This window comes from Burkholderia sp. Bp9015, from assembly GCF_003853505.1.
Classification (GTDB): domain Bacteria; phylum Pseudomonadota; class Gammaproteobacteria; order Burkholderiales; family Burkholderiaceae; genus Burkholderia.
Genome location: NZ_QTPZ01000052.1, coordinates 1 through 45200 on the forward strand (window position 1 = coordinate 1; position 45200 = coordinate 45200).

The 45200-nt window shown below is 69.7% G+C and carries 44 protein-coding genes; 23 read left to right on the forward strand and 21 right to left on the reverse strand.

The features are described 5' to 3' along the window. From xerD to queG, 3 genes are all read right to left on the reverse strand, one after another. A partial coding sequence (gene xerD / locus DIE12_RS34740; RefSeq protein ID WP_185641256.1) for a site-specific tyrosine recombinase XerD occupies positions 1-911 on the reverse strand: 911 nt, incomplete at its 3' end. Beyond that, the gene (locus tag DIE12_RS34745) at positions 911-1378 is read right to left on the reverse strand and encodes a methylated-DNA--[protein]-cysteine S-methyltransferase (protein WP_124486964.1); all 468 of its coding nucleotides are present in this window, start codon (positions 1376-1378) and stop codon (positions 911-913) included. The genes xerD and DIE12_RS34745, both read right to left, overlap by 1 nt. Before the next feature lie 63 nt (positions 1379-1441). Beyond that, entirely contained in the window at positions 1442-2677 is a 1236-nt protein-coding gene (gene queG / locus DIE12_RS34750) for a tRNA epoxyqueuosine(34) reductase QueG (RefSeq protein ID WP_124486963.1), read from the reverse strand. A gap of 17 nt (positions 2678-2694) precedes the next feature. Between queG and tsaE the strand changes: the two genes are divergently transcribed. Further along, on the forward strand, positions 2695-3246 hold the full coding sequence (gene tsaE, locus DIE12_RS34755; protein WP_044848561.1) for a tRNA (adenosine(37)-N6)-threonylcarbamoyltransferase complex ATPase subunit type 1 TsaE: 552 nt from the start codon (positions 2695-2697) through the stop codon (positions 3244-3246). Beyond that, positions 3228-4763: an N-acetylmuramoyl-L-alanine amidase gene (locus DIE12_RS34760; RefSeq protein ID WP_124522990.1), complete on the forward strand. Its 1536-nt coding sequence runs from the start codon at positions 3228-3230 to the stop codon at positions 4761-4763. Before tsaE ends, DIE12_RS34760 begins: the two co-directional genes overlap by 19 nt. A gap of 45 nt (positions 4764-4808) precedes the next feature. Here the strand turns inward: DIE12_RS34760 and DIE12_RS34765 are convergent, their stop codons facing one another. Then, positions 4809-5687, reverse strand: coding sequence for an EamA family transporter (locus DIE12_RS34765; protein WP_185500337.1), 879 nt, complete (start codon positions 5685-5687; stop codon positions 4809-4811). 252 nt (positions 5688-5939) lie between these two features. Between DIE12_RS34765 and DIE12_RS34770 the strand changes: the two genes are divergently transcribed. Together DIE12_RS34770 and trxA are read left to right on the forward strand one after the other, a co-directional pair. After that, positions 5940-6821, forward strand: a complete 882-nt coding sequence (locus DIE12_RS34770; protein ID WP_044848558.1) for a pirin family protein — start codon at positions 5940-5942, stop codon at positions 6819-6821. Between the two features lie 52 nt (positions 6822-6873). After that, complete coding sequence (trxA, locus tag DIE12_RS34775; RefSeq protein WP_044848557.1) at positions 6874-7722, forward strand: thioredoxin; 849 nt, start codon at positions 6874-6876, stop codon at positions 7720-7722. 102 nt (positions 7723-7824) lie between these two features. On the opposite strand, the gene tcdA is transcribed toward trxA, so the two are convergent. Further along, positions 7825-8682 (reverse strand): tRNA cyclic N6-threonylcarbamoyladenosine(37) synthase TcdA, encoded by an 858-nt coding sequence (gene tcdA / locus DIE12_RS34780; RefSeq protein WP_044848556.1) that lies wholly within the window; start codon positions 8680-8682, stop codon positions 7825-7827. Positions 8683-8810: 128 nt separating this feature from the next. Between tcdA and pdxH the strand changes: the two genes are divergently transcribed. From pdxH to DIE12_RS34795, 3 genes are all read left to right on the forward strand, one after another. Beyond that, positions 8811-9455: a pyridoxamine 5'-phosphate oxidase gene (gene pdxH / locus DIE12_RS34785; RefSeq protein WP_124522989.1), complete on the forward strand. Its 645-nt coding sequence runs from the start codon at positions 8811-8813 to the stop codon at positions 9453-9455. Between the two features lie 130 nt (positions 9456-9585). Next, complete coding sequence (locus tag DIE12_RS34790; protein ID WP_124522988.1) at positions 9586-10806, forward strand: cyclopropane-fatty-acyl-phospholipid synthase family protein; 1221 nt, start codon at positions 9586-9588, stop codon at positions 10804-10806. 23 nt (positions 10807-10829) lie between these two features. Next, positions 10830-12155, forward strand: a complete 1326-nt coding sequence (locus tag DIE12_RS34795; protein WP_124522987.1) for a DUF72 domain-containing protein — start codon at positions 10830-10832, stop codon at positions 12153-12155. A 45-nt stretch (positions 12156-12200) separates the two neighbouring features. On the opposite strand, the gene msrA is transcribed toward DIE12_RS34795, so the two are convergent. Beyond that, entirely contained in the window at positions 12201-12761 is a 561-nt protein-coding gene (msrA, locus tag DIE12_RS34800) for a peptide-methionine (S)-S-oxide reductase MsrA (protein ID WP_044844456.1), read from the reverse strand. A gap of 563 nt (positions 12762-13324) precedes the next feature. Between msrA and DIE12_RS34805 the strand changes: the two genes are divergently transcribed. From DIE12_RS34805 to DIE12_RS34815, 3 genes are all read left to right on the forward strand, one after another. Then, positions 13325-14731 (forward strand): selenium-binding protein SBP56-related protein, encoded by a 1407-nt coding sequence (locus DIE12_RS34805; protein ID WP_124486957.1) that lies wholly within the window; start codon positions 13325-13327, stop codon positions 14729-14731. Further along, positions 14728-15393 carry a hypothetical protein gene (locus DIE12_RS34810; protein ID WP_124522986.1) on the forward strand — a complete coding sequence of 222 codons (666 nt, stop codon included), beginning with the start codon at positions 14728-14730 and terminating at the stop codon, positions 15391-15393. The genes DIE12_RS34805 and DIE12_RS34810 overlap by 4 nt, the downstream gene beginning before the upstream one ends. 328 nt (positions 15394-15721) lie before the next feature. Continuing rightward, positions 15722-16231: a flavin reductase family protein gene (locus tag DIE12_RS34815; RefSeq protein WP_044844459.1), complete on the forward strand. Its 510-nt coding sequence runs from the start codon at positions 15722-15724 to the stop codon at positions 16229-16231. Here the strand turns inward: DIE12_RS34815 and DIE12_RS34820 are convergent. Then, positions 16218-16718: an Lrp/AsnC family transcriptional regulator gene (locus tag DIE12_RS34820; protein WP_044844460.1), complete on the reverse strand. Its 501-nt coding sequence runs from the start codon at positions 16716-16718 to the stop codon at positions 16218-16220. The two genes, DIE12_RS34815 and DIE12_RS34820, sit on opposite strands and share 14 nt — an antisense overlap. 130 nt (positions 16719-16848) lie before the next feature. Here DIE12_RS34820 and kynB point away from each other — a divergent pair, with 130 nt between their 5' ends. The 6 genes from kynB (at position 16849) to DIE12_RS34850 (ending at position 24503) form a co-directional block, all read left to right on the forward strand. Then, a complete protein-coding gene (gene kynB, locus DIE12_RS34825) occupies positions 16849-17490 on the forward strand; it encodes an arylformamidase (protein ID WP_124522983.1) in 642 nt (213 codons plus the stop codon). A 55-nt stretch (positions 17491-17545) separates the two neighbouring features. Then, the gene (gene kynU / locus DIE12_RS34830) at positions 17546-18802 is read left to right on the forward strand and encodes a kynureninase (protein WP_409333442.1); all 1257 of its coding nucleotides are present in this window, start codon (positions 17546-17548) and stop codon (positions 18800-18802) included. A gap of 92 nt (positions 18803-18894) precedes the next feature. After that, on the forward strand, positions 18895-19821 hold the full coding sequence (kynA, locus tag DIE12_RS34835; protein WP_044844544.1) for a tryptophan 2,3-dioxygenase: 927 nt from the start codon (positions 18895-18897) through the stop codon (positions 19819-19821). A 604-nt stretch (positions 19822-20425) separates the two neighbouring features. Then, the gene (gene dalD / locus DIE12_RS34840) at positions 20426-21820 is read left to right on the forward strand and encodes a D-arabinitol 4-dehydrogenase (protein ID WP_124522981.1); all 1395 of its coding nucleotides are present in this window, start codon (positions 20426-20428) and stop codon (positions 21818-21820) included. Between the two features lie 127 nt (positions 21821-21947). Further along, positions 21948-23429 (forward strand): xylulokinase, encoded by a 1482-nt coding sequence (gene xylB / locus DIE12_RS34845; protein WP_124522979.1) that lies wholly within the window; start codon positions 21948-21950, stop codon positions 23427-23429. Between the two features lie 117 nt (positions 23430-23546). Beyond that, positions 23547-24503, forward strand: a complete 957-nt coding sequence (locus DIE12_RS34850; RefSeq protein WP_044844466.1) for a sugar-binding transcriptional regulator — start codon at positions 23547-23549, stop codon at positions 24501-24503. A 13-nt stretch (positions 24504-24516) separates the two neighbouring features. Here DIE12_RS34850 and DIE12_RS34855 read toward each other — a convergent pair whose 3' ends face one another. Together DIE12_RS34855 and DIE12_RS34860 are read right to left on the reverse strand one after the other, a co-directional pair. Then, positions 24517-25755, reverse strand: coding sequence for an MFS transporter (locus DIE12_RS34855; RefSeq protein ID WP_124522977.1), 1239 nt, complete (start codon positions 25753-25755; stop codon positions 24517-24519). Beyond that, positions 25752-26954, reverse strand: coding sequence for a serine hydrolase (locus DIE12_RS34860; RefSeq protein ID WP_124522975.1), 1203 nt, complete (start codon positions 26952-26954; stop codon positions 25752-25754). Before DIE12_RS34860 ends, DIE12_RS34855 begins: the two co-directional genes overlap by 4 nt. Before the next feature lie 113 nt (positions 26955-27067). Here DIE12_RS34860 and DIE12_RS34865 point away from each other — a divergent pair, with 113 nt between their 5' ends. Next, on the forward strand, positions 27068-27952 hold the full coding sequence (locus DIE12_RS34865; RefSeq protein WP_124523141.1) for a LysR family transcriptional regulator: 885 nt from the start codon (positions 27068-27070) through the stop codon (positions 27950-27952). A 13-nt stretch (positions 27953-27965) separates the two neighbouring features. Here DIE12_RS34865 and DIE12_RS34870 read toward each other — a convergent pair whose 3' ends face one another. From DIE12_RS34870 to DIE12_RS34905, 8 genes are all read right to left on the reverse strand, one after another. Beyond that, positions 27966-29075 carry an ABC transporter ATP-binding protein gene (locus DIE12_RS34870; RefSeq protein ID WP_124522971.1) on the reverse strand — a complete coding sequence of 370 codons (1110 nt, stop codon included), beginning with the start codon at positions 29073-29075 and terminating at the stop codon, positions 27966-27968. A gap of 62 nt (positions 29076-29137) precedes the next feature. Next, positions 29138-29866 carry an HAD family phosphatase gene (locus DIE12_RS34875; protein WP_124522969.1) on the reverse strand — a complete coding sequence of 243 codons (729 nt, stop codon included), beginning with the start codon at positions 29864-29866 and terminating at the stop codon, positions 29138-29140. After that, complete coding sequence (locus tag DIE12_RS34880; RefSeq protein WP_124486945.1) at positions 29863-30714, reverse strand: carbohydrate ABC transporter permease; 852 nt, start codon at positions 30712-30714, stop codon at positions 29863-29865. Before DIE12_RS34880 ends, DIE12_RS34875 begins: the two co-directional genes overlap by 4 nt. After that, complete coding sequence (locus DIE12_RS34885; RefSeq protein ID WP_044844473.1) at positions 30711-31658, reverse strand: carbohydrate ABC transporter permease; 948 nt, start codon at positions 31656-31658, stop codon at positions 30711-30713. Before DIE12_RS34885 ends, DIE12_RS34880 begins: the two co-directional genes overlap by 4 nt. Positions 31659-31760: 102 nt before the next feature. Then, positions 31761-33086, reverse strand: a complete 1326-nt coding sequence (locus DIE12_RS34890; RefSeq protein ID WP_044844474.1) for a sugar ABC transporter substrate-binding protein — start codon at positions 33084-33086, stop codon at positions 31761-31763. 89 nt (positions 33087-33175) lie between these two features. Further along, on the reverse strand, positions 33176-34528 hold the full coding sequence (locus DIE12_RS34895; protein WP_124522967.1) for a D-tagatose-bisphosphate aldolase, class II, non-catalytic subunit: 1353 nt from the start codon (positions 34526-34528) through the stop codon (positions 33176-33178). Further along, positions 34516-35472, reverse strand: coding sequence for a sugar kinase (locus DIE12_RS34900; protein ID WP_185500338.1), 957 nt, complete (start codon positions 35470-35472; stop codon positions 34516-34518). Before DIE12_RS34900 ends, DIE12_RS34895 begins: the two co-directional genes overlap by 13 nt. Positions 35473-35544: 72 nt before the next feature. Then, a complete protein-coding gene (locus DIE12_RS34905; protein ID WP_124486942.1) occupies positions 35545-36321 on the reverse strand; it encodes an L-iditol 2-dehydrogenase in 777 nt (258 codons plus the stop codon). Positions 36322-36649: 328 nt separating this feature from the next. Between DIE12_RS34905 and DIE12_RS34910 the strand changes: the two genes are divergently transcribed. The 5 genes from DIE12_RS34910 to DIE12_RS34930 all read left to right on the forward strand — a co-directional run bounded on the left by DIE12_RS34910 (position 36650) and on the right by DIE12_RS34930 (position 40233). Further along, complete coding sequence (locus DIE12_RS34910) at positions 36650-37111, forward strand: Fur family transcriptional regulator (RefSeq protein ID WP_014896195.1); 462 nt, start codon at positions 36650-36652, stop codon at positions 37109-37111. A gap of 48 nt (positions 37112-37159) precedes the next feature. Further along, positions 37160-38074 (forward strand): metal ABC transporter solute-binding protein, Zn/Mn family, encoded by a 915-nt coding sequence (locus DIE12_RS34915; protein WP_044844477.1) that lies wholly within the window; start codon positions 37160-37162, stop codon positions 38072-38074. A gap of 13 nt (positions 38075-38087) precedes the next feature. After that, on the forward strand, positions 38088-38981 hold the full coding sequence (locus DIE12_RS34920; RefSeq protein WP_124522963.1) for an ABC transporter ATP-binding protein: 894 nt from the start codon (positions 38088-38090) through the stop codon (positions 38979-38981). After that, positions 38974-39759 carry a metal ABC transporter permease gene (locus DIE12_RS34925; protein WP_044844479.1) on the forward strand — a complete coding sequence of 262 codons (786 nt, stop codon included), beginning with the start codon at positions 38974-38976 and terminating at the stop codon, positions 39757-39759. The genes DIE12_RS34920 and DIE12_RS34925 overlap by 8 nt, the downstream gene beginning before the upstream one ends. 195 nt (positions 39760-39954) lie before the next feature. Then, positions 39955-40233 (forward strand): hypothetical protein, encoded by a 279-nt coding sequence (locus DIE12_RS34930; protein ID WP_124523138.1) that lies wholly within the window; start codon positions 39955-39957, stop codon positions 40231-40233. A 28-nt stretch (positions 40234-40261) separates the two neighbouring features. Here DIE12_RS34930 and fghA read toward each other — a convergent pair whose 3' ends face one another. The 3 genes from fghA to DIE12_RS34945 are packed head-to-tail and all read right to left on the reverse strand — an operon-like array spanning position 40262 to position 42819. Further along, on the reverse strand, positions 40262-41110 hold the full coding sequence (gene fghA / locus DIE12_RS34935; RefSeq protein WP_124522959.1) for an S-formylglutathione hydrolase: 849 nt from the start codon (positions 41108-41110) through the stop codon (positions 40262-40264). A 15-nt stretch (positions 41111-41125) separates the two neighbouring features. Continuing rightward, a complete protein-coding gene (locus DIE12_RS39120; protein ID WP_185500333.1) occupies positions 41126-41347 on the reverse strand; it encodes a hypothetical protein in 222 nt (73 codons plus the stop codon). A 20-nt stretch (positions 41348-41367) separates the two neighbouring features. Beyond that, positions 41368-42819, reverse strand: coding sequence for a xylulokinase (locus DIE12_RS34945; RefSeq protein ID WP_124522957.1), 1452 nt, complete (start codon positions 42817-42819; stop codon positions 41368-41370). Between the two features lie 449 nt (positions 42820-43268). Between DIE12_RS34945 and DIE12_RS34950 the strand changes: the two genes are divergently transcribed. Beyond that, positions 43269-44645, forward strand: coding sequence for a nucleobase:cation symporter-2 family protein (locus DIE12_RS34950; RefSeq protein WP_185500334.1), 1377 nt, complete (start codon positions 43269-43271; stop codon positions 44643-44645). 258 nt (positions 44646-44903) lie between these two features. On the opposite strand, the gene DIE12_RS34955 is transcribed toward DIE12_RS34950, so the two are convergent. Further along, a partial coding sequence (locus DIE12_RS34955) for a TolC family protein (protein ID WP_148092730.1) occupies positions 44904-45200 on the reverse strand: 297 nt, incomplete at its 5' end.

Here is a 45200-nt window from a genome sequence, read left to right on the forward strand (position 1 = left end):
ATGTAGATCTGCGTGGTCGAGATGTCGCTGTGGCCGAGCAGCAGCTGCACGACCCGCAGGTCGGCGCCGTGGTTCAGCAGGTGCGTCGCGAACGCGTGGCGCAGCGTATGCGGCGACAGGTGCGCGCGCACGTCGGCCTGCTGCGCGTGGCGCTTGATGATGTTCCAGAACTGCTGGCGCGTCATCCCGTCGCCGCGCGCGGTCACGAACAGCGCGTCGGCCGCGCGCGCGCCGAGCAACGCGGGCCGCGCGTCGCGCAGATAGCGTTCGATCCAGCCGTGCGCGACTTCGCCGAACGGCACGAGCCGCTCCTTCGAACCCTTGCCCATCACACGCACGACACCCTCGTTGAGCCCGACCTCGACGGTCTTCAGCGTCACGAGCTCGCTCACGCGCAGCCCGCTCGCATACATCAGCTCGAGCATCGTGCGATCGCGCAGGCCGAGCGGCGTGCCGATGTCGGGCGCGCCGAGCAGCGCTTCGACCTGCGCCTCGGACAGCGTCGACGGAAACCGCGCGGCCTGCTTCGCCGACGTGATCCGCAGCGTCGGGTCCGCGCTCGCGTGACGCTCGCGCACGGCCCAGCCGTAATAGCGCCGGAACACCGACAGCCGCCGGTTCGACGACGTCGCCTTGCCGTCGCTGCGCGCGGCGATGTAGCCCGTCAACATCGCTTCGTCGGCCGAGTCGAGCGACGTGTCGTGCGTCGCGGCCAGCCATTGCGAAAACAGCGCCAGGTCGCGCCGGTACGCATCGAGCGTGTTTCGCGCGAGCCCATGCTCGAGCCACAGCGCATCGCAGAACACGTCGATCGACGCGCGGCTCGCGAGCAGCGCGGGCGATGCGGCGGCCGCGGCATCGCTGGCGTCGGATGCGGAATCGGAATCGGGGGAAAGCAACGGTTCGCTCATCAGTACGGCACGCCTTCATGCGCCAGCAGCCAGCGCTTCACTTTCTGGTAATAGCCATTGTCGTCGTGATTCGCGAAACCGCCGAGGCCGCCGGCCGCGACGACACGATGACACGGGATCACGAGCGGGAAATAGTTCGCGCCACACGCCTGGCCGACCGCGCGCGGCGCGCTGCCGATCCGCTTCGCGACCTGCCCGTAGGTCAGCACCGTGCCCGGCGGAATGTCGCTGATCACGTTCCACACGCGGTGCTGGAATGCACTGCCGACGTCGGCGAGCGGCAGGTCGAAGCGCGCCGACGCACGCTCGAAATAACGTTCGATCTGCTCGACCGCGCGCTTCGCGAGCGGCGAATCCGGATCGACCGACTTGACCGACTCGGGTAGATAGACGATCTCGCGCACCACCGCGGCATCGGTGCGGATGCCGACCTTGCCGAACGGCGCGTCGATGACTGCGTTGAACATGAACTTCTCCTGACCGGTGAAACACGCGGCGCCGCCGCGCGCCGACGACACTTTACGCCGCCTTCATGCGGCACGCAGCGCCCATTCGACATGCTCGCGCACGACCGGCGACGGATCGTCGGCCCGCGCGCGCAACGCGGCGACGATCGCGGTGCGCGCTTCGGGTGCGAGCCGATCGGCCGGCGCGCGCAACGCATTGCCGAGCCCGACCGCGAGATTGCGCAGCCAGCTTTCGTAACCGATGCGCCGGATCGCGCTGCCCTGCATCCGCGTGTCGAACGCGTCGGCGTCCCACGCGAACAGCTCGACGAGCGTCGCGCGGTCGAGCCCGTGCCGCACGTCGAAATCGGCGACGGGCGCGGCCTGCGCGAACTTGTTCCACGGACACACGAGCTGGCAGTCGTCGCAACCGTACACGCGGTTGCCGATCATCGGCCGCAGCGGCTCCGGAATGCTGCCTTTCAGTTCGATCGTCAGGTACGAGATGCAGCGGCGCGCGTCGACGCGATACGGTTCGACGATCGCGCCCGTCGGGCACGCGCCGATGCAGCGCGTGCAGCTGCCGCAGTGCGCGCCGGGCGTCTCGGGCGCGCGCTCGGGCGCCGTTTGCGCGTCGGTCGGCAGCGGCACGTCGACGTAGATTTCGCCGAGGAAGAACAGCGAACCCGCGTCGCGCTGCAGCAACAGCGTGTGCTTGCCGCGCCAGCCGACCCCGGCCTTCTGCGCGAGCTCGACCTCGAGCACCGGCGCCGAATCGGTGAACACGCGGTAGCCGAATGCGCCGATCTCGCGCTCGATGCGCTCCGCGAGCGTCTGCAGCCGGTTGCGCAGCACCTTGTGATAGTCGCGGCCGCGTGCGTAGATCGACACGACGGCCGCCTGCGGATCGTCGAGACGCGCGCGCTCGCGTGCGCGCCAGTCGTGCGGCGCGAGCGCGCCGGATGACGCATCGGGTGGGTCGGCGGCGAGCGTTTCGGCCGGCAGATAGGCGAGCCGCGCGGAAATCACGCGTCGCGTACCGGCCACAAGTTCGGCCGGCCGCGCGCGTTTCATCCCGTGTTTCGCCATATAATCCATTTCGCCGTGGTACCCGGCTTCCAGCCAGGCGGCGAGGCCTGCTTCGGCATCCGAGAGATCGGTATCGCTGATGCCTATCGCCCCGAAACCCAATTCGCGCCCCCACGCCCTGATGCGCGCGGCGAGCGCAGCCAACGTCGCATCATCGAGCGCGCACGGCGCCGCGCCTTCGGCACGAGTCGAAGGCCTGTCGGATGCGGCGAGTTCCGGTAATCGGTTCATCGCACTATTTTACGAGAATGCCAGCCACGTCCCATACGCCTCATGCCGACACGCTGCCCGCCCCGCTCGCGGAGCGCGTGATCGCACTCGCCGACGAAGCGGCGACCGAGGCCTTCGGCACCCGCTTCGCGCACGCGCTCGACGCGGCGCGCAGCGAACTCGCCCATGCACACGCGTTCAACGGGCTGCAGATCCAGCTGATCGGCGACCTCGGCGCGGGCAAGACGACCCTCGTGCGCGCGATCCTGCGCGGCCTCGGCCACCCGGGGCGCGTGCGCAGCCCGACCTACACGCTCGTCGAACCGTACGCGTTCGCGCGCGACGACGGGGAACTTGAGGTCTATCACTTCGATCTGTATCGATTCAACGATCCGGCCGAATGGTCCGATGCAGGCTTTCGCGAGTATTTCAATTCCAGCGCGATCTGCCTCGTCGAATGGCCGCAGCAGGCGGGCCCCCTGCTCGGCGTGCCCGATCTGGTTTTCTCGCTCGACGTGGATGGCGACGGCCGCGCCCTCACCGTCCGTGCGTACAGCGCTTCAGGAAAGGCATGTCTCGAAAGATGTTGATCAAACCGTTCCGCTCGATCGAATCGGCGGCCACCGCCACGCACAACTGGCGGCGGCGCCAGATCCTGTGCGCGGGCGCGTCGACGCTGGTGCTCGGCCTCGTCGCGCCGCGGCTCGCGCACGCGTCGTCGGTGCTCGGCGTGCGTGTATGGCCCGCGCGCGATTACACGCGCGTCACGATCGAATCCGACCAGCCGCTGCAGAATAGCCAACAGCTGCTGCAGGGTCCCGACCGGCTCGTCGTCGACCTGAACGGGCTCGACCTCGACCAGGCGCTGCGCGACCTCGTGTCGAAGATCGCGCCGAACGATCCGCAGATCCAGTCGGTGCGCGTCGGCCAGTATCAGCCGCACGTGGTGCGGATGGTGTTCGACCTGAAAGGCTCGGTGAAGCCGCAGGTGTTCACGCTGCCGCCGGTCGGCACCTACAAGTACCGGCTCGTGTTCGACCTGTATCCGGCCGTCGCGCCCGATCCGCTGACCGACCTGATCGCGCAGACGGAACGCAAGGAACAGGCGCTCAACGACACCGCGCGCGCGCAGCAGGTGCAGCCGCCGGGCGCGCTGAACGGGCCGGCGACGCCGCCCGTCGCGGGCAACGACAACAGCGACGCGTTCTTCCAGCGCTTCGCGCAGAACACGCCGGCCGCGCCGCGCACGCCGCCGGCCGCCGCGACGCCGTCTTCGCCTGCCACGCCCGCGAAGCCGGCCGTCAAGCCGCCGCCCGTCATCGCGCGCCGCGACGACAGCGAGGACGACGGCGACACCTACAAGTTCACCGCGCCGAAATCCGGCAAGGGCGGCACCGTGCGCCTGCTGACGGTCGCGATCGACCCGGGCCACGGCGGCGAGGATCCGGGCGCGATCGGCGGCGGCGGCACGTACGAGAAACACGTCGCGCTCGACATCGCGAAGAAGCTGCGCGCGAAGATCGACGGCGCGCCGAACATGCGCGCGATGATGACGCGCGACGCCGACTTCTTCGTGCCGCTGAACGTGCGCGTGCAGAAGGCGCGCCGCGTCGGCGCGGACCTGTTCGTGTCGATCCACGCCGATGCGTTCACGACGCCGTCCGCGCGCGGCTCGTCGGTGTTCGCGCTGTCCGACCACGGCGCGTCGAGCGCCGCGGCGCGCTGGCTCGCGAACAAGGAGAACTCGTCCGACCTGATCGGCGGCATCAACATCAAGACCCAGGACGCGGCAGTCAGCCGCGCGCTGTTCGACATGTCGACGACCGCGCAGATCCGCGATTCGCTGCGCTACGGCAACTACGTGCTGAAGGAAGTCGGCGGCATCAACAAGCTGCACAAGGGCTCGGTCGAGCAGGCCGGGTTCGCGGTGCTGAAGGCGCCCGACATTCCGTCGATCCTCGTCGAGACGGCGTTCATCAGCAATCCGGAAGAGGAAAGCCGGCTGAACGACGACAGCTACCGCGACCAGATGGCCGACGCGATCTTCCGCGGCATCAAGCGTTACTTCGCCGCGAATCCGCCGCTCGCGAAGAGCCGGATGGCCTGACCGGCCACCCTGCCCCGCCGCCGGCACGCGCTGCGTGCCGGCGCGTCACAACGCCGCGAAGCGGCGCGCGAGCTTCCCGCCGAACACGTTCACCGCGAGCCCGCCCATCACGAGCGCGGCGCCGATCAGCTGCGCGTCCGTCAGATGCTCGTCGAGCAGCAGCGCCGACGACGCGAGCCCGACGATCGGCACCAGCAGCGAGAACTGCGCGACCTGGGCGGCCGGATAACGCGACATCAGGCGGCTCCACAAGCCGTAGCCGAGCAGCGTCGCGACGAACGCGAGATAGACGACCGCGAAGATCGACGCGCCGTTCAGCCCGAGCAGCGCGGCCTCGATCCGCTGCGGCCCCTCGAACCACAGCGACAGCAGGAAGAACGGCACCGGCGGCACGAGGCTCGCCCACACGACGAGCGACACCAGGTTGGCCTTGCCCAGCTTCTTCGTGACGATATTGCCGAACGCCCACATCGCGGCCGAGCAGAGGGTCAGCAGGAAGCCCGCGAGCGTCATCGCGCGGCCGCCCTGCGCAGCGATCACGACGAGTCCGGCCGCGGCGACCGCGAGCCCGACCAGGCTCTGCACGCGCAGCCGCTCGCCGAGGAACAGCATCGCGAACACCAGCGTGAAGAATGCCTGCGACTGCAACACGAGCGACGCGAGGCCGGCCGGCATGCCGACGTACATGCCGGTAAACAGGAGCACGAACTGGCCGAGCTGGATCGTCGCGCCATACAGGATCAGCATGCGCCACGGAATCTGCGGCCGGCGCACGAAGAACACCGCGGGCACCGCGGCGAGCGTGAAGCGCAGCGCGCCGAGCAGCATCGGCGGCATGCCGTGCAGGCCGACCTTGATCACGACGAAGTTCACGCCCCACGCCAGGATCACGACCAGCGCGAGCAGCAAGTCCTTCGGGGCCATCATCGGCGTCTCCTCGATTTTGTCGGATGGTTTCCTGAACGCCGCTCAGTCTACCGAATTTCGCCGCGCGACCCGATACCCGCGCGGTGCACATGGAATCGGCGCCAGGCACGGCGCCGTGGCCGCGCCGCACGACGCGTGCCTGCCCCGCGGCCGCATCGCGCGGCGGACATCCGGCTGCCCGTTGCACGCGTGGCCGCCGTGCCGCCAGTACAATGACCGGCATTCCTGCCGTTCCCCACGAGGCCCGCCATGACCGATCCGATCAAAGCCCTGCTGAAGCCGCACATCCGCGACATCGGCAACCTGCAGGTGCGCCGCACGCTGCCCGCGCTCGCCGCACGCCTCGTCGGCCCGTTCATCTTCTTCGATCACATGGGGCCCGCGACGCTGCCGGCCGGCACCGGGCTCGACGTGCGCCCGCATCCGCATATCGGGCTCGCCACCGTCACCTACCTGTTCGACGGCGCGATCCTGCACCGCGACAGCCTCGGCTCGCTGCAGGAGATCGTGCCGGGCGACGTGAACTGGATGACGGCCGGCCGCGGCATCGTCCACTCGGAGCGCACGCCCGACGCGCAGCGCGCGAGCGGCCACACGGTGCACGGGATCCAGACCTGGGTCGCGCTGCCGGTTGCCCACGAGACCACCGAGCCGTCGTTCGAGCACCATGCGGCCGACACGCTGCCCAAGCGCGACGAGAACGGCGTGTCGCTGACGGTGATCGCCGGCGACGCGTTCGGCCTGCGCTCGCCCGTCACGACGTTCTCGCGCACGCTGTACGTCGCCGCCGAATTCGCGGCCGGCGGCCGCCTCGAACTCGACGCGTCGCACGAGGAACGCGCGGTCTACGTGGTCGACGGTGACCTGTCGATCGACGGCACGCCGGTGCCGGCCGAGCAGATGGCCGTGCTCGCACCGGGCGCCACCGTCACGCTCGCGAGCGGCAACGGCGCGCGCGCGATGCTGCTGGGCGGCGACAAGATCGACGGCGAGCGCTTCATCGAATGGAACTTCGTCGCCAGCAGCCGCGACGCGATCGAGCGCGCGAAACGGGCGTGGACGAACCAGGAAATGGGCAAGGTGCCCGGCGAAACCGAGTGGATTCCGCTGCCCGAGTCGAAGCCGCGTTGAAAAAGGGGCGCGCCGCCCCCATCCTGACGACATTCGAACCGAAGAGAACGACATGGACACCACGCTTGCCACTTTCGAGAAAGACGTCATCGAGGCGTCGCTGGACACGCCCGTGCTGGTCGACTTCTGGGCGCCGTGGTGCGGCCCCTGCAAGACGCTCGGTCCGCTGCTCGAAAAGCTCGAAGCCGACTACGAAGGCCGCTGGAAGCTCGTGAAGGTGAACGTGGACGAGAACCAGGAGCTCGCCGCGCACTTCCAGACGCGCAGCATCCCGCACGTGATCGCGTTCGCCGACGGGCGCCCGGTCGACCAGTTCATCGGCGTGCTGCCGGAAGGCCAGTTGCGTGCGTTCCTCGACCGGCTGCTGCCCGCGCCCGACGAAGCCGAGCGCCGCGCCGCACAATACGCGATCGCCGAATCGCGCTACGACGATGCGATCACCCACCTCGAAGCGGCGCTCGCGCTGAACCCCGGCTTCGACGACGCGCGGCTCGACCTGATCGAACTGCTGCTCGCGAACAACCAGGTGGACGCCGCACGCGCCGAGGCCGAACGCCTGTCGCCGCAGACCGTGCAGGGCACCGATCCGCGCTACCAGGCGATCAAGACCCGTTTCGATGCGCTCGACGCGACGGCCGACCTGCCGCCGACCGACGCGCTCGAGGCGCGCATCGCGGCGAACCCCGCCGATCTCGACGCACGCTTCGACCTCGCGCAGAGCCTGATCGCGCGCCGCGCGTACGAAGGCGCGCTCGAGCAGTTGCTCGAAATCGTGCTGCGCGACCGCGCGTATGGCGACGACCTCGGCCGCCGTACGATGATCTCGGTGTTCGAGCTAGCGGGCGATCGCCCGGAACTCGTCGCCGCGTGGCGGCGCAAGCTGAGCATGGCGCTCAACTGACGAACGAACGGCCGGGCCGCGATGGCCTGGCCGACTCGCCTCGTCGCGCGCGGCGGGTCCGCCGCGCCGCAACATTCCCTGGCGCGTCGCTCGACGCCCCGATCAACCCGCGGCCCGCGCCGCGATCGCCCGCAACGCATGCGCGGCGGCCGCGAAACCGAAGCTCGCGGTCACGCACACGCTCGAACCGAACCCCGCGCAGTTGAGCCCCGCGACATGCGCGGCGGTGGACGGTTCCGCGCCATCCTCGATGTCGCACGCGGCCGCTTCCGGATAGATCAGCGGCTCGTCCGAATACACGGCGCTGACCTTGAAGCGCGCCTTCGGCCCGCGCGGAAAGCCGTGCTGCTTGCGCAGCTGCGCACGCACCTTCGAGAGCAGCGGATCCTGGATCGTCAGCGCGAGATCGTCGATGCGGATGCGCGTCGGGTCGAGCTGCCCGCCTGCGCCGCCGACCGTGACGAGCGGCTGCCCTTTCGCGACGCACCACGCGATCAGCGCGACCTTCGTGCGCACGCTGTCGATCGCGTCGATCACGTAGTCGAAGCCGCCGCCGAGCAGCGCGTCGAAGTTGTCGGGTTCCGCGAAATCCTCGATCCGGTTCACGCGGCACGCGGGATCGATCAGCGCGATCCGCTCGGCCATCGCGTCGACCTTCGGCTTGCCGTAATTGCCGTCGAGCGCGTGGATCTGCCGGTTCGTATTGCTTTCGGCGACGTTGTCGAGATCGATCAGCGTCAGCGTGCCGATCGCGCTGCGCGCGAGCGCCTCGGCCGTCCACGACCCGACGCCGCCGATGCCGATCACGGCCACGTGCGCGCCCTCGAACGCGGCGAGCGCCGGGGCGCCGTACAGCCGCGCGATGCCGCCGAAGCGGCGCTCGCGATCCACGTCAAGCTGGATTGTCGGGGTCGGGGTAAGATCAGAGGAACTGAGCGGGGCGGTGTCGGCAGCGGACATGGCAGCAAGGAAAACGTAAGTCGAGCAGCCCTCTATTTTGCCTGAACTCCCCGCCGGCACGCGCCACTGTGCACGCACGATTCTCGCGCGTTAGCTATACTGGCCCCAGATTGAAGCGTTCGCATAACATGACGACTCTCGCCGATCTCCGCATCAACTATTCGCGTGCTTCGCTCGACGAAGCCGATGCCGCCCCCGACCCCTTCGCCCAGTTCGATCGCTGGTTCAAGGAGGCGCTCGCCGCCAAGCTCCCCGAGCCCAACACGATGACGCTCGCCACCGTCGGCGACGACGGCCGGCCGTCGGCACGCATCGTGCTCATCAAGGCTGTCGACGAACGCGGGTTCGTCTTCTTTACCAATTACGGAAGCCGCAAGGGGCGCGACCTCGCCGCCCATCCGTACGCGGCACTGCTGTTCTACTGGATCGAACTCGAGCGCCAGGTGCGCATCGAGGGCCGGATCGAAAAGACCAGCGCCGACGAAAGCGACCGCTATTTCGCGTCGCGCCCGCTCGGCTCGCGCATCGGTGCGTGGGCGTCCGAGCAGAGCGCCGTGATCGACAGCCGCGCGACGCTCGAAGCGCGCGAGAAGGACGTGGCCGAACGCTACGGCGAGAACCCGCCGCGCCCGCCGCACTGGGGCGGCTATCGCGTCGTGCCCGACGCGATCGAGTTCTGGCAGGGCCGCCCGTCGCGGCTGCACGACCGCCTGCTCTATACGCGCGACGCCGCTGCGGCGTCGGGCTGGACGATCTCGCGCCTGTCGCCGTAAGCCGAACCGCGGCCGCGGTGCCGCTTGCCGGTCGTGTCTCGTGTTGCATCCGGGCGCCCGCCTCGCAGGAGGCGGGCGCCGGTCAAGATACTTGGCTGTATTCGATCCAACGAACAAACGGAGAATCCAAATGTTCTGGGAAAAGAAGCTGGCACAGTGGGCGGACGAAGTACGGGCGAAAGCGAACATACCGGCGCGCCTCGTGCTGTGGAACGGCGATCAACTCGATTTCGGCACCTTCAGCGCACCGCAGGTCACGCTGAAGGTCAACAGCGCGTCGGCGCTGCCGCTCTTGCTCGAACCGAGCCTCGACAATCTCGGCGAGGCGTACGTGAAGGGCAAGATCGACATCGAAGGCCGGCTGTCGGACATCATCAACATCAGCTATTCGCTCGCGCGCAGCACGGTCACCAGCGCGAGCAAGCTCGCGCGCGTGAAGCGCTACTTCAATCACACGAAGAACACCGACCGGAAGGCGATCCAGTATCACTACGACGTCTCGAACGAGTTCTACCAGCTGTGGCTCGACGAGAACATGGTGTACTCGTGCGCGTACTTCGAGAACGGCGACGAGGATCTCGCGACCGCGCAGATCAAGAAGATCGACCACATCCTGACCAAGATCCAGCTGGAGCCCGGCCAGCGCCTGCTCGACATCGGCTGCGGCTGGGGCGCGCTCGTGCTGCGCGCCGCGCAGAAGTTCGGCGCGACGTGCCTGGGCGTGACGCTGTCGCAGAACCAGTTCGATCTCGCGACCGCGCGCGTGAAGGCCGCCGGGCTCGAGGACAAGATCGAGATCCGCCTGCAGGACTACCGCGAGATCGACGGGCAGTTCGACCGCATCACGAGCGTCGGGATGTTCGAGCACGTCGGCCGCAAGAACCTGCCGCTCTATTTCTCACGCGTGCACGACCTGCTGACCGACGACGGCATCGCGATGAACCACGGGATCACGTCGACCGACGCGGAAAGCGGCGAAACGGCGCTCGGCGGCGGCGAATTCATCGACCGCTACGTGTTCCCGGACGGCGAGCTGCCGCACATCAGCCTCGCGCTCGAAGCGGCGCAGCGCGGCGGGCTCGAGGCGATTGACGTCGAAAGCCTGCGGCGGCACTATGCGCGCACGCTCGACATCTGGACCGAGAACTTCGAGGCGAAGGCGGACCAGGCGCGCGCGCTCGTCGACGACGAGAAATTCCGCATCTGGCGCGTGTACCTCGCCGGTTGCGCGTATGCGTTCGAACACGACGACGTGTCGATCTTCCAGATCGTGTGCCGCAAGGCCGGACGCAGCGCGAAAACGCTGCCGTGGTCGCGGCGCTACATGTACGAACACTCGCTGCCGCGCTAGGCGGCACTTCACGCTGGGCATGCATGGGTGACGGCAGGACGCGGCGCAACACGCCGCCGCAACGACAGCAGCGCGACGAACCGGACGGATCGCACGCCGACGGGCAGTTCGACCTGTTCGGCGGCGCGGCGCCCGACGACGCGCGCGCGGCCGCGCCCGCGGATGGCGACAGCGCTGCAGGTGCCGGCGCACGCGTGACGCCGGACGAACACGACACTGCGCGGCCGGCAAAGTCGCCTGCGCGCGCCGGCCGTGCATCGCCCCGTCCTTCCGCCGACCAGGAACCGGCGGAACCGCCCCCTGCCTCCGGCCTGCTGTGGGACGAACCGTCTCCACCGGCCGCGCCGCCGAAGAAAAGCCGGCGCCGGCGCGGCGTGCCGCCCGCCCCGGTTTCCGCGGAAGTCGCCGCCGCCGCGGCCGCGCTGCCGCCCAATGTGCGGCTCGGCACGTCGTCGTGGTATTTCCCCGGCTGGGACGGCATCGTCTACGACGGCGATTTCGCGCAGACGAAGCTGTCGCGCGAAGGGCTCGAGGCGTACGGCGCGCATCCGCTGCTGAAGAGCGTGAGCCTCGACCGCTCGTTCTACGGGCCGCTGTCGGTGGCCGATTATCTGCGCTACGCGCAACAGGTGCCGGACGACTTCCGCTTCGTCGTGAAGGCGCCGGCGTCCGTCACCGATGCGGTCGTGCGCGGCAGGCGCGGCGAGCCGTCGGGCCCGAACCCGACCTTCCTCGACGCGCAGCTCGCGACCCGGGAATTCGTGCAGCCGTGCCTCGAAGGGCTCGGCCGGAAGGCCGGCGTGCTGGTGTTCCAGTTCTCGCCGATGCCCGATCAACTGCTCGCCGAGCCGGCCGCGCTGATCGACCGGCTGTCGGCATTCTTCGCGGCATTGCCGCCGCTGCCGCCGGACGCCGACGGCACGCGCTACGCGATCGAGATCCGCGACGCGAGCCTGCTCACGCCGCGCTTCATCCGCGCGCTCGCGGCGCTCGGCGTGCGCTACTGCGTCGGCCTGCACGCGCGGATGCCCGACCCGCTGCGCCAGGCGGCCGCGCTCGCGCTGCTCGACGGCGATGCGCCGGGCCCGCTGATCGTGCGCTGGAGCCTGCACGGCGGCTTCAAGTACGAACAGGCGAAAGCGAAGTACGAGCCGTTCGACAAGCTCGTCGACGAGGACCCGGCCACGCGCGCGGCGCTCGCCGAGCTGGCCGCGCGCTACGCGCTGGCCGGACAGCCGGTGATCATCACGATCAACAACAAGGCGGAAGGCTCCGCGCCGCTGTCGTGCCTCGCGCTCGCGCGCGAGATCGCCGCCGCGTGCGCGCACTGGCGCAGCGAGGCGGCGTAGGGGTCGCGGCGCGGGTGCCCGCGCCGCTTGCGGCTGACGCGCCGATTACGCGCCGCGCTGCGACTTCAGCCGGTGCGAGAACTTCTGGCGGAATTTCGCGAGCTTCGGCCCGATCACGACCGAGCAGTAGCCCTGCCCCGGATTGCGTGCGTAATAGTTCTGATGATAGTCCTCGGCCGGCCAGTAGTTGCCGTCGAGCGGCACGACCTGCGTGACGATCGGCTGCCCGAACACCTGCTCGCGCTCCAGTTCGCGGATCACGTCGAGCGCGACGTCGCGCTGCGCGTCGGAATGCGTGAACACGACCGACCGGTATTGCGTGCCGACGTCGTTGCCCTGCCGGTTCAGCTGGGTCGGATCGTGCGTCGCGAAGAAGATCTCGAGGATCTCGCGATAACCGATGCGCGCCGGATCGAACGTCACGTTCACGACCTCGGCGTGACCGGTGTCGCCGTCGCAGACGTCGCGATAGCCGGGATTGCGCGTATGGCCGCCCGCATAGCCCGACTGGACGGCCGTCACGCCGTCGACGTCGAGAAACACGGCCTCCGTGCACCAGAAGCACCCGCCGCCCACAGTCGCGGTTTCAAGCATCTCGTTCACCATGAAATCAGTACCTCGTTGAAGACGGCGGCCGGCACGCAGGCACGCGCCGGCGCCGCCGGTCCTTATCGTCGCTGCCCGGTTGCCCGGCGCGCAGCGGCAGCGTTCAAGTATCTCACTCGCGCGCGAATCCGGCAGAACCGCATGCGCGCCGCGCGCCACCGGCTGCGCGTTTCTCGACTACACTTAGGCACGCTTCGCCGCGACGGCACACCGTCCGGCTGCACGCAGCGTCCGATGCATGCCCGCCCTGATGCCAACAACATCTGCCGGAACATCGATATGCACGCCTCAGCAGAAATCGCCCGCATGACGGGCCCGGCCGCCGGTGCCCCGCGCGCCGTCGCCTTCACCGCACCCTCGCGTCACCGTACGCCCGTTGCGCCGCCTGCGCGACGATCCGGCGCGCCGCGTTTCCCCGCTTTCCCGACCTGATGCACCGCACCGCGCGTCCTGCAATCGCGCGCCACCGCCTGTGCATTCCCGTCACGCAACCTGTTCGACCCGCACGCCCGCAGTGAACGGCCGTGCGCCCGTGATCCGATACAACCGAGAGAGGCACCACGATGAGCATGCGGCCTGACCCGACCTTTCACGCTTCGCCGGAACTTGCGATGCAGGCGCCGGCGGAGGAATTTGCCTATACGTTGTTGCTGAGCCCCGATTTTTCCAGGCCCGACGCGCTCGCCGTGATCGACGTGAAACCCGGCTCGGCGACCTACGGCAAGATCGTGCACACGGTGACGATGCCGAACACCGGCGACGAATTCCACCACTTCGGCTGGAATGCGTGCTCGTCGTCGCTGTCGCCGCTGACCGGTCACGCGTTTCTCGAGCGCCGCTTCCTGATCATCCCGGGCCTGCGCTCGTCGCGGATCTACGTGATCGACACGAAGCCGCACCCGACGCAGGCGCGTATCCACAAGATCATCGAGCCCGGCGAGGTGTTCGCGAAGACCGGCTATTCGCGGCCGCATACGGTTCATTGCGGCCCCGAGGGCATCTACGTGAGCACGCTCGGCGGCGCGGGCCCGGACGGCACCGACGGCGCGCCCGGCATCTTCATCATGGACTGCGAGACCTTCGACGTGCTCGGCCGCTGGGAAATCGACCGCGGCCCGCAGGACAAGCATTACGACTTCTGGTGGAACCTGCCGCGCGACTACATGGTGTCGAGCGAATGGGCGCTGCCGCCGCAATTCGAGAACGGCATCGTGCCGGAAGACCTGCTCGCGAACCGCTACGGCCACCGGCTGCATTTCTGGGACCTGCGCGCGCGGCGCAACGTGCAGACGATCGATCTCGGCGCGCAGCACCAGATGGCGCTCGAAGTGCGGCCCGCGCACGATCCGGTGCGCGAATACGGGTTCGTCGGCGTCGTGGTCGACACGACCAATCTCGAAGGATCGATCTGGACCTGGTGGCGCGAGGACGGCCAGTTCCATGTGGAGAAGACCGCGACGATTCCGCCCGAGCCGGCCGCCGCCGACGAACTGCCGCCGCTGCTCCAGGGATTCGGCGCGGTGCCGCCGCTCGTGACCGACATCGACCTGTCGCTCGACGACCGTTTCCTGTACGTATCGTGCTGGGGCACGGGCGAGATGCGTCAGTACGACGTGTCGGATCCGCGTCACCCGGTGCTCGCCGGGTCGGTGCGCATCGGCGGGATCGTGCGCCGCGCGCCGCACTCGAACGGCCGCGCGTTCGCCGGCGGCCCGCAGATGGTGGAAATCAGCCGCGACGGCCGGCGCGTGTACTGGACCAACTCGCTCTACTCGACGTGGGACGACCAGTTCTATCCGGACGGCGTGCCGGCCGCGCAGGTGCTCGCGCATGCGGGGCCGGACGGCGGGCTGACGCTCGCCGACGACTACTGGGTCGAGTTCCCCGACGGCTATCGCGCGCACCAGATCCGGCTGGAAGGCGGCGACTGCTCGACCGACTCGTTCTGCTATCCGTCGGTCAAGCGTTGAGCGCCGGCCTCTCCGCGCCGCTCGCGCTGTGGGCGGCCGTGCTCGCGAGCGGCGTCTATCACGGGCTCAATCCGGCGATGGGCTGGCCGCTCGCGGTGTCGAACGCGTTGATGACGCGCCGCGACGGCGCGCTCGTCGCGGCGCTCGGCTATCTCGCGCTCGGCCATGCGCTCGCGGTATTCATGGTGATGCTGCCGTTCGGGCTGCTCGCCGCGCTGCTTGCATGGCAGTCGGCGATCCGGATCGGCGCGAGCGCGCTCGTGATCGGCTTCGGCGCGGTGCTGCTGATCCGGCGGCGTCACCCGCGTGCGCTCGCGCGGATTCCGCCCGCGCGGCTCGGGCTGTGGTCGTTCGCGGTCGCGCTCGCGCACGGCGCCGGGCTGATGCTGGTGCCGATCTATCTGGGGCTTTGCGGGCTCGACACGGACGCCGGCGATCGCGCGGCGGCCACGCTCGTCGACGCGCATCTCGGGATGGCGCTCGTCGTCGCGGCCGTGCACGCGGCCGCGATGATCGGCACGGGCGGCGTGCTCGCGTGGCTCGTGTACCGCTATCTCGGGCTGAAGTTCGTCGCGCGGAGCTGGTTCAACCTCGATGCGGTGTGGGCGTCGAGCCTGATCCTGACGGGTGCGCTGTCGCTCGGGCTGGCGGCGGCGCGGTAGCGCACGCGCGATGGCTGCCGCGGCGGTCGCGCGTGATGCAGGGCGTGGCGGATGGCCTGCCGCATGGGCGGGCCACCGACCGCGCGCGATAAAACACGCCAGAAACGCCTCGGCGGGCCCGATCGCGGCGCCGCGCGACTGTGTTCGCTACCTCACGCTGGCCCCGCAATGCACCGTCCGCACGGGCCCGGCGGTCGCGATTCCGCTAAAATCGCGCCATGCGCACCACTTCCCGACCGACCGCCCTGGCCTTGCCGCCTTTCGTCCGCCGCGCCTCCCGCACCCGCCGCGCGCCGCGCCTGTCCGTTTCGATCCGGATGGCCGCCCGATGAAGCATGCCACCCCGCCCGATTTCGACTCGGCCGCCTTTCGCCAGGCGCTCGGCCAGTTCGCGACCGGCGTCACGGTCATCACGACGCGTGCGCCGTCCGGGCAGTTGATCGGCATCACCGCGAGTTCGTTCAACTCGGTGTCGCTCGATCCGCCGCTCGTGCTGTGGAGCCTCGCGCACAAATCGGCGTCGACGCCGGTGTTCCGCAGCAACAGCCATTACGTGGTGAACGTGCTCGCGGCGTCGCAGCTCGACCTGTGCAAGCGCTTCTCGACCTACAAGGGCGACCGCTTCGAAGGGATCGCGCACGCGGCCGGCAACTCGGGCATGCCGGTGCTCGACGGTGCGCTCGCGTGGTTCGAATGCCACAACCGCAGCCGCTACGACGAAGGCGACCATGTGATCTTCGTCGGCGAAGTGGAACGCTGCGGCGTGCGTGCCGTGTCGGATGCCGCTCCGCCGCTCGTGTTCCACGGCGGCGGCTTCCACGGCCTCACACCGCTTTGATCGCCCCCATGCGCGCCAGCCCGACCGGCGCGCCCGCTTCGTCCTTCAGCGTCTGCAGCACGATGTTCGAACGGATGTCCATCACGCCCGGCGCCTTGTAGAGCCGGTTCAGCACGAAATCCGAATAGTGCTTGAGGTTGTGCGCGAGCACGCGCAGCAGGTAGTGGCTCTCGCCCGTCACGACGAACGCGCCGACCACCTCCGGCCATTCGCGCAGCGCCTCCGCGAAGCGCTCGTGCCATTGATTCTCTTCGTTGCGCATCGACACCTGCACGAACGCCTCGAGCTCGAAGCCGAGCTTCTCGCGGCTCAGGCACGCGCGATAGTGCTCGATCACGCCCTGCTCCTCGAGCAGGCGCATCCGGCGCAGACAGGCGGATGGCGAAAGCGAGATGCGTTCCGCCAGATCGAGATTGCTGATTCTGCCCTCTTCCTGCAGGACCGCCAGAATCCGGCAGTCGGTGGCATCGAGCGTGATCGCGTGCATTTTTGGTCCCCGTTTTCCCTCTGAGTCGAATTATCTGCCAATCGGGCGGATTGTCCATGTTTATTTCGCAAGCACTTTCTGCGAGTGTCCACCTATCATTCGAAGCATCGATTCACCGACTCGTCATGCCATGGACACACTCTGGGACATCTCGCCGCCCGTCAGCCCCGCCACCCCCGTGTGGCCGGGCGACACGCCGGTTTCCGTCGAACGCGTATGGCGGATGGAGGCCGGCTCGCCGGTCAACGTCGCGCGCCTGACGCTGTCGCCGCATACCGGCGCGCACTGCGACGCGCCGCTTCACTACGACGCCGACGGCGCGCCGATCGGCGCGGTGCCGCTCGACACCTATCTCGGCCCGTGCCGCGTGATCCACTGCATCGGCGCATCGCCGGTCGTGCGTCCGGCCGACCTCGAGGCCGCGCTCGCCGGCGTGCCGCCGCGCGTGCTGCTGCGCACCTATGCGCGCGCCAGCGTCGCGCAATGGGACAGCAGCTTCTGCGCGGTCGCGCCCGAGACCGTCGACCTGCTCGCCGCGCACGGCGTCAAGCTGATCGGCATCGATACGCCGTCGCTCGACCCGCAGGACTCGAAGACCATGGATGCGCATCACCGCGTGCGCGCGCACCGGATGGCGATCCTCGAAGGGATCGTGCTCGACGACGTGCCGCCCGGCGACTACGAGCTGATCGCGCTGCCGCTGAAATTCGCGACGCTCGACGCGAGCCCCGTGCGTGCGGTGCTGCGCGCGCTGCCCGGCCGGTCCTCCTGATTCATCCAACCATCGACCCGCGAACCACTCGTCCGCGAACTACTGACCCGACATCATGATCATCAAGACCCGTGAAGACGCGCTCGCCCTCGACCGCGACGACCCGCTCGCCGCGCTGCGCGACCAGTTCGCGCTGCCCGACGGCGTGATCTATCTCGACGGCAACTCGCTCGGCGCGCAGCCGCGCGCATCGGCCGCCCGCGCGCAACAGGTGATCGGCGCCGAATGGGGCGAAGGCCTGATCCGCAGCTGGAACACCGCCGGCTGGTTCGCGCTGCCGCGCCGCCTCGGCGACAAGCTCGCGACGCTGATCGGCGGCGCGCCCGGCGAAACCGTCGTGACCGACACCATCTCGATCAACCTGTTCAAGCTGCTGTCGGCGATGCTGCGCCACCAGGCCGAACGCGCGCCGGAGCGCCGCGTGATCGTGTCGGAGCGCTCGAACTTCCCGACCGACCTGTACATCGCGCAAGGGCTGATCGAACAGCTCGGCGGCGACTACGAGCTGCGCCTGATCGACGATCCGGCGGACCTGCCCGACGCGCTCGGCGCGGACACGGCCGTCGCGATGATCACGCACGTGAACTACCGCACCGGCTACATGCACGACATGCCGGCCGTCACGCAGCTCGTGCACGATGCGGGCGCGCTGATGCTGTGGGATCTCGCGCATTCGGCCGGCGCGGTGCCGGTCGACCTGAACGGCGCGCACGCGGACGGCGCGGTCGGCTGCACGTACAAGTACCTGAACGGCGGCCCCGGTTCGCCGGCCTTCGTGTGGGTGCCGCGGCGTCATCTCGCTCACTTCTCGCAGCCGCTGTCGGGCTGGTGGGGCCACCGCGCACCGTTCGCGATGCAGCCGGGCTTCGCGCCCGATCCGGGCATCGCGCGCTTCCTGTGCGGCACGCAGCCGATCGTGTCGATGTCGATGGTCGAATGCGGGCTCGACGTGTTCCTGCAGACCGACATGCACGCGATCCGCCGCAAGTCGCTCGCGCTGACCGACGCGTTCATCGCGCTCGTCGAAACGCGCTGCGCGGGCCTGTCGCTGAAGCTCGTCACGCCGCGCGCGCATCACCAGCGCGGCTCGCAGGCGAGCTTCGAGCATCCGCACGGCTACGAGGTGATGCAGGCGCTGATCGCGCGCGGCGTGATCGGCGACTACCGCGAGCCTTACGTGCTGCGCTTCGGTTTCACGCCGCTCTATACGCGCTTCGTCGACGTGTGGGATGCCGTCGAGACGCTGCGCGACATCCTCGCCACCGACGCGTGGAAGGCGCCCGAGTTCGCCGAGCGCGGCGCGGTGACCTGACCGCTTCCAGCCCGGCGCGCGCCGCCGCGACGTGCGGATTGCGCGCCGCGCCCCGTCATTCAAATCTGGAGAAAGTCGTGAATTCTGGTCATATTCAGCCACCCGGCGACGACGCGCCGGCGGGCTGCCCGTTCTCGGGCGCACGCGCGGCCCAACCGGCTCATGAAGCGCCGCACGTGCCTGGCGAAGCCACCGCTCAAGCCGGCTGGCACGATGCGCAGCTCGATTTCTCGAAGTCGATGAGCTACGGCGACTACCTGTCGCTGAACGCGATCCTCGACGCGCAGCATCCGCTGTCGCCCGATCACAACGAGATGCTGTTCATCATCCAGCATCAGACGAGCGAGCTGTGGATGAAGCTCGCGCTGTTCGAGCTGCGCGGCGCGCTCGACGCGGTGCGCGGCGACGCGCTGCCGCCCGCGTTCAAGATGCTCGCGCGCGTGTCGCGGATCCTCGAGCAACTCGTGCAGGCGTGGAACGTGCTGTCGACGATGACGCCGTCCGAGTATTCGGCGATGCGGCCGTATCTCGGCCAGTCGTCGGGCTTCCAGTCGTACCAGTACCGGCAGCTCGAATTCCTGCTCGGCAACAAGAACGTGCAGATGCTGCAGCCGCATGCGCACCGGCCCGACATCCTCGAACAGGTGCGCGCGACGCTCGAGGCGCCGTCGTTCTACGACGAAGTCGTGCGCCTGCTCGCGCGGCGCGGTTTCCCGATCGCGCCCGAACGGCTCGAGCGCGACTGGACGCAGCCGATGCGTCACGACGAAACGGTCGAGGCCGCGTGGCTCGAGGTCTATCGTCACCCGCAGCAGCACTGGGAGCTCTACGAGATGGCCGAGGAACTCGTCGATCTCGAGGATGCGTTCCGCCAGTGGCGCTTCCGTCACGTGACGACCGTCGAGCGCATCATCGGCTTCAAGCAGGGCACCGGCGGCACGAGCGGCGCGCCGTATCTGCGCAAGATGCTCGACGTCGTGCTGTTCCCCGAGCTCTGGCACGTGCGCACCACGCTGTAACGCACGCCTCGCGCCCGCGCGTCACGACGACGTGCGGGCCGGCGCCTCCCCTTCGCGCGGCAACGCGCGTTCGTGTGCACGCCGCGGAATGTGCCGCCGCAGCCGGCGCCGCCGGCTCGCGCAAGGGCCGGGCACGCACGGGATCGGCCTCGCGCCGTCCGCGTGCGGGATCCGATGCCGACGCGGTCGCCGCGTTTCCGACGGGCCGACGGGCCGACATATCGACGTGCCGACGAGCCGACGAGCCGACGAGCCACCGGGACGATCGCCGGCATATCGCCATATCGTTGCGGCGCCGCACCATCCGCTACTCACGCTCACCGTGTTCCGACGCGTCACGGCACCCTGCCGGGGCGGCCAGCACGCTCGCTGCCCGACGAACTCGTCGCATCGATGCGCGACGGACGCTGACGCCTTCCGCCTTCCGCCTTCCGCCTTCCGCCTTCCGCCCCCGCTTCCGCCCCGCCCACGCGCCGCCGCAGCGCACCATCGAAATGCCGCGCCCGCGCCTTGACTTTCGCTCGCCCGAATACGATCATTCGCTCACATAAAGAGCAAATGATCGTATTCGACAGGAAAGACTGGCACGAACAGGAGACACCGGATGAGCGAATCGCCCTCCGCCCACGCGCCCGTGCTGCTGCACATCGGCGCAGGCTCGTTCCACCGCGCGCACCAGGCGTGGTATCTGCACCGCGTGAACGCGGCCGTGCCGGCCGACGAACGCTGGTCGCTGACCGTCGGCAACATCCGCGACGACATGCGCGCGACGATGGACGCGCTCGCCGCGCAGCACGGCGCCTACACGCTCGAAACCGTCACGCCGCAGGGCGAGCGCGCGTACGAGACGGTCCGCGCGATCTCGCGCGTGCTGCCGTGGTCGATCGATCTCGCCGCGCTGATCGACGCCGGCGCCGACCCGGCGTGCCGGATCGTGTCGTTCACCGTCACCGAAGGCGGCTACTACCTCAACGAACACAACCGGCTCGACCTCGCGAACGCCGATCTCGCGGCCGACCTGCAGGGCGCGCGCACGACGCTGTACGGCGCGCTCGCGGCGCTGCTCGCCGAACGCGCGAAACGCGGCGCGGGCCCGCTCACACTGCAGAGCTGCGACAACCTGCGCAACAACGGCGCGCGCTTTCGCGCGGGCATGCGTGAATTCCTCGAGCGGCGCGGCGAGACCGATCTGCTCGCGTGGTTCGATGCGAACGTCGCGACACCGAGCGCGATGGTCGACCGCATCACGCCGCGCCCGACCGCCGACGTGCGCGAACGGGTGCGCGCGGCAACCGGCGTCGACGACGCGTGTCCGGTGATGGGCGAGTCGTTCATCCAGTGGGTGATCGAGGACCGCTTCGCGGCGGGCCGGCCGCGCTGGGAGCTGGCCGGCGCGGAACTGGTCGACGACGTGCATCCGTACGAGGAAGCGAAGATCCGCATCCTCAACGCGACGCACAGCTGCATCGCGTGGGCCGGCACGCTCGCGGGCCACACGTACATCCACGAAGGCACGCACGACGCGGCGATCCGCCGCTTCGCGCACGACTACGTGACGCAGGACGTGATCCCGTGTCTCAGCCCGAGCCCGCTCGACCTCGAACGCTACCGCGACGTCGTGCTCGAACGGTTCGGCAATCCGTACGTGCTGGACACGAACCAGCGCGTCGCGGCCGACGGCTTCTCGAAGATTCCCGGCTTCATCGCGCCGACGCTCGCCGAATCGCTCGCTCGCGGCGCGGCGCCGGTCGCCACCGCGGTGCTGCCGGCGCTGTTCCTGCGCTTTCTCGAACGCTGGGCGCGCGGCTTGCTGCCGTATGCGTACCAGGACGGCGTGATGGACGACGGCGCCGCGCGGGCGATCGTCGAGGCCGACGACCCGGTCGTCGCGTTGTGCGCGAGCCGCGCGCTGTGGGGCTCGCTCGCCGGCAACGCGGCGTTGTTCGACGCGCTGCGCGCCGGGCTCGCACGCGTCGACGCATGGCTCGCGCAGCGCTGACGCATGGCGGCCCGCGGCCTCGCAGCCGGCCGCCCGCGAGCGGCCGCGCATCCGGGCGAACCTGCGTTGGCAGGCGCGCGCGCGTGCGGCTAAAGTAGCGGCTCCTCACTGACGGAACGGATCGCTCATGTATCTCGGCATCGACCTCGGCACCTCGGAAGTGAAGGTGCTGCTGCTTGCTCCGGACGGCACCGTGGTCGGCACCGCCGGCACGCCGTTCAGCGTGTCGCGGCCGCACCCGCGCTGGGCGGAACAGCATCCGGACGACTGGTGGCAAGGCACGCTCGCCGCGCTCGCGGCGCTGCGCGAACGGCATCCGCAGGCCTTCGCGCAGGTGCGCGGGATCGGCCTGTCGGGCCAGATGCACGGCGCGGTGCTGCTCGGCCGCGACGACCGCGTGCTGCGCCCCGCGATCCTGTGGAACGACATGCGCAGCGCCGACGAATGCGCGCTGCTCACCGAACGCGCGCCCGATCTCCACGCGCTGGCCGGCAACCTCGCGATGCCCGGCTTCACCGCGCCGAAACTGCTGTGGGTCGCGAAGCACGAACCCGACGTGTTTGCCGCAACGGCCTGCGTGCTGATGCCGAAGGACTACCTGCGCTTCCGGCTCACCGGCGCGAAGGTGTCCGATCCGTCCGACGCGGCCGGCACGTTGTGGCTCGACGTCGCGCGCCGCGACTGGTCCGACGCGCTGCTCGCCGCGTGCGACATGACGCGCGACCAGATGCCGCGCATCGTCGAAGGCAACGCGCCGTCCGGCACGCTGCGCGCCGACGTCGCGCGCGAACTCGGGCTGTCGGAGGCCGTCGTGGTGGCGGGCGGCGGCGGCGACAACGCGACGAGCGCGCTCGGCATCGGCGCGATCCACGCGGGCGACGGCTTCGTGTCGCTCGGCACGTCGGGCGTGCTGAGCGTGGTCGGCGACCGCTTCATGCCGAATCCGGCGTCGGCCGTGCATGCGTTCTGCCACGCGATTCCCGATCGCTGGCAACTGATGAGCGTCGTGCTGTCGGCCGCGAGTTGCCTGCGCTGGGTCTGCAAGCTGACGGGCACCGACGAGCCGGCGCTGCTCGCCGAAATCGCGGCGCTCGACGCGGACGCACTCGCGACGGCGCCGCTGTTCCTGCCCTACCTGTCCGGCGAACGCACGCCGCACAACGATCCGTATGCGCAGGGCGTGTTCTTCGGGATGACGCATGCGACCGAGCGCGCGCATCTCGGCTACGCGGTGCTCGAAGGCGTGACGCTCGGCCTCGCGGACGGCCTCGACGCGCTGCACGCGGCCGGCGTCGAAACCGACCGGCTGTCGCTGATCGGCGGCGGCGCGCGCAGCGCGTTCTGGGCGCAGCTGATCGCCGACGCGCTGGACGTGCGCACCTGCCAGCACGGCGGCGGCGAAACGGGTGCGGCACTCGGCGCCGCGCGGCTGGGCTGGCTCGCCGTCGGCGGCGATCCGCAAGTCGTGCTGACCAAGCCGCCGGTGCGCGCCGAATACGTGCCCGACGCCGCGCGTCATGCGCTGCTGCGCGAGCGCCTCGACGCGTTCCGCGCGCTGTATCGCCACGTGCGCCCGCTTTACGAACCGTCGCGCGCGCGGCTCGCGTAGGCGGCGACGCAGGGCGGCCGTCGGCCGCACGCCGCGCATGCGTTACAGTGGATGCCATTGCGCCGCCCGACGGCCGGTCCGCGGGCGGCCCCCCCAGATCCGAACCGAACCGCTATCTTGTCCAAGTCCTCAGAAAAACTCGATCTCGCCACGCGTGCCGCGTGGCTCTACTACGTCGCGGGCGACACGCAGAACGAAATCGCCGAGAAGCTGCAGGTGTCGCGCCCGGTCGCGCAGCGCCTCGTCGCGTTCGCGGTCGAGAAGAACCTGATCCGCGTGCGCGTCGATCACCAGCTCGCCGACTGCCTCGAGCTCGGCGCGCAGCTGTCGAAACGCTACGGGCTCACGATGTGCGAAGTCGTGCCCGTCGATGCCGATGCGGCCGAAGCGATCGACCGCAAGCTCGCGGTCGCCGGCGCGCAGGTGATGGAGCGCTACCTGAACGAGACGCGCCCGATGGTGATCGCCGTCAGCAGCGGCCGGACGCTGAAGGCGGCGGTCGCGCAGATCGCGCAGATCGAGCGGCCGCAGCACCGGCTCGTGTCGATGGTCGGCGCGATCGCGGCCGACGGCTCGTCGAACCGCTACGACGTCGCGCAGTACATCTCCGAGAAGACCGGCGGCAAGCACTTCCTGCTGCCCGCGCCGCTGTTCGCCGACAGCGACGCCGAGCGCGCGCAATGGTGCAATCACCGGCTGTACCGGATCGTCGACGCGCTGTCGGCGCAGGCCGACGTCGCGTTCGTCGGGATCGGCAACATCGGCCCGCACTGCCCGCTCTACGAGGACGGCTTCATCACCGAACAGGAACGCGACGAGATGACCGCGCTCGGCGCGGTGGCCGAACTGCTCGGCGTGCCGATCGATGCGCAGGGCCGGCTCGTCGACGTGTCGACGAGCGCGCGCGTGACGAGCGTCGCGCTCGACGCGCCGCCGAAGCGCCCGACGATCGCGTTCGCGGGCGGCCCGAAGAAGCGCGACGCGGTGATCGCCGCGCTGCGCGGCGGCTGGCTGTCGGGGCTCGTCACCGACGAAACCTGCGCACGCGCGGCGCTCGACGCGAAGGCGGCCTGACGCCGCCGCACGCTCACGCGGCCGCGCGCGGCGCCGGAAACGCATGCCGGCGCGCGCACCATGCGCCGAGCCACGCCGCCGCCAGCAGCGCGACCAGCACCCACGGAATCGCGCCCGCGCCCGTCGCGCCGAGCAGCATCCCGCCCGCGATGCCGCCGCCCGCGATCGCGAGGTTCCACACCGTCACGAGCATCGACTGCGCGACGTCGGCCGCATCGCCCGCCGCGTTCGCGGTGGCCGTCTGGAACAGCGTCGGCGCGCCGCCGAACGCGAGCCCCCACAGCGCGACACCCGCATAAACGATCGTCATCCCGGACCCGGCACCGAGCATCGCCGCCGCAAGCGCGAACAGCGCGATGCTCGCGAGCGTCAGCCGCCGCTGCGCGGCGCCGATCCATGCGCCCGTCAGCGCGATGCCGACCAGCGACGCGATACCGAACACGAACAGCACCGCATCGACCTGCGCGCCCATCCGCACGCCGGCAAGGAACGGCGCGACGTACGTGTACAGCATGTTGTGCGCGAGCACATAGGCGAACATCACGACCAGCACCGGCCGCACGCCGGGCAGTGCGATCACGCCGAGCACCGGCTCGCGGGCGCCGGCGGGCTGCCCCGGATAGTCGGGCACGCGCAGCCGGATCCAGCCGATCAGCGCGAGCGCCGCGACCGTGATGCCCGCGAACGCGATGCGCCAGCCGAACATCGCGCCGAGCGCGGTGCCGGCCGGGATGCCGATCGACATCGCGACCGGCGCGCCGAGCATCGCGACCGCGATCGCCCGGCCGCGCAGCGATGCGTCGACCATCCGGCTCGCATAGCCGGCCAGGAGCGCCCACAACAGCCCGGCCGACATGCCCGCGACGAAGCGCGCGGCGAGCGTGAGCGCGTAATACGGCGACGCTGCCGTCAACGCATTCGACACGACGAACCCCGCAAGCGCCGCGAGCAGCAGCCGGCGCCTGCGCATCGCGCGCGTCGCGGCGACGAGCGGGATCGCCGCGACGATCGAGCCGAGCGCGTAGACGGTCACGAGCTGGCCGATCAACGCCTCGGTCACGCGCAGGTCGATGCTCATCAACGGGAGCAAGCCGGCCGGCAACGCTTCGGTGAGGATCGTGATGAACCCGGCGGTGGCGAGCGCCAGCAGGTTCGCGACCGGCAGGCGTTCGCGCACCGGTGCGGACAGACCGGACGCCGGGTCGGCGACGCGGTCGGAAGCGCGGTCGGGAACGGATACGCACCCGCTCATGCCGCGCTCCGGTCGTCGACGCCATACACCGCGTCGCGCACGTCGGTGACGACACGCCCGTGCATCCCTTCGTACAACGTATTGGTCAGCGCGACGACCGTCAGCCCGGCCGCGCGGTCGACGAACCACGCATGCCCGTACGCACCGCCCCAGCGCCACGTGCCGACCGACTCCGGCGACTGCGCGGCCGCCGGATCGCGCAGCACCGAAAAACCGAGCCCGAAACCGAATCCCGGCGCGTCCGGCAGGTCGTGCGCGCCCGGCTGCACGCGCGCCATCTCGTCGATCCAGCGGCGCGCGAGCCAGCCGTCGCGGCCGGTGCGCAACGCATCGAGCAGCGTCATGCAGTCCAGCGCGGTGCCCACCATTCCCGCGCCGCCCGACGGCCACGCGGCCGCGTCGAACGCGCGCGCCGGCGCGAAGCGGATGCCGACCGTGCCGTCGTACACCGGCGCGAGATCGTCGTCGGCCATCCGGCGCGGCGCGCCCGGCGTGCTGACGTACGGCGTCGCGAAGCGCGCGGCGTCATTCGAGTAGAACGCGGTGTCGGTCATCCCGAGCGGCGTCGTGACGAGCGCGGCCACGGCTTCGGCGAGCGGCCGGCCGTCGACCGCCTCGATCAGCGCGCCGACCACGTCGGTCGCGAGCGAGTAGTCCCACGACGTGCCGGGCGCGAACCGCAGCGGCACGCCGGCGATGCGCCGCACGTTCTCCGCGAGCGACAGGTCCGCGCGGTCCATCCCGTCGGACACGCCGGCACGCGCATACGGGCCGTCGGCGTCGGCTTCGAGGAAGCGGTAGCCGAGCCCGGCCGTATGCGACAGCAGATGACGCAACGTGATGTCGGCCGGCGTGCCGTCGGGCAGCGTCGGCCGGAACGCGGGCAACCAGCGCGCGACCGGCTCGTCGAGCCCGATGCGCCCCGCCGCGACCAGCCGCATCGCGGCGGCCGTCACGATCGGCTTCGACACCGATGCGAGCCGGAACAGCGTGTCCTCCCGCATCGGCGAGCCGGCCTCGCGATCGGCCAGACCGGCCGCGCGCGCATAGCGAAGTTGGCCGTGGCGGGCGACCAGCACGACCGCGCCGACCACGCGCGCATCGGCCAGCGCGCGATCGAGCGCGGCGTCGAGGCGCTCGGGCAGCGCGGCGTCGGCATCCGGTTCGGCGCGGTGGGCGGTGACAGGCAGGGATGACATGGCGTGACCTCGAACAGTGAAGGAACGCCCATCGTAGGGAGCCGGCGCGAGAAGAAAAACCGGGTTAGAGTTCCGGACACTCCGGACATCGATGTCCGCAATCGAGAACCAGCATGGAAAATCTTGGCGGCTTCGTCGTGTTCGTCCAGGTCGCGGAAACGCGCAGTTTCGTCGCGGCCGGCCGCGCGCTCGGGCTGTCGGCGTCGGCGATCGGCAAGCGCATCGCGCGGCTCGAGGCGCGGCTGAACGTAAGGCTCTTTCACCGCAGCACGCGCAGCATCACGCTGACCGCGGAAGGCACGCGCTTCCTGGAACGGTGCCGACGCGTGATCGCCGAGATCGACGCGGCCGAGCAGGAACTGACGCACAGCGCCGAAGCGCCGCGCGGGCGCCTGCGCGTGAGCCTGCCGACGATCGGCACGCTGCTGCTGCCGCTGCTCGCCGATTTCATGGCCGCATATCCGGAGATCGAACTCGACATCGATTTCAGCGACCGCCTCGTCGACGTCGTCGAGGAAGGCTTCGACGCGGTGCTGCGCACCGGCCAGCCGACGGATTCGCGGCTGTCGTCGCGGCTGCTCCGCCATTTCCGCCAGCACCTCGTCGCGTCGCCCGACTACCTCGCGCGGCACGGCACGCCGCGCACGCCGGCCGATCTCGCGCAGCATCGCTGCCTGCACTACCGCTTTCCGAGCAGCGGCAAGCTCGAGACTTGGCCGCTGCGCGTGCCGCATGCGAGTACGCCGCCCGAGGTGCCGGTCGCGATGGTCAGCAACAGCGCGGAAGCGCGCCTGTGCTTCACGCTGCGCGGGCTCAGCATCGCGTGCCTGCCCGAGTTCTTCGTGCGCGACGCGCTCGACGACGGCACGTTGTGCGCGGTGCTCGACGAACACGTCGCGAGCTGCACGCCGATCTACGTCCTGTGGCCGTCAGGCCGCCATCCGACGCCGAAACTGCGTGCCTTCGTCGATTACATGGCCGACCACCTGCGGCTCTGACCGGCGCGCGCCCTCACGCCGCCTTCGCGTGCGCGCTCAAGCGCCGGAACGCCTGGCCTTGCTCGTCGAACAGGTGGCAGTGCTCGGCCTGCGCATGCACGTGCAGCGCCTCGCCGGTGCGGTACATGTCGAGCGGCGGAATCCGCGCGATCAGCCCGTCCGGCGCGACCGCCGACTCCGCATACAGGTACGCGGCATCGCCGAGCGATTCGACGGCCATCGTCCGCGCGGCCACGCCGGTCTCCGCCTGCCCCACCATCAGATGCTCGGGCCGCACGCCGACGGTCACCGCCGCGCCGCGCAGCAGCCCGGCCGCCTCGACCGCGACGCGCTGCGTCTCGCCGCTGCCGAAGCGCACCAGCACGCCGGCCGCGTCGACCGACTCGACGGTGCCTTTCAGGAAGTTCATCTTCGGCGAGCCGATGAAGCCCGCGACGAACTGGTTGGCCGGCGCGTGGTACAGCGCGTTTGGCGTGCCGACCTGCTGCACCGCGCCGCCCGACAGCACGACGATCTTGTCGGCGAGCGTCATCGCCTCGACCTGGTCGTGCGTCACGTAGATCATCGTGGTCTTCAGCTCGTCGTGCAGCCGCGCGAATTCCAGCCGCATCTTCACGCGCAGCGCCGCGTCGAGGTTCGACAACGGCTCGTCGAACAGGAACACCTTCGGCTTGCGCGTGATCGCGCGGCCGATCGCGACGCGCTGCCGCTGGCCGCCCGACAGCTGCTTCGGCTTGCGGTCGAGCAGGTGGTCGATGTGCAGGATCTTCGCGGCCTGCTTCACCGCCTGGTCGATCTCGGGCTTCTTCGCGCCGGCGAGCTTCAGGCCGAACGCCATGTTGTCGTACAGCGTCATGTGCGGGTACAGCGCATACGACTGGAACACCATCGCGATGCCGCGCTTGGCGCTCGGCACGTCGTTGACCTTCGCGCCGTCGATCAGCAGCTCGCCGCTCGAGATGTCCTCGAGCCCGGCGATCATCCGCATCAGCGTGGATTTGCCGCAGCCGCTCGGCCCGACGAACACGACGAATTCGCCGTCGGCGATGTCGAGGTTCACGTTGCGCAGCACTTCGGTGTCGTCGTAGCGCTTCGCGATGTTGCGCAGGAGCACGCTTGCCATGGTCTGTCTCCGTTCGTTCGTGATGCGCCGCGTTGAAGGCGGCGCGCATTCGTTCCTGGTTGCTAGCCCGGCAGCACCGCGCCAGTCGCCTGCCAGCGCGCGACGTAGCCGGGCAGCTCGTGCATGTCGTCGAATACGTGACGCGCGCCGATCCCGCGCAACGCGTCGATCTGCGCGGCCGACGCATGCCCGCCGCCGACGAAGCCGAGCACGGTCATGCCGGCCGCGGCGGCCGCGGTGATGCCGGTCACGCTGTCCTCGACGACGAGGCACTGCGCGGGCACCGCGCCGAGCGCACGCGCGGCCGCGAGATACACGTCGGGCGCCGGCTTCGGCCTCGCCACGGCGTCCGCGCAGAACAGCCGGTCGCCGAAGAAGCGCGCGAGGCCGGTGCGCGCGAGCGCCGCCTCGACGTACGCGCGGTAGCTGTTGCTCGCGCACGCGGTCGTCAGGTTGAGCGCCGCGAGGGCCTTGTCGATGCCGTCGACCATCGGCGCGTTGACGGCCGCCGCCTCGACCGCGCGGCGGATCGCGTCGACGTCGCCGGCCGACAGCGTGCGGCCGACGGCCTCGCCCGCGCCGGCCAGCACGCGCTCGATGCGCAGCCCGAGCAGCGGCATCACCGCCGGCCGCGCGTCGACACCCGGCCAGCGCGCATCGAGCTCGCGCACGATCACGTCGGCGGCGACGGCCTCGCTGTCGATCAGCACGCCGTCGCAGTCGCAGATCAGCACGTTCATCCCGTGACCGAACGCGCGTTCGCCGGCCGCACCTTCGCCGGTAGCGCTCATTTGACCGCCCCGAACGTGAGCCCGCGCACGAGCTGCTTCTGCGACAGCCAGCCGACGATCAGGATCGGCGCGACCGCGAGCAGGGAAGCCGCGGACAGCTTCGCCCAGAACAGCCCCTCGGGGCTCGAGTACGACGCGATGAACACGGTCAGCGGCGCGGCGTTCGAGCTCGACAGGTTGATGCTCCAGAACGCCTCGTTCCACGACAGGATCACGAGCAGCAGCGCGGTGGACGCGAGCCCCGGCAGCGCCATCGGCATCAGCAGGTAGACGATCTCCTGCCACGTCGACGCGCCGTCGATGCGCCCCGCTTCGAGGATGTCCTTCGGGATCTCGTTGAAGTACGTGAAGGTCATCCACACCGCGATCGGCAGGTTGATCAGCGTGTACACGATCACGAGGCCCGACACGGTATCGAGCAGCCCCGCGTTCTTCCACAGCAGGTAGATCGGCACGAGCACGCCGACCGACGGCATCATCTTGGTCGACAGCATCCACAGCAGCACCTTCTGCGTGCGGTGGTTCGGGAAGAACGCCATCGCGTAGGCCGCCGGCACCGCGAGCAGCAGCGAGATCACCGTGACGCCGGCCGAGATCAGCACCGAGTTCCACGCGAACGAGAAGTAGTTGCTGCGCGCGAACACCTCGCGGAAGCTGTCGAGCGTCGGCATGAAGAACAGCGTCGACGCATACGCCTGCTGCTCGGTCTTGAACGCGGTGATCGCCATCCAGAAGATCGGGAAGAACAGCAGCAGCGCGAGCAGCCACGCGAGCGCACCGGGCAGCGCGCGCCGCACGAGGTCGAATGCAGCCGGCGCGCGCCGGCCTTCCAAAGTCAGGTCGCTCATTTCTCGTACTCCCCCTTCAGGTTGCGCGCGAGCATCCGCACCAGGAAGAACGACACGACGTTCGCGACCACGACGGCGATGATCCCCCCCGCGGATGCGAGGCCGACGTCGAACTGCTGCAGGCCGAGCGCATAGATCAGGTACGACAGGTTGGTCGTCGCATCGCCCGGGCCGCCGCCCGTCGTCGTGTAGATCTCCGCGAAGATCGACAGCAGGAAGATCGTCTCCATCATCACGACCACGGCGATCGCGCGCTTCAGGTGCGGCAGCGTGATGTAGAAAAACATCGCGATCGGGCCCGCGCCGTCGATGCGCGCGGCTTCCTTCTGCTCCTGGTCGAGCGACTGGATCGCGGTGAACAGGATCAGGAACGCGAACGGCAGCCACTGCCACGCGACGATGATGATCACGGCGGTGAGCGGGTAATCGGCGAACCAGTCGATCGGCGTCATCCCGAGCGCGCGCATCGCGTTCGCGACGAGCCCGTACACCGGATGCAGGATCATGTTCTTCCAGATCAGCGCGGCGACCGTCGGCATCACGAAGAACGGCGCGATCGCGAGCAGGCGGGCCACGCCCTGCCCGTAGAACTTGCGGTCGAACAGCACGGCCATCAGCACGCCGCCGACCACGGTGATCGCGAGCACCGCGCCGATCAGCACGAGCGTGTGCCAGATCGCGGGCAGGAACGACGGATCGGTCGCGAGGAAGCGGTAGTTGTCGATCCCGGCGAAGCCCTTCACGTCCGGGTTCAGCAGGTTGTAGCGCGAGAACGAATACCAGATCGTCATCGCGAGCGGGATCGACATCCACAGCAGCAGCACCGCGACGGACGGCGACACGAGCCAGCTGGCGCCGCCGCGCGCGCGGCGCGGCGCGCCCGGCGGCGACGATGCATCGCCGACCGGCGACGCGTGGCTCAGGGGAAGACGCAAATGACGCATGATCGGAGTCCCTCCGGTTGAGACGCGGGCACGAACGGGCGGCCCGCCTTTCTGCATCGGCGACGCGCACCGTGCGCGGCGGCGCGCACGGTGCCAGCCGCGTTACTTCTTGTAGCCGGCCTGCCGGACCGCGCGGTCGGCCGCCGCCTGCCCGGCGGCGAGCGCCTGGTCGACCGTCATCTGGCCGGCCACCGCACCCGCGATCGCCTGCCCGACCACCGTGCCGAACGACTGGAATTCAGGAATCCCGACGTACTGCACGCCCGTGTACGGCACCTTCTTCAGCGACGGATCGTTCGGGTCGGCCGTCTCGATCGCCTTCAGCACGAAGTCCGAGAACGGCGCGGCGGCCTTGTACTCGGCGCGCTGGTAGGTCGACGTGCGGGTGCCCGGCGGCACCGACGCCCAGCCTTCGTCCTTGCCGACCATCTCGATGTACTGCTTCGACGTCGCCCACGCGATGAACTTGCGCGCGGCGTCCTGCTGCTTCGACGTCTTCGGCACGGCCAGCGCCCACGCCCACAGCCAGTGCGAGCCCTTCGGCGTGGCGGCGACCGGCGCGGCGGCGAAGCCGATCCGGTCGGCGACCTGCGACTGCTGTTTGTTATAGAGCATCCCGGCCGCGACCGTCGCGTCGATCCACATCGCGCACTTGCCCGACGCGGTCAGGGTCAGGTTCTCGTTGAAGCCGTTCGAGCTCGCTCCCGGCGGGCCGTCCTTCTTCAGCAGGTTCACGTAGAAGCCGATCGCCTTCTTCCATTCCGGCGACGTGAGCTGCGCGTTCCAGTTCTCGTCGAACCAGCGCCCGCCGAACGTGTTCACGACCGTCGACACGTACGCCATGTTCTCGCCCCAGCCGGCCTTGCCGCGCAGGCAGATCCCGTAGGTGCCCTTCGCCTTGTCGGTGAGCTTGTCCGCGAACTCGGCGATCTGGTCGTAGGTCGGCTGGTCGGGCATCTTGAGCCCCTTCGCAGCGAACAGGTCCTTGCGGTAGAACGTCATCGAGCTCTCGACGTAGAACGGCAGCGCATACAGCTGGCCGTTGTACGACAGGCTGTCGCGTGCGGTCTTCACGATGTCGTTCAGGTCGTAGTCGGCGGGCAGCCCCGTGATCGGCGCGAGCCAGCCGCGCTTGCCCCACTGCGGCGTCTCGTAGGTGCCGATCGCCATCACGTCGAACTGGCCGCTGCCGGTCGTGATGTCGGTGGTCGCGCGCTGGCGCAGCACGTTCTCCTCGAGGATCACCCAGTTCAGCTTGATATCCGGGTTCGCCTTCTCGAACGCCGGCGACAGCTTCTTCAACTCGATCATGTCCGGGTTGTTCAGCGTCGCGATCGTCAGCGTGCCGGCGGACGCCGCGCACGCGGCCGTCGCGAGCGCGGCCCCGGCGAAGCAGCGTACGGCGGCATCGAGCATCTTTCGTTGCATGGCATGTCTCCTGTGATTGTTCGAACTGTCGTCGGTGTTGCGTATTGCGTATTGCGTGTGTCGCGTTGCTGCACTTCCTTCGCGGCCCGTCACGCCGGCCGCTGCATCCCGCACGCGCGCGCATAGTGCGCGATCACGTCGCGTATCCGGTGGCGCACCCAGGCGCGCGGCTCCTTCGCGAGGCCACCCGCGCGGCACGCCGCGTACACGTCCGGCAGCCACTGCGCGACGAGCGTTTCGGGCACCGGTTGCCGCGCGAGGTTGTCGAACAACTGCTCGACCGCCGCCGCGACGGCCGGCTGCAGCCAGTAGTAGCGGATCCGGTCGCTGTAGCTGAACTGGCGCGCGAGCCGCTGCTCGGTCTCGTCGCCGCGGTAGTACGGCGCCCAGTGCTCGGGCTGCGCGCGCATCGCGGCATCGACCACGTCGCGCAACCGCGAGCGCTGCGCGCCGTCGCCGATCAGCGCGTCCTCGATGAAGGTGAGCGCGAACAGCGCCTCGCGCAGCGCGAAGGTCAGCGCGGGGCCAACCTTCAGCACCGCGAAGTGGTCGCGCACGAGCGCGGCGAGCGCGCCTTCGGTCTGGTAGTCGGTCGAATGCGCTTCGAACACGAGGCGCGGCGTGCGCAGGATGCTTGCACCGAGCGATGCGGCCTTCGCGCTGTCGTAGTCGAGCACGTGGCGATCGTCGAAATCGACGCCCGGCTGCGCGACGATCGCGACCACGCGCGTCCATGCGTCGTCGAGCCCGGCCGCCGCGAATGCGCTGCGATGCGCGTCGAGCGTCGCCGCGATGCTGTCGCTGCGCGTGACCGCGATCCGCGCGATCGCATCGCCGGCTGCGTCGCCGGCCACTTCGCCGCCCGGCGTCGGCACCTCGGTGCCGATCACGTAGACGGGCGCGACGCCGGCGCGCGCCGCCGCGTCTTCGGCCGCGCGGCACAGCCCGGCCGCGCGCGCGGCGATCGTCCGGTCGTCGAGCCGCGCCGGATCGTCCGCACACGCCATGCTCGCATCGAGATGGATCTTCTCGAACCCGGCTTCGACATACGCGGCGACCATCGCGGCCGCTTCGCGCATCGCGTCGGCCGCGCGGCGGTGCCGCCACGGGTTCGGTCCCAGATGATCGCCGCCGAGCACCAGCGCCGACGGCGCGAGCCCGCAGCGCTGCGCGATCGCATCGACGTCGCGCCGGAAATCGGCGGGCGTCATGCCCGTATAGCCGCCGAGATGGTTCACCTGGTTGCAGGTCGCCTCGATCAGGAGCGGCGAGCCGTCCGCGCGCGCGGCCTCGCACGCGGCCTCCAGCACGAGCCGGTGCGCGCTGCAGACCGAATAGATGCCGCGCTGCGCCTGCGCGCGGTTCGCGTCGAAGATCATTCGCAGCACGGCGCCGGCGTGCGCGCTGCGCGGGCGTTCGGCAGTGGAAGTCAGGCCGGGCATGCGACACCTCGTTCGGTCAGGAAGCGGTCGATCTCGGCCGCGCTGCTGTTGCCCTCCATCGGGCCGCGCCGCGTGACCGCGATCGCGCCGGCCGCGTTCGCGCGGCGCAGTGCGACGTCGATCGGCAGGCCGGTGACGAGACTCGCGACCAGCGTGCCGCCGAAGCAGTCGCCGGCGCCGGTCGGGTCGCGTTCGTCGACGGGATAAGCCGGCGCGTCAACGCGGCTCGCGCGGTCGAACGCCACGCTGCCGGCCGCGCCGCGCTTGAGCACGACGCGTTCGAGCAGCGGATGCGTCGCGAGCAGCCCGGCGATCGCGCGCTCGGCCGGCTGCGGCCCGCAGAAGAACGGCAGGTCGGCCTCGCTCGGCAGGAACAGGTGGCACGCGGCGAGCAGCGTGTCGAGCGCCGCGCGCATCGGGCGGAAGCTCAGCATCTCGGGCCGCACGTTCGGGTCGAACGACACCTTCGCGCCGGCGCGCGCCGCCTCGATCACGCCGCGCTGGACCGCCGCGATCGCCGATTCGCTCGTCAGCGACGAGCCCATCACGTGGAAGTAGCGGCAGCCGTCGAACATCGCGGTGTCGACGTCGGATGCGTCGACGCACGCGGCCGCGCTGGTCGACAGGCTGAACACGAAGCTGCGCGAACCGTCGTCGCGATACGCGACGAACGCGGTGCCGGTCGGACGTGCGACGCGGCGGATGCGCGCGACGTCGACGCCATCGCGCTCGAGCCGCGCGACGATCGCGTCGCCGAACGCGTCGCGGCCGACGCAGCCCGCATACGCGACGCGCACGCCGAGCCGCGCGGCCTGGTCGGCGAAGATCGCCGGCGCGCCGCTCGGGAACGGGCCCGCGAACAGGCCCGGCACGTCGAAGCCCTGGCCGCGCTCGGCGGCGACGAATTCGGCCAGCAGTTCGCCGGCAACCACGATCTCCGCCATCATGCGTGTCCTCGTGCGGCGGCGGCCGCGCGCGGCACGAACGCCAGGGGTAAGCGTGCGAGCGGCGCCACTTCAGCTCATCCAGTTGCCGCCGTCGACGTTCAGCGTCTGGGCGGTGATGTAGTCGGCGTCGGCCGACGCGAGGAACAGCGCGGCGCCCGTCAGGTCGCCCGGCACGCCCATCCGCCCGAGCGGCACGGCAACGCCGACGAGCCGCTTCTTCTCGCCGAGCGGCCGGTTCTCGTAGCGCGCGAACAACGCATCGACCTGCTCCCACATCGGCGTGTCGACCACGCCCGGCGCGATGCCGTTCACGTTGATCCGGTGCGGTGCGAGCGCGAGCGCGGCCGACTGCGTATAGCTGATTACCGCGGCCTTGGTCGCGCAGTAGTGCGAAACGAGTGCCTCGCCGCGACGCCCCGCCTGCGACGACATGTTGACGATCTTGCCGCCGCGGCCCTGCTCGACCATCCGCTGCGCGACCGCCTGCATCAGGAAGAACAGCCCTTTCACGTTGACCGCGAACAGCCGGTCGAACACGTCCCAGGATTCGTCGAGGAGCGGGCGCATGTCGAACAGCGCCGCGTTGTTGAACAGGATGTCGACGCCGCCGAAGCGCTCGACCGCGGTCGCGACGATGCGCGCGATGTCGTCGCGGCGCGTGACGTCCGCGGTAACGGCCACCGCCCGGCCGGGATTTTGCTCGATCAGCCGCGCGAGCGAGCCGCTCGGCGGCTTCACGTCGACCAGCACGCAGCGCGCGCCCTCGTCCAGATAGCGTTGCGCGACCGCTTCGCCGATGCCGCTTGCCGCGCCCGTCAGGATCGCGACCTTGTCTGCCAGTCTCACTGGTTGTCTCCGGTTCGTTCTGCTGCACGAAGGCCGCGAGGTGAGCGAACGCTCGCCGGCCGATCAATTGCTCTGTTGTTGATCGAATGATCGGATACGCGATTCATGCTGTCAAGGCGACACGGCGGCTTTCGATGATGCGCTGCGGCACGGCCGCGCCGTGCGCCGGCCGGCGACCCGCGCCCGGCAAGGCGCGGCGGGCTGGGTGCGGCGCGGCTGAAACGGCGCTGAAGGGGACAGAGCGCGTGCATCGGCAGGAATTCGGGCTGCACGGCATGGAGATACGTTATATCATCGCGATACTTCGTTTCATTGCCTGCTTCACGCCATGGCCACCTCATCGCCCATCGACGCCCGGCTGTCCCGGGCCGACGCATTCGCCGCCGAGCACGGGCTCGCGTGGACGCCGCTGCGCCGCCAGGTCTACGAACGCGTGCTGGCCGCGCAGCGCCCGATCGGCGCGTACGACCTGCTCGCCGAGCTCGAGCCCCAACGCGGCCGCGTGCCGCCCACGACCGTCTATCGCGCGCTGGATTTCCTCGTCGAGCACGGCTTCATCCACCGGATCGAATCGAAGAACGCGTTCTTCGCGTGCTGCGAGATCGGCGTGCCGCACGAAGGCCAGTTCCTGATCTGCGATTCGTGCGGCGAGACCGTCGAGATCCCGGGCAGCGACCTCGCGAAACAGTTGTCCGCGAGCGAGCCCGCGCACGGGTTCGAAGTCCACCACCAGGTCGTCGAGCTGAACGGCCTGTGCGGGCACTGCAAGGGCAAGCCCGCGCAACGCTGACACCGCACCGCGCGGCGCACGGCGCCGCCCCTTCCAACGAGGAGTTCCATGTCCATTGCCCTGAAGCGCGCGCCGCGGCGCGCCCTGCCGCTTGCCCGCCTGCTGGCCGCTGCTGCTGCCGCGCTGTCGATCGCGGCGCCCGCGTTCGCGCAGGCCGCGACCGTCAACGTGGTCGCCGCCGAGAATTTCTATGGCGACGTCGCGTCGCAGATCGGCGGCCGCCATGTCGCGGTAACCAGCATCCTCAGCAGTCCCGACCAGGATCCGCACCTGTTCGAAGCGAGCCCGAAGACCGCGCGCGCGCTGCAGCACGCGCAGGTCGTGATCTACAACGGCGCGAACTACGACCCGTGGATGGCCAAGCTGCTGTCCGCATCGAAGCAGGCGAAGCGCGCGACGATCGTCGTCGCGGATCTCGTCGGCAAGAAGGCCGGCGACAACCCGCACCTGTGGTACGACCCGGCGACCATGCCGGCCGCGGCGCGCGCGATCGCGGCCGAGCTCGGCCGGGCCGACCCGGCGAACAAGGCCGACTACGACGCGAACCTGCAGAAGTTCGTCGCGTCGCTGAAGCCGATCGACGACAAGGTCGCCGCGCTGCGCGCGCAGTACAAGGGCGTGCCGGTGACGGCCACCGAGCCGGTGTTCGGCTACATGTCGGATGCGATCGGCCTCGACATGCGCAACCAGCGCTTCCAGCTCGCGACGATGAACGACACCGAAGCCAGCGCGCAGGACGTCGCCGCGTTCGAGAACGACCTGCGCAAGAAGCAGGTGCGCGTGCTGATCTACAACAGCCAGGCCGAAGCGCCGATGACCAAGCGCCTGCTGAAGGTCGCGCGCGACGGCGGCGTGCCGAGCGTCAGCGTCACCGAGACGCAACCGGCCGGCAAGACCTTCCAGCAATGGATGGCCGGCCAGCTCGACGCGCTCGCGGCCGCGCTTTCCGCCAGCAAGAAATGATTCACGCTACGACATGACCGCCACTCCCCACGCACTCGCACTCGATCGCGTCACGCTCGAACTGGGCGGACGCACGATCCTGCGCAACGTGAGCTTCTCGATCGAACCCGGCGAATTCGTCGGCGTGCTCGGGCCGAACGGCGCGGGCAAGACGACGCTGATGCGCGCGGTGCTCGGCCTCGTGCCCGTCACGGGTGGCACGCTGTCGGTCGGCGGCGTGCCGGTCGTGCGCGGCAACGCGTCGATCGGCTACATGCCGCAGATCAGAAGCGGCCTCGCGAATCGCCGGATGCGCGGCTACGACTTCGTCGCGATGGCCGCCGACGGCCACCGCTGGGGGCTGCCGCACACGAACGCCGCGACGCGGCGCGACGTCGACCGCGTGCTCGACCTCGTCGGCGGCCCGACGCTCGCGCGCCGGCCGCTGTCGGAACTGTCGGGCGGCGAGCGGCAGCGCCTGCTGCTCGCGCAGTGCCTGCTCGGCAGCCCGAAGCTGCTGCTGCTCGACGAGCCGCTGATCAGCCTCGACCCGAACCACCAGCGCGGCGTCGTCGAACTCGTGCGCAACGTCCAGCGCGAGCTCGGCATCACCGTGCTGTTTTCCGCGCACGAACTGAATCCGCTGCTGAACGCGCTCGACCGCGTGCTGTATCTCGGCAACGGCGTCGCGGCGCTCGGCACCGTCGACGAGGTGATCACGAAACCCGTGCTGTCGCGCCTGTACGGCTCGCCGATCGACGTGATGCGCGTGAACGGCAGGATCTTCGTGATGTCGGGCGACGTCGAAATCGAGAAGCACGATCACGAACACGAGGACGACGACGGCCACTCGCACGGCGGCGGCGGTCACGATCACGGTCACCACCACCACGGACACGCTCATCCCGGGCATTCGCACGATGTTTGAATACGACTTCATGATCAACGCGTTCGCCGCGTCGGGGATCGTCGCGGTGCTCGCGGGCATCGTCGGCTACTTCCTGGTGCTGCGCGGACAAACCTTCGCCGGCCACGCGCTGTCGCACGTCGGCTTCACCGGCGCGACCGGCGCGGTGCTGCTCGGCATCTCGCCGATCTGGGGGATGGTCGGCTTCACGCTCGCGGCCGGGATCGGGATGGGCGCGCTCGGCGAACGGCTCGCCGGCCGCGACGTCGCGATCGGCGTGATCCTGTCGGGCGCGCTCGGCTTCGGGCTGCTGTTCCTGCATTTCTACACGTCGTTCGCGACGCAGGTCACCGCGCTGCTGTTCGGCAACGTGCTCGCGGTCAGCCACGATACGCTCGCGGTGCTGGCAGGCATCGGCGCGGTGAGCCTCGTCGCGCTCGCGCTGATCGCGCGGCCGCTGCTGTTCGCGTCGCTGCAGCCCGAACTGGCCGAAGCCAAGGGCGTGTCGCTGCGCACGGTGTCGATGCTGTTCCTCGCGGTGTGCGCGCTCGCGGTGGCCGCGGCGACGCAGATCGTCGGCGTGCTGCTCGTGTTCACGCTGCTGGTCGGGCCGGCCGCGGCCGCGCAGAACGTGTCGACGCGGCTGTCGACCGGCGTGCTGCTCGCCGCGCTGTTCGCGCTGTTCGAAGCGTGGGCCGGGATCGCGCTCGCGTATCACACCGACTGGCCGACGAGTTTCTGGATCACCGCGCTGTCCGCGCTCGTGTATGGGGCGAGCCTGTTGCGGCGACGCACATGACGTTCAGCGGGCGCTCGACAGGGTGCGCAATCGCGCATGTCGGCACGCCCCCAAAGGCGTGCAGGGAATCAGCAGGGTATGCGTGACCATCGAATCGACGATCGATTACGCGCGACTGAGAAACTTGCTGATCGCGCAGAAGCCGGTTCCGATCCCCGGCTCCTCCGTGCGTGCGTACGGCACGATTACAGTCAAATGAAGCGAGTCGCGTACCGAGCCGCGGTGACCGCTTGGGTACTCGTGGCATCCGTGTCGCTTGCACGGCTGTGCCTCACTCACGAGTCGTTCGCACTGCCGATACCCGAGCGCGCGTGGGCTTGGCTCGTCACGCATGTTCCCGGATTCTGGGACGGCGAGTCGGGCGATGATCTCGTCATCGTCGTGCATTTGCTGATAGCGCTTGCGGTCGTGATACCGGTGACCTGGCTCGCCTTGCGCACGCTGCGAAAGTGGAAGCGCCGCGCCACTCGCTGATGGCGGATGGCGCGGCCGGTTTATCGCACTAACGTGCCAGCACCCGCGCATGATGCGCGACGTGATCGGCGATGAACGTCGAGATGAAGTAGTAACCGTGGTCGTAGCCCGCATGGCGGCGCAGCGTCAGCGGCTGGCCGGCTTTCGCGCACGCGGCTTCGAACACGTCGGGGTTCAGCTGGTTCGCGAGGAACTGGTCGGCGAGGCCCTGGTCGACGAGAATGCCGTCCGCGAACTTCGGCGCATCCGCGCGCGCGACGAGCTCGCTTGCGTCGTGCTGTTTCCACGCTTCGCGGTCGGCACCCAGATAACCCGAGAACGCCTTCTCGCCCCACGGGCAGCGCGTCGGCGCGGCGATCGGCGCGAACGCCGACACCGACCGGTACAGGTCGGGGTGACGCAGCGCGAGCGTCAGCGCGCCGTGCCCGCCCATCGAGTGGCCGAAGATTCCGAGCCGCGCGCCGTCGATCGGCAGCTCGGCCGCGACGAGTTCGCGCAGCTCGCCCGTCACGTACGACTCCATCCGGTAATGCGTCGACCACGGTGCTTGCGTCGCGTCGACATAGAAACCCGCGCCGACGCCGAAATCCCACGCCTCCGACTCGCCCGGCACACCCGCGCCGCGCGGGCTCGTGTCGGGCATCACGAGCGCGAGGCCGTGCTGCGCCGCGTACTGCTGCGCGCCGCCCTTGATCGCGAACGTCTCCTCGGTGCAGGTGAGCCCCGCGAGATAGAACAGCGCCGGCACGCGGCCGTGCGCCGCCTGCGGCGGCAGGTACACCGAGAACTTCATCGGCAGGCCGATCGCCTTCGAATCGTGGCGATAGAAGCGTTGCTCGCCACCGTGGCAAGCATGCGAAGAAACGAGTTCGAGCATGGGGTTCCCTTCCGTTCAATACAGCACGATCGGGCGAATCGATTCGCCCTTCTTCATCGGGTCGACGCCGTCGTCGAGCATCTCGCGCGGCAGCGCATGCGTGATCAGGTCGAGCCGTACCGCGCGACACGGCGAAGCCGTATCGTGTCCGGCATGATCTCCGATCCCGCTGCCCGTCGCGCGCGGGAAACGGTCGTCGGCTTGCCGCGAGGCGTCACCGCTGTCGCAACAGGACAATCCAGGACAAGTGCCCGAGTTTAAACGCCGCTCGTGAACCACGCATCCGTTCGCGCATACAGATCGATGAAACGCGCATGACGGGCGGCCAGCGCGCGATCGTCGCGCGGCGCGGCGACGGGTGACGCAGCCGGCGCCAGCGTGCGCAGCGCGTCGTCGCGCCAGTGTCCGATCGCGACGCCGGCGAGCAGCGCGGCACCGCGCGTCGCGGCGTTCGGGCAATCGACCGCGTCCAGCGACGCGCCGAGCGCATCCGCGAGCAACTGGCGCCAGCGCGGATCGACCGAGCCGCCGCCGGCGAGGCGCAGCGTCGTCACCGGATCGGCCGGGTTCGCCGCGCGGATCGCATCGAGCCCCGCGCGCAGCGCGAACGCGACACCTTCGAATGCGGCGCGCATCATCGCGCCGCGCGTGTCGCCGAGCCCGAGCCCGAGCCAGCCGCCGCGCGCATCGGGATTCATCCACGGCGAGCGCTCGCCCGTCAGGTACGGCAGGAAGCACAGCCGCTCGGACGCCGGCTGCGCGAACGCGTCGTCGTACGCATCCGCCCAGCCCGGATAGCCGAGCCAGCCGCGCACGGCTTCGAGCGCGAGCCCGACGTTCTGCATCGCGGCCATCGTGTAATAACCATCGCCGGCTGCCGCGCGATAGCGGTGCAGCCCACGCCGCGCGGGCGGCAGCGCATCCGCGAGCACGACGATCTGGCCGCCGCTGCCGGTGGTCAGCAGCGCGTCGCCGGCCGCGACGAGCCCGCTGCCGAGCGCCGCGCACGCGGTATCGGCCGCCCCCGTCGCCAGCGGCACGCCGGCCGGCAGCCCGAGTGCCGCCGCGGCCTTCGCATCGAGCACGCCGCAGCGCGCGCCCGACGCCCGCACCGGCGCGAATCGGTCGAGCGGCAGGCCCAGCGACTCGATCAGCGCCGTATCCCATGCGCCGTCCGGCGTCGCGAGCGCGGTCGCGCACGCGTCGCTCGGATCGGCCACGACCTCGCCGCCCAGCGCCACGCGCAGCCAGTCCTTCGGCTGCACGGCCCAGCGTGCGGCCCGCAGCGCCTGCGGTTCGTGTGCGGCCAGCCAGCGCAACAGCGGCCCCGCCATGCCGGGCGCGACGGGATTCGGTGCGACGGGCAAACCGGCGGCGGGCCAATCCGCCGCGTCCGCTTCGCGCACCGCGCGCGTATCGGGCCACAACAGCGCGGGCCGCACCGGCTGCCCGGCCGCGTCGATCAGCACGACGCCATGCATCTGGCCGGAGAAGCCGATCGCGGCGACCTGCGCGCGCTCGCCGGCCGGCAGCCGCGCGGCGGCCCGCACGAGCGCCTGCCACCAGACGTCGGGCGCGATTTCGGCCCAGCCGGGCTGCGGCGACGACAACGCATAGGGTTCGCTCGCCACCGCGCGCTCGATGCCATCGGCATCGAGCGTGACGAGTTTGACGGAGCCGGTGCCGAGGTCGATTCCGAGCAGGCGCATGACGGGATGGCGTAGTCGAGTGGACGGATATCGATGATAGCGGGATCGCGCCATGCGCCCCGATTTTTGCGACGCTTTCGGCCGCGCGGCGACGCGAAAACACGGTCGTGAACGACCGGCTTCGCCGGGCCGCACCTTGCCCGCCAAAACAGCCGCCCGCGGGTTAACCCGGCGCGATCTTGCTCCGGTCGTTTTTGCCACTATGCCGCGGTCGCGATACACACCATAAAGCGGCCGATATTTGACACGGGGGTCCGCGCTATTTTGTAGGGCTATAAAACCGGGGAACCTCACTCCAGCGGCAGTTTCCCGATGATCGACACCCTGTTTCATGCCGACCAGGCATATCGAACCAGCAAAGAACGGAATAGAACCCAGCGCTCTTGTTGCGATGTGGCATTCCGCATAACTTCGTACCACCCCGAAAACAAGATCATGGAGTGAGACAGATGCAATCGAACACGGTCCATCCGTGCGATGAGGTGCTGCCGACCGGCAAGCTTGTAACGCTTGGTCTCCAGCACGTCCTCGTCATGTACGCCGGCGCCGTCGCCGTGCCGCTTATCGTCGGCGGCGCGCTGAAGCTGCCGAAAGACCAGATCGCGTTCCTGATCAGCGCCGATCTGTTTTCGTGCGGCATCGCCACGCTGATCCAGACGCTCGGCCTGTGGATCTTCGGGATCCGCCTGCCCGTCATCATGGGCTGCACGTTCGCGGCCGTCGGCCCGATGATCGCGATCGGCACCAACCCCGGCCTCGGCATTCTCGACGTCTTCGGCTCGACCATCGCGGCCGGCATCATCGGCATCGTGCTCGCGCCGATGATCGGCAAGCTGTTGCGGTTCTTCCCGCCGGTCGTGGTCGGCACCGTGATCGCGGTGATCGGGCTGTCGCTGATGGAAGTCGGGATCAACTGGGCAGCCGGCGGCGTCGGCAACCCCGAATACGGCAGCCCCGTCTACCTCGGCCTGTCGCTGCTCGTGCTCACGCTGATCCTGCTGATCAACAAGTACGGCCGCGGCTTCCTCGCGAACATCTCGGTGCTGCTCGGCATCGTCGCCGGCTTCGTGATCGCGTTCGCGATCGGCCGCGTGAATACCGACGGCGTCGCGCACGCACCGTGGGTCGGCTTCGTGATGCCGTTCCACTTCGGCCTGCCGCACTTCGACCCGCTGTCGATCGCGACGATGGTCACGGTGATGTTCGTCACGTTCATCGAATCGACCGGCATGTTCCTCGCGGTCGGCGACATGGTCGATCGTCCGGTCAACCAGGACCGCCTCGTGCGCGGCCTGCGCGTCGACGGCCTCGGCACGCTGATCGGCGGCATCTTCAACTCGTTCCCGCATACGTCGTTCTCGCAGAACGTCGGCCTGATCGGCGTGACGGGCGTGAAGAGCCGGTTCGTCTGCGCGACGGGCGGCGTGATCCTGGTGCTGCTCGGCCTGTTCCCGAAGATGGCGCAGGTCGTCGCGTCGGTGCCGCCGTTCGTGCTCGGCGGCGCGGGCATCGTGATGTTCGGGATGGTGGCCGCGAACGGCATCAAGGTGCTGTCGAAGGTCGACTTCGTGAACAACTCGCACAACCTGTTCATCGTCGCCGTGAGCGTCGGCATGGGCCTCGTGCCGGTCGTGTCGCCGCACTTCTTCTCGAAGCTGCCGCCGGCGCTCGCGCCGATCCTGCATAGCGGCATCCTGCTCGCGTCGGCCACCGCCGTGATCCTGAACGTCGTGTTCAACGGCGTGAAAGGCGAGAAAGACGCGCGTTGCGAGATCCGCCGCGCAGGGCACGACTTCGACGGACGCCCGGCCGACGTGCATCACTGATCGGTCCGACCCGGACGCGCCGAAGGACGGCGCGATACGGAAAAGGAAAAACGCCACGGCTTGCCGTGGCGTTTTGCTTTGCGGCGAGTGATTGAGCGACGATAGCGGAGGTGCCGGTGATGACGATCCGCGGTCGCGGCCAACCGAACCGGCCGCACAAAAAAAACGCCACGGACCTTCGTCCGTGGCGTTGTCGCATCCCGGGGACCGCGACTTCGGCGAACCGGCGCGGTCGCCCGCTCCTGCCCGCCGTCGCGCTTACCCGTTCGTCGCTGCCGCCGACGCAGCAGCCGGAGCAGCCGCCTTGTCGTAGTCGACCGTCTCGTCCGGTGCGCGCGGCGTCTCGCCCGCGTGCTGGATCCAGCCGCCGCCCAGTGCGCGGTACAGCGTGACGAGGTTCGTCCAGCGTGCCAGGCGCGCGCTGATCAGCGACTGCTGCGCCGAGTACAGGTCGGTCTGCGCGGTCAGCACCGACAGGTAGCTGTCGACACCGTTCTTGTAGCGCAGGTCCGACAGGTCGAAGCGACGCTGCTGCGCGTGCTCGTTGCGCTCGAG

Coding starts and splice junctions, on each gene's coding strand:
- DIE12_RS34870 (WP_124522971.1), bottom strand. CDS start 29,075: ATGGCAAGCGTGCTCCTGCGCAACATCGCGAAGCGCTACGACGACACC.
- DIE12_RS34950 (WP_185500334.1), top strand. CDS start 43,269: ATGCAATCGAACACGGTCCATCCGTGCGATGAGGTGCTGCCGACCGGC.
- DIE12_RS34895 (WP_124522967.1), bottom strand. CDS start 34,528: ATGCCCGGCCTGACTTCCACTGCCGAACGCCCGCGCAGCGCGCACGCC.
- DIE12_RS34760 (WP_124522990.1), top strand. CDS start 3,228: ATGTCTCGAAAGATGTTGATCAAACCGTTCCGCTCGATCGAATCGGCG.
- DIE12_RS34815 (WP_044844459.1), top strand. CDS start 15,722: ATGAAGCATGCCACCCCGCCCGATTTCGACTCGGCCGCCTTTCGCCAG.
- dalD (WP_124522981.1), top strand. CDS start 20,426: ATGAGCGAATCGCCCTCCGCCCACGCGCCCGTGCTGCTGCACATCGGC.
- kynU (WP_409333442.1), top strand. CDS start 17,546: ATGATCATCAAGACCCGTGAAGACGCGCTCGCCCTCGACCGCGACGAC.
- pdxH (WP_124522989.1), top strand. CDS start 8,811: ATGACGACTCTCGCCGATCTCCGCATCAACTATTCGCGTGCTTCGCTC.
- queG (WP_124486963.1), bottom strand. CDS start 2,677: ATGAACCGATTACCGGAACTCGCCGCATCCGACAGGCCTTCGACTCGT.
- DIE12_RS34865 (WP_124523141.1), top strand. CDS start 27,068: ATGGAAAATCTTGGCGGCTTCGTCGTGTTCGTCCAGGTCGCGGAAACG.
- DIE12_RS34805 (WP_124486957.1), top strand. CDS start 13,325: ATGAGCATGCGGCCTGACCCGACCTTTCACGCTTCGCCGGAACTTGCG.
- DIE12_RS34820 (WP_044844460.1), bottom strand. CDS start 16,718: ATGCACGCGATCACGCTCGATGCCACCGACTGCCGGATTCTGGCGGTC.
- DIE12_RS34860 (WP_124522975.1), bottom strand. CDS start 26,954: ATGTCATCCCTGCCTGTCACCGCCCACCGCGCCGAACCGGATGCCGAC.
- DIE12_RS34875 (WP_124522969.1), bottom strand. CDS start 29,866: ATGAGCGCTACCGGCGAAGGTGCGGCCGGCGAACGCGCGTTCGGTCAC.
- tcdA (WP_044848556.1), bottom strand. CDS start 8,682: ATGTCCGCTGCCGACACCGCCCCGCTCAGTTCCTCTGATCTTACCCCG.
- DIE12_RS34920 (WP_124522963.1), top strand. CDS start 38,088: ATGACCGCCACTCCCCACGCACTCGCACTCGATCGCGTCACGCTCGAA.
- fghA (WP_124522959.1), bottom strand. CDS start 41,110: ATGCTCGAACTCGTTTCTTCGCATGCTTGCCACGGTGGCGAGCAACGC.
- DIE12_RS34745 (WP_124486964.1), bottom strand. CDS start 1,378: ATGTTCAACGCAGTCATCGACGCGCCGTTCGGCAAGGTCGGCATCCGC.
- DIE12_RS34765 (WP_185500337.1), bottom strand. CDS start 5,687: ATGGCCCCGAAGGACTTGCTGCTCGCGCTGGTCGTGATCCTGGCGTGG.
- DIE12_RS34900 (WP_185500338.1), bottom strand. CDS start 35,472: ATGGCGGAGATCGTGGTTGCCGGCGAACTGCTGGCCGAATTCGTCGCC.
- xylB (WP_124522979.1), top strand. CDS start 21,948: ATGTATCTCGGCATCGACCTCGGCACCTCGGAAGTGAAGGTGCTGCTG.
- DIE12_RS34925 (WP_044844479.1), top strand. CDS start 38,974: ATGTTTGAATACGACTTCATGATCAACGCGTTCGCCGCGTCGGGGATC.
- tsaE (WP_044848561.1), top strand. CDS start 2,695: ATGCCAGCCACGTCCCATACGCCTCATGCCGACACGCTGCCCGCCCCG.
- DIE12_RS34790 (WP_124522988.1), top strand. CDS start 9,586: ATGTTCTGGGAAAAGAAGCTGGCACAGTGGGCGGACGAAGTACGGGCG.
- DIE12_RS34885 (WP_044844473.1), bottom strand. CDS start 31,658: ATGCGTCATTTGCGTCTTCCCCTGAGCCACGCGTCGCCGGTCGGCGAT.
- DIE12_RS34880 (WP_124486945.1), bottom strand. CDS start 30,714: ATGAGCGACCTGACTTTGGAAGGCCGGCGCGCGCCGGCTGCATTCGAC.
- kynB (WP_124522983.1), top strand. CDS start 16,849: ATGGACACACTCTGGGACATCTCGCCGCCCGTCAGCCCCGCCACCCCC.
- DIE12_RS34890 (WP_044844474.1), bottom strand. CDS start 33,086: ATGCAACGAAAGATGCTCGATGCCGCCGTACGCTGCTTCGCCGGGGCC.
- DIE12_RS34945 (WP_124522957.1), bottom strand. CDS start 42,819: ATGCGCCTGCTCGGAATCGACCTCGGCACCGGCTCCGTCAAACTCGTC.
- DIE12_RS34795 (WP_124522987.1), top strand. CDS start 10,830: ATGGGTGACGGCAGGACGCGGCGCAACACGCCGCCGCAACGACAGCAG.
- DIE12_RS34930 (WP_124523138.1), top strand. CDS start 39,955: ATGAAGCGAGTCGCGTACCGAGCCGCGGTGACCGCTTGGGTACTCGTG.
- DIE12_RS34915 (WP_044844477.1), top strand. CDS start 37,160: ATGTCCATTGCCCTGAAGCGCGCGCCGCGGCGCGCCCTGCCGCTTGCC.
- DIE12_RS34855 (WP_124522977.1), bottom strand. CDS start 25,755: ATGAGCGGGTGCGTATCCGTTCCCGACCGCGCTTCCGACCGCGTCGCC.
- DIE12_RS34770 (WP_044848558.1), top strand. CDS start 5,940: ATGACCGATCCGATCAAAGCCCTGCTGAAGCCGCACATCCGCGACATC.
- trxA (WP_044848557.1), top strand. CDS start 6,874: ATGGACACCACGCTTGCCACTTTCGAGAAAGACGTCATCGAGGCGTCG.
- DIE12_RS34910 (WP_014896195.1), top strand. CDS start 36,650: ATGGCCACCTCATCGCCCATCGACGCCCGGCTGTCCCGGGCCGACGCA.
- msrA (WP_044844456.1), bottom strand. CDS start 12,761: ATGGTGAACGAGATGCTTGAAACCGCGACTGTGGGCGGCGGGTGCTTC.